General features: G+C 69.8%; 40 protein-coding genes. 21 read left to right on the top strand and 19 right to left on the bottom strand.

Annotation, left to right across the window (positions count from 1 at the left end):
• Positions 1-49: 49 nt before the first annotated feature.
• Complete coding sequence (locus tag VGB24_RS20300; RefSeq protein ID WP_331074771.1) at positions 50-316, bottom strand: hypothetical protein; 267 nt, start codon at positions 314-316, stop codon at positions 50-52.
• Positions 317-386: 70 nt separating this feature from the next.
• Between VGB24_RS20300 and VGB24_RS20295 the strand changes: the two genes are divergently transcribed.
• Positions 387-818, top strand: a complete 432-nt coding sequence (locus VGB24_RS20295; protein WP_331074770.1) for a GNAT family N-acetyltransferase — start codon at positions 387-389, stop codon at positions 816-818.
• Between the two features lie 6 nt (positions 819-824).
• Here VGB24_RS20295 and VGB24_RS20290 read toward each other — a convergent pair whose 3' ends face one another.
• Positions 825-1,010, bottom strand: a complete 186-nt coding sequence (locus VGB24_RS20290) for a hypothetical protein (protein WP_331074769.1) — start codon at positions 1,008-1,010, stop codon at positions 825-827.
• Between the two features lie 108 nt (positions 1,011-1,118).
• On the bottom strand, positions 1,119-1,523 hold the full coding sequence (locus VGB24_RS20285; protein WP_331074768.1) for an immunoglobulin-like domain-containing protein: 405 nt from the start codon (positions 1,521-1,523) through the stop codon (positions 1,119-1,121).
• A 228-nt stretch (positions 1,524-1,751) separates the two neighbouring features.
• Here VGB24_RS20285 and VGB24_RS20280 point away from each other — a divergent pair, with 228 nt between their 5' ends.
• From VGB24_RS20280 to VGB24_RS20270, 3 genes are all read left to right on the top strand, one after another.
• Complete coding sequence (locus VGB24_RS20280; RefSeq protein WP_331074767.1) at positions 1,752-4,460, top strand: M14 metallopeptidase family protein; 2,709 nt, start codon at positions 1,752-1,754, stop codon at positions 4,458-4,460.
• A gap of 235 nt (positions 4,461-4,695) precedes the next feature.
• Complete coding sequence (locus VGB24_RS20275; RefSeq protein ID WP_331074766.1) at positions 4,696-5,952, top strand: putative DNA modification/repair radical SAM protein; 1,257 nt, start codon at positions 4,696-4,698, stop codon at positions 5,950-5,952.
• 52 nt (positions 5,953-6,004) lie between these two features.
• Positions 6,005-6,832: a TIGR03915 family putative DNA repair protein gene (locus VGB24_RS20270; RefSeq protein WP_331074765.1), complete on the top strand. Its 828-nt coding sequence runs from the start codon at positions 6,005-6,007 to the stop codon at positions 6,830-6,832.
• On the opposite strand, the gene VGB24_RS20265 is transcribed toward VGB24_RS20270, so the two are convergent.
• Positions 6,798-7,280: a DUF7689 domain-containing protein gene (locus tag VGB24_RS20265; protein ID WP_331074764.1), complete on the bottom strand. Its 483-nt coding sequence runs from the start codon at positions 7,278-7,280 to the stop codon at positions 6,798-6,800. The two genes, VGB24_RS20270 and VGB24_RS20265, sit on opposite strands and share 35 nt — an antisense overlap.
• On the bottom strand, positions 7,273-7,686 hold the full coding sequence (locus VGB24_RS20260; RefSeq protein WP_331074763.1) for a hypothetical protein: 414 nt from the start codon (positions 7,684-7,686) through the stop codon (positions 7,273-7,275). The genes VGB24_RS20265 and VGB24_RS20260 overlap by 8 nt, the downstream gene beginning before the upstream one ends.
• 185 nt (positions 7,687-7,871) lie before the next feature.
• Between VGB24_RS20260 and VGB24_RS20255 the strand changes: the two genes are divergently transcribed.
• On the top strand, positions 7,872-8,888 hold the full coding sequence (locus VGB24_RS20255; protein ID WP_331074762.1) for an MBL fold metallo-hydrolase: 1,017 nt from the start codon (positions 7,872-7,874) through the stop codon (positions 8,886-8,888).
• 7 nt (positions 8,889-8,895) lie between these two features.
• Here VGB24_RS20255 and VGB24_RS20250 read toward each other — a convergent pair whose 3' ends face one another.
• The 3 genes from VGB24_RS20250 to VGB24_RS20240 form a co-directional block, all read right to left on the bottom strand.
• Entirely contained in the window at positions 8,896-9,213 is a 318-nt protein-coding gene (locus tag VGB24_RS20250) for a hypothetical protein (protein WP_331074761.1), read from the bottom strand.
• A 79-nt stretch (positions 9,214-9,292) separates the two neighbouring features.
• Positions 9,293-10,339 (bottom strand): arsenosugar biosynthesis radical SAM (seleno)protein ArsS, encoded by a 1,047-nt coding sequence (gene arsS / locus VGB24_RS20245; protein WP_331074760.1) that lies wholly within the window; start codon positions 10,337-10,339, stop codon positions 9,293-9,295.
• A 111-nt stretch (positions 10,340-10,450) separates the two neighbouring features.
• Positions 10,451-10,798, bottom strand: a complete 348-nt coding sequence (locus VGB24_RS20240) for an arsenosugar biosynthesis-associated peroxidase-like protein (RefSeq protein WP_331074759.1) — start codon at positions 10,796-10,798, stop codon at positions 10,451-10,453.
• A 494-nt stretch (positions 10,799-11,292) separates the two neighbouring features.
• Here VGB24_RS20240 and VGB24_RS20235 point away from each other — a divergent pair, with 494 nt between their 5' ends.
• From VGB24_RS20235 to VGB24_RS20220, 4 genes are all read left to right on the top strand, one after another.
• A complete protein-coding gene (locus VGB24_RS20235; RefSeq protein ID WP_331074758.1) occupies positions 11,293-12,528 on the top strand; it encodes an SDR family oxidoreductase in 1,236 nt (411 codons plus the stop codon).
• Positions 12,529-12,995: 467 nt separating this feature from the next.
• Positions 12,996-14,204, top strand: coding sequence for a glycosyltransferase (locus VGB24_RS20230; protein WP_331074757.1), 1,209 nt, complete (start codon positions 12,996-12,998; stop codon positions 14,202-14,204).
• A complete protein-coding gene (glf, locus tag VGB24_RS20225) occupies positions 14,204-15,340 on the top strand; it encodes a UDP-galactopyranose mutase (protein ID WP_331074756.1) in 1,137 nt (378 codons plus the stop codon). Before VGB24_RS20230 ends, glf begins: the two co-directional genes overlap by 1 nt.
• A 60-nt stretch (positions 15,341-15,400) precedes the next feature.
• Positions 15,401-16,315, top strand: a complete 915-nt coding sequence (locus VGB24_RS20220; protein WP_331074755.1) for an Ig-like domain-containing protein — start codon at positions 15,401-15,403, stop codon at positions 16,313-16,315.
• Positions 16,316-16,620: 305 nt separating this feature from the next.
• Here the strand turns inward: VGB24_RS20220 and VGB24_RS20215 are convergent, their stop codons facing one another.
• From VGB24_RS20215 to VGB24_RS20200, 4 genes are all read right to left on the bottom strand, one after another.
• Positions 16,621-19,728, bottom strand: a complete 3,108-nt coding sequence (locus VGB24_RS20215; protein ID WP_331074754.1) for an efflux RND transporter permease subunit — start codon at positions 19,726-19,728, stop codon at positions 16,621-16,623.
• Complete coding sequence (locus VGB24_RS20210; protein ID WP_331074753.1) at positions 19,725-20,777, bottom strand: efflux RND transporter periplasmic adaptor subunit; 1,053 nt, start codon at positions 20,775-20,777, stop codon at positions 19,725-19,727. Before VGB24_RS20210 ends, VGB24_RS20215 begins: the two co-directional genes overlap by 4 nt.
• Positions 20,778-20,802: 25 nt before the next feature.
• Positions 20,803-22,128, bottom strand: coding sequence for a TolC family protein (locus VGB24_RS20205; protein ID WP_331074752.1), 1,326 nt, complete (start codon positions 22,126-22,128; stop codon positions 20,803-20,805).
• Positions 22,129-22,254: 126 nt separating this feature from the next.
• Positions 22,255-22,875 carry a TetR/AcrR family transcriptional regulator gene (locus VGB24_RS20200; RefSeq protein ID WP_331074751.1) on the bottom strand — a complete coding sequence of 207 codons (621 nt, stop codon included), beginning with the start codon at positions 22,873-22,875 and terminating at the stop codon, positions 22,255-22,257.
• Positions 22,876-23,002: 127 nt separating this feature from the next.
• On the opposite strand from VGB24_RS20200, the gene zapE reads away from it, so the two are divergent.
• The 7 genes from zapE (at position 23,003) to VGB24_RS20165 (ending at position 33,450) form a co-directional block, all read left to right on the top strand.
• A complete protein-coding gene (gene zapE / locus VGB24_RS20195) occupies positions 23,003-24,055 on the top strand; it encodes a cell division protein ZapE (RefSeq protein ID WP_331074750.1) in 1,053 nt (350 codons plus the stop codon).
• Positions 24,052-24,738, top strand: coding sequence for an HAD-IB family phosphatase (locus VGB24_RS20190; protein ID WP_331074749.1), 687 nt, complete (start codon positions 24,052-24,054; stop codon positions 24,736-24,738). The genes zapE and VGB24_RS20190 overlap by 4 nt, the downstream gene beginning before the upstream one ends.
• A 912-nt stretch (positions 24,739-25,650) precedes the next feature.
• The gene (locus VGB24_RS20185; protein ID WP_331074748.1) at positions 25,651-26,766 is read left to right on the top strand and encodes an alanine--glyoxylate aminotransferase family protein; all 1,116 of its coding nucleotides are present in this window, start codon (positions 25,651-25,653) and stop codon (positions 26,764-26,766) included.
• The gene (gene serA, locus VGB24_RS20180; protein ID WP_331074747.1) at positions 26,763-28,367 is read left to right on the top strand and encodes a phosphoglycerate dehydrogenase; all 1,605 of its coding nucleotides are present in this window, start codon (positions 26,763-26,765) and stop codon (positions 28,365-28,367) included. Before VGB24_RS20185 ends, serA begins: the two co-directional genes overlap by 4 nt.
• Positions 28,368-28,440: 73 nt before the next feature.
• Entirely contained in the window at positions 28,441-28,944 is a 504-nt protein-coding gene (locus VGB24_RS20175) for a hypothetical protein (protein WP_331074746.1), read from the top strand.
• Between the two features lie 296 nt (positions 28,945-29,240).
• A complete protein-coding gene (locus VGB24_RS20170) occupies positions 29,241-32,063 on the top strand; it encodes a TonB-dependent receptor (RefSeq protein WP_331074745.1) in 2,823 nt (940 codons plus the stop codon).
• A 262-nt stretch (positions 32,064-32,325) separates the two neighbouring features.
• Positions 32,326-33,450 carry an ABC transporter substrate-binding protein gene (locus tag VGB24_RS20165; protein WP_331074744.1) on the top strand — a complete coding sequence of 375 codons (1,125 nt, stop codon included), beginning with the start codon at positions 32,326-32,328 and terminating at the stop codon, positions 33,448-33,450.
• Positions 33,451-34,469: 1,019 nt separating this feature from the next.
• Here the strand turns inward: VGB24_RS20165 and VGB24_RS20160 are convergent.
• Positions 34,470-34,937 carry a hypothetical protein gene (locus VGB24_RS20160; protein ID WP_331024555.1) on the bottom strand — a complete coding sequence of 156 codons (468 nt, stop codon included), beginning with the start codon at positions 34,935-34,937 and terminating at the stop codon, positions 34,470-34,472.
• A 280-nt stretch (positions 34,938-35,217) separates the two neighbouring features.
• Here VGB24_RS20160 and VGB24_RS20155 point away from each other — a divergent pair, with 280 nt between their 5' ends.
• The gene (locus VGB24_RS20155; protein ID WP_331074743.1) at positions 35,218-36,960 is read left to right on the top strand and encodes a lamin tail domain-containing protein; all 1,743 of its coding nucleotides are present in this window, start codon (positions 35,218-35,220) and stop codon (positions 36,958-36,960) included.
• Between the two features lie 257 nt (positions 36,961-37,217).
• Here VGB24_RS20155 and VGB24_RS20150 read toward each other — a convergent pair whose 3' ends face one another.
• From VGB24_RS20150 to VGB24_RS20125, 6 genes are all read right to left on the bottom strand, one after another.
• Positions 37,218-37,757, bottom strand: a complete 540-nt coding sequence (locus VGB24_RS20150) for a YfiT family bacillithiol transferase (protein WP_331074742.1) — start codon at positions 37,755-37,757, stop codon at positions 37,218-37,220.
• A gap of 188 nt (positions 37,758-37,945) precedes the next feature.
• A complete protein-coding gene (dacB, locus tag VGB24_RS20145; protein WP_331074741.1) occupies positions 37,946-39,382 on the bottom strand; it encodes a D-alanyl-D-alanine carboxypeptidase/D-alanyl-D-alanine endopeptidase in 1,437 nt (478 codons plus the stop codon).
• A gap of 14 nt (positions 39,383-39,396) precedes the next feature.
• The gene (locus tag VGB24_RS20140; protein WP_331074740.1) at positions 39,397-39,864 is read right to left on the bottom strand and encodes a hypothetical protein; all 468 of its coding nucleotides are present in this window, start codon (positions 39,862-39,864) and stop codon (positions 39,397-39,399) included.
• A 108-nt stretch (positions 39,865-39,972) separates the two neighbouring features.
• Positions 39,973-40,299, bottom strand: coding sequence for a hypothetical protein (locus VGB24_RS20135; protein WP_331074739.1), 327 nt, complete (start codon positions 40,297-40,299; stop codon positions 39,973-39,975).
• Between the two features lie 419 nt (positions 40,300-40,718).
• Positions 40,719-41,141 (bottom strand): RidA family protein, encoded by a 423-nt coding sequence (locus VGB24_RS20130; RefSeq protein WP_331074738.1) that lies wholly within the window; start codon positions 41,139-41,141, stop codon positions 40,719-40,721.
• Positions 41,138-41,932 (bottom strand): PhzF family phenazine biosynthesis protein, encoded by a 795-nt coding sequence (locus VGB24_RS20125; RefSeq protein WP_331074737.1) that lies wholly within the window; start codon positions 41,930-41,932, stop codon positions 41,138-41,140. Before VGB24_RS20125 ends, VGB24_RS20130 begins: the two co-directional genes overlap by 4 nt.
• A gap of 158 nt (positions 41,933-42,090) precedes the next feature.
• Between VGB24_RS20125 and VGB24_RS20120 the strand changes: the two genes are divergently transcribed.
• The 4 genes from VGB24_RS20120 to VGB24_RS20105 all read left to right on the top strand — a co-directional run bounded on the left by VGB24_RS20120 (position 42,091) and on the right by VGB24_RS20105 (position 46,890).
• Positions 42,091-44,415 carry a bifunctional salicylyl-CoA 5-hydroxylase/oxidoreductase gene (locus VGB24_RS20120; RefSeq protein WP_331074736.1) on the top strand — a complete coding sequence of 775 codons (2,325 nt, stop codon included), beginning with the start codon at positions 42,091-42,093 and terminating at the stop codon, positions 44,413-44,415.
• A gap of 3 nt (positions 44,416-44,418) precedes the next feature.
• Positions 44,419-45,201, top strand: coding sequence for an SDR family NAD(P)-dependent oxidoreductase (locus VGB24_RS20115; protein WP_331074735.1), 783 nt, complete (start codon positions 44,419-44,421; stop codon positions 45,199-45,201).
• 272 nt (positions 45,202-45,473) lie between these two features.
• Positions 45,474-45,845, top strand: a complete 372-nt coding sequence (locus VGB24_RS20110; protein WP_331074734.1) for an endonuclease domain-containing protein — start codon at positions 45,474-45,476, stop codon at positions 45,843-45,845.
• 211 nt (positions 45,846-46,056) lie between these two features.
• Positions 46,057-46,890, top strand: a complete 834-nt coding sequence (locus VGB24_RS20105) for an enoyl-CoA hydratase family protein (protein ID WP_331074733.1) — start codon at positions 46,057-46,059, stop codon at positions 46,888-46,890.
• Positions 46,891-47,399 lie beyond the last annotated feature (509 nt).

Genomic DNA, 47,399 nt, shown 5'->3' with positions numbered 1-47,399 from the left:
CGGGCCGGGAGCATCACGCTCCCGGCCCGGTTCGTCTTGCGCGCCGCGGTCAGAGGCGCGGATACTTCTCGTGGTCCACCGTGTGCGCGTCGCGGCTGCCGGGGCGCGCCTCGGGCGTCTCCTGCGAGAGGTCGTCCTGCTTGCCCTCGCGCTTCAGGTCGATGCGCTGCTGGTGCGACATGCCGTTCTGCGCCTCGTTGCGCTGGTGGCTGGCACCTGTGGTCGCCCCCACCTCGCTGGGCTTCTTGCCCTCTTCCCTGGCGTCGCGCGCCGCCTGCCGCTTCTGCTCCTCGTTGCCTTCCATCTGCTTGCCCATGGCGCTCCTCCTGATGGCGAAGTCGTTGTGAGGGGCGCACATCCGAGCAAACCGCGTACCGCCCGCCACCATGGACATCCGCATCCGCACCCCCACCGAAGCCGACCTCCCCGCCCTGGCCGCGCTGATGGCCGAGCTGGGCTATCCCGCGTCGGCCGAGCAGCTGCGCCGACGACTGGCGCGCATCGCTGGCAATCACGACTACGCCACCCTCGTCGCGGAGGTGGACGGCAAGGTGGTGGGGATGATCGGGTTGCAGCGGGGATGGGCGTACGAGCACGACCGGCCATTCGTGCGCATTCTGGCGCTGGTGGTCAGCGAGCGGATGCGCGGCCGGGGCGTGGGGGCGCGGCTGGTGGCGGATGCGGAGGCGTGGGCAGACGAGCGCGGCGCGTACGCCGTGCACCTGACGACGTCGCTGCACCGCGACGAGGCCCACCGGTTCTACGAGCGGGTGGGCTTCGAACGGACCGGGTGGCGCTACGTCAGGCGGATGGACTGACGGCGATCAGGGCTGCCAGGTGATCAGCGCCACGCCACCCGCCACGAACAGGATCAGCCCGAGCATGCGGACGCTGGTGGAGCCCGCCTCGGGCTCTTCGGCGCGGCGCCACACGGCGCGGCTGACGTGCTCGTCGGCGAGGATCAGGACGAGGCCCAGGAGAACGGACGCGATACCGAGGATGGCGGGCATGGACTGCTCCAGCGGGGGGACAAGAAGAGGGGAACTGCGTCCGCCGCCGGGAACAGACGGCGGACGCAGATCAATATGGCGACGCCGGAACGGGGCGCAAGTCCGGCGTCAGCGGACGGTGAAGGGCTGCGTCGACACCCGCTCGGAATCCCCGTCCGACGCCTCGATGTGCGTGCTGACCCGGTACCGCCCCGCGCGAAGGGCCTCCGGAAGCGGCAGCTGGTACGTGGCGCGTTCGCCGGACTCCAGCAGGAGCAGGATGGCCAGGCAGGCGGTTCCCGTACCTTCCGCCAGCGTCCACCCCGTGCTCGAAAAGCGCTCCAGCTGGCTGAAGCAGAGGTTGTATCCCACGCTGCCGTCGGAGGTGTTCGCCAGTTCCAGCGTCGCCGCCTCGCCCGCGTCGTACTCCGAGCGGTCGGTGCGCAGGGTGGCGTGCGCGTTCTCCGGCGACAGCAGTCCGTTGGCGCATCCGCCGCACACCACCAGGAGGAGCAGGGCCAGCATCTTTTTCATCGCAGCGTTCCTGCGAGGGGTTGGATCGGATCACCTCTCCTTCGAATCTGCCGAACAACGCACGCGGCCCGCCCGGTGTGACACCCGGCTTGACACCCCCCGGCGCGCGTTCGATTGTAGGAGTTCCCACACGTGTATACGGAATTCGCAACCGACGGACGGAGGCGCACCGCTTTGATTTCGTTCAGAACACGCCGCGCTGCCTGTGCGCTGGCGCTGGGTGCCGGAGTGCTGGCAGCGGCGCGCGCGGACGCGCAGCAGCGGCTGACCAGCCCCGAGCAGCAGTTCGGCCACGCCATCGGCGCCGACTACGTGCTCCCCAACTACCAGGCGCTGACGGCGTACTGGCGCAAGCTGGACGCCGAGAGCGACCGGATGACGATGGTGGACATCGGCCGCACGGCCGAGGGGCGCACGCAGCTGATGGCCATCGTCACCAGCCCCCAGAACCACCGCACCCTGGAGCGCTACCGCGAGATCAGCCGCACCCTGGCCATGGGACGGGCGGACAGCGCCACGGCCGCGCGGCTGGCGGCGGAGGGCAAGGCGGTGGTGTGGATCGACGGGGGGCTTCACGCCACCGAGGTGCTGGGCGCGCAGCAGCTGATGGAGACGCTGTGGCACTTCGTCAGCCGCGACGACGCCGAGACGCGGCGCATCCTGGACGACGTGATCATCCTGTTCGTGCACGCCAACCCCGACGGCATGGACCTGGTCAGCGACTGGTACATGCGCAATCCCACCCGCGAGGCGCGCTCCACGGGCAACATCCCGCGGCTGTACCAGAAGTACATCGGCCACGACAACAACCGGGACTTCTACGCCTCGACGCAGCCCGAGACGGAGAACATGAACCGGGTGATGTACCGCGAGTGGTTTCCGCAGATCGTCTACAACCACCACCAGACGGGCCCCACCGGCACGGTGATGTTCGCGCCGCCCTTCCGCGATCCGTTCAACTACGTGTACGACCCGCTGATCGCCACCGGCATCGACATGGTGGGCAGCGCCATGCACAACCGCTTCATCTCCGAGCGCAAGCCGGGGGTCACCACACGGCGCGGCGCCAACTACAGCACCTGGTGGAACGGCGGCCTGCGCACGACGACGTACTTTCACAACATGATCGGGCTGCTGACGGAAACCATCGGCAATCCCACGCCCATGGACATTCCGTTCGTGCCCAGCCGGCAGCTTCCCAGCACCGACCTGGTGTCGCCCATCGCGCCGCAGCGGTGGCACTTCCGCCAGTCCGTCGACTACTCGGTGACGGCCAACTACGCGGTGCTGGACTACGCCAGCCGCTACCGGCCCACGCTGCTGATGAACTTCTGGCGGATGGGCCGCAACTCCATCGAGCGCGGCAGCACCGACAGCTGGACCACGTATCCGCGCCGGGTGGACTCGGTACGCGCGGTGATCGCGTCGGAGCGGCAGGGGCAGCGAACCGACGGCACGGCGGTGATGTCGGGCGGAGGCATCTTCCAGGGCGCGCCCAACGCGCAGGAGTCCGCGCGCTACCTGGGGCTGCTGCGCCGCCCCGAGTGGCGCGATCCGCGGGCGTACGTGATCTCCGCCGACCAGGCGGACTTCCCCACGGCCACCAAGTTCGTCAACGCGCTGCTGGAGACGGGAGTGGAGGTGCACCGGGCCACGGCGCAGTTCTCGGCGGGCGGCAGGACGTATCCCGCGGGGTCGTACGTGGTGCAGGCCGCGCAGCCGTTCCGCCCGCACGTGCTGGACATGTTCGAGCCGCAGGACCACCCCAACGACTTCCTGTACGAGGGAGGCCCGCCCATTCCCCCGTACGACAACGCGGGATGGACGCTGGCGTACCAGATGGGGGTGGCGTTCGACCGCGTGCTGGAAACCGTGTCGGGCCCCTTCGAGCTGATCGATGCCTGGAACCTGCCCGCGCCGCGCGGGCACGTGGAGGCGCCGCGGGCGATGCCAGCCGCGTACGTGCTGTCGCCGACGCAGAACGACGCGTTCACCGCCGTCAACCGGCTGATGGGGGCGGGCATTCCCGTGCGTCGCACTTCCACCGGCAGCTTCTCGGTGCCCGCGCGCGAGTCGCACGCGCTGCTGGAGCGGCTGGCGGACTCGCTGGGGATCCGGGTGGATGCGTCGAGACGCGCGCCGGAGGGCACGCTGCTGAAGCCCGCGCGCATCGGCTTGGTGGACCGCTACGGCGGCGTGATGCCCAGCGGCTGGACGCGGTGGATCCTGGAGCAGTTCCAGTTCCCCCACCAGGTGGTGTTTCCGCCCGAGCTGGACGCGGGCAACCTGAACGCCAGGTACGACGTGCTGGTGTTCGTGGACGGGATCATCCCCGAGCGCGAGCCGCGCGGCGGGAGCATGGCCGGAATGCCCAGCCCCGACGCGGTGCCGGCGGAGCTCCGCGGGCAGCTGGGCGGCGCGACGATCGAGCGGACGGTGCCCCAGCTTCGTGCGTTCATGCAGAACGGGGGCACGGTGCTCACCATCGGAAGCTCCACGGTGCTGGCCCAGCACCTGGGGCTGCCCATCACCGACTACCTGACCGAGGCCGGCCCTGACGGGCAGCCGCGCCACCTGCCGCGCGAGAAGTACTACATCCCCGGCAGCATCCTGCGCGTGAAGGTGGACGCGAGCGCGCCGATCGCCGCGGGGATGCGCGAGGAGGCGGACGTGATGTTCGACGACTCGCCGGTGTTCCGCCTGGGACCCGGCGCCGAAGCCGCGGGCATCCGTCGCATCGCCTGGTTCGACACGGCCACGCCACTGCGCAGCGGATGGGCGTGGGGGCAGCAGCACCTGCAGGGCGGCGCGGCGATCGTTTCGGCGCCGGTGGGCCGGGGGATGCTGTACCTGTTCGGGCCGGAGATCGCGTTCCGCGCGCAGCCGCACGGCACGTTCCGGTTCCTGTTCAACGGCCTGATGGTGCCTGCGCAGTAAAAGAAGAGCATCACGCAGAGGACGCAGAGAAGACAGAGAGGACGCAGAGGGCATGCAAGCGCCTCTGCGTCCTCTCCGTTCCCTCTGCGTCCTCTGCGTGAAACTGCAGTTTCTACGCTTTGCGGCCGGCACGATCCCGCGGCAACGCTGTATAAACATTTGACACTAGCCGGCGCGCGGCGATACGTTCTTCGGTGTCTGTTCGGATCAGCAGAAACGCAGGGACGCAGGGTCGATGGAAGTCGCCGATAAGCTCGCCATTCTCGCGGACGCGGCAAAGTACGACGCGTCGTGCTCCAGCAGCGGCGCCAAGGGCCGGAAGGGCGGGCCGAAGGGGCTGGGCTCCACCGAGGGCACCGGCATCTGCCACAGCTACACGCCCGATGGCCGGTGCGTGTCGCTGCTGAAGATCCTGCTCACCAACGTCTGCATCTACGACTGCCAGTACTGCATCAACCGCAGCAGCAGCAGCGTCCGCCGCGCGCGTTTCACCGTGCAGGAGGTGGTCGACCTCACGCTGGATTTCTACCGCCGCAACTACATCGAGGGGCTGTTCCTGAGCTCCGGGATCATCCGCACCCCGGACTACACGATGGAGCAGCTGGTCCTCGTCGCGAAGACGCTGCGTACCGAGCACCGGTTCGCCGGCTACATCCACCTGAAGACCATCCCCGACGCCTCGCCCGAGCTGCTGGACGAGGCGGGCCGCTGGGCCGACCGCCTGAGCATCAACGTGGAGCTGCCCACCCAGGAGAACCTCGACCGGCTGGCTCCCGAAAAGAAGCTGGTGCAGATCACCGGGGCCATGACGCACCTGCGCGACCGCATCGACCAGGCGAAGGGCGACGCGGGGCCCCGGCGGTCGCTTCCCGTGTTCGCGCCCGCCGGCCAGAGCACGCAGATGATCGTGGGCGCGACGGACGCGACCGACGCCACCATCCTGTCCACCGCGTCGGCGCTGTACGAAGGGCCCAAGCTGCGGCGCGTGTACTACTCGGGGTTCTCGCCCATCCCCGACGCCGCGTCCGCGCTGCCCGTCGTACCCACGCCGCTCATTCGCGAGCACCGGCTGTACCAGGCCGACTGGCTGATGCGCTTCTACGGCTTCGGCGCCGACGAGCTGACCACGCGCGAGGCACCCAACCTGGACCTTTCGATGGATCCCAAGGTCTCGTGGGCGCTCCGCAATCGCGAGCGCTTTCCGGTGGACGTGAACCGCGCCCCGCGAGAAGACCTGCTGCGCATCCCCGGCCTTGGCGTCCGCAACGTCAAGCGCATCCTGGCCTCGCGCCGCTGGATGAGCATTCGCATCGACGACCTGCGCCGGTTGGGCATTCCGCTGCGCCGCTCGCTCCCTTTCATCATCACCGCCGACCATCGCCCGACGCTGCTCGGCCCGGACTCGCTGGATCTGCGCGACCGCATTGCTCCCAAGGCCGCGCAGGTGGACCTGTTCGAGTCGGCCGTGGCGGCGACGCACGGGGAGTTGTGAACGGCAGTGCGTTAGTGCGTGAGTGCGTGAGTGCGGAAGTGAAGACCGCGAGATGAGAACCGTCGTGTTCGCGCCGACGTTCGACGGGTGGCGGGTGGCGGCTCGCGCGCTGCTGGTGGAGGGCGTGGAGCCGCGTTCCGTCGTCTGGCAGGCGGGGGATGATCAGCAGCCGCTGCTCGGGTTGGCCGATGGCCAGTCGGCGGATGCGACGTCGCCTGCCACGCCGGACGTGATGCGGGTGCCGCGGCGATTCGTGGAGGCGGCGCAGTGGGCGGCGTGCCATCGCGACGCGGAGCGGTGGGGATTGCTGTACCGCGTGCTATGGCGGCTTACACACGGCGAGCGCGGGCTGATGGAGGTGGCGCCCGACCCCGACGTGCACCGGCTGCTGCGGATGGAAAAGGCGGTGCGCCGCGCGGAGCACAAGATGAAGGCGTTCGTCCGCTTCCGCTCGGTGGAGCACGAGGGCGAGACGCGCTACGTGGCGTGGTTCGAGCCCGAGCACGACGTCGTGGAGCACGCGGCGCCATTCTTCGCGGAGCGGTTCGCGTCGATGGCGTGGTCCATCCTTACGCCCGGCGTCTGCGCGCACTGGGACGGCGAGTCGCTGTCGTTCTCCCCGGGCGTCCCCCGCTCCGCCGCCCCCGGCGAGGACGAACTGGAGGCGCTCTGGAAGACGTACTACGCCAGCACCTTCAACCCCGGCCGCCTGCGCCCCGGCGCCATGCGCGCCGAAATGCCGCTGCGCTACTGGAAGAACCTCCCCGAAGCCCCGCTGATCGCGCCCCTCCTGCACGACGCCCCCGCCCGCGTCCGCCGCATGATCGAGCAGCGCTCCGAAGAACTCAAGCGCCCACCACGTCGTACGAGAGATACCTGAGCGGCGGAGGTGCGGACGGCGCGCTCGACCGCGGGCGGCTCATGATCACCGCAACGTCGCCGTACGGGCTTCCAGCCAATCCATCCAGTTCGTGCTCGATGTCGACGCCCTGCCCTAGTTTGCTGGTCCAGTAACCGGACTCCAGTTGCCGGGCGACATGGGTCCATTCGTCGTCCGCCGCAAAGATCGCCACCTTCTCCAAGCCTGGTACCAACCCCGGATCGGACGCGATGTCGTAGCCCATCAACTTGAAAACAGATTCGAGCGCTTTGACCGACCAGCCGACTTGGGCGGTCTCCGGCCACCATGAGAACTCAATCGGAGCCCACCAACGGCTATCCTGTCCCGCGGCCCAGGCAACGCAGTTGTATCTGGGTGACTCAGCGCTGGTGACCTGGAAGTGACCGTCGCCTAGTCGGGGATACTTCGCGCGAAAGCGGTCATCCATCGAGGTAACCTCGCTTACGGCCCCAGTTCAGCCAATGTTCTGTCACGCGCGGGATGTCGCCACGGTCTTCGTGCGGGACCGGGTTCTCATTGGTGATCGCATGCAGAGCCCAGAACCAGAACGAACCGGTCTCCTCCAGATCCTTGAACAACAGGGGCAATACGGCTGGTCCAAACCCGATTATCTCCTGATATGCCGGATGTTCGAAGAGGATCTTGGGTGACGAGTGGAACTGGGTGTGGTCCCGCCACTTCGCCGCGAGTTCGTCGAACCGCTGCGCGATGTCGTGGCTTGCGGGCCGGGCAGACGGCGCGCCAGCCACGCCGGGGGACCGCGTGCGTGCTGTTGAACCGGTGCTGGCGGCTGGCGCGGCGGCGTTCTGGTAGCTGCGATCGTAGTCAACCATGGGGCTCTGGATCGCTGGGGTGAAGCCGAGGCAACGGGAGACTCGTCGCACTCGATTTCGAAGCTAGACACAACTCTCACGGCCAACAAGCGGGGCGATCGCGCCACCGGTGGGATTTTTGCCAATCAACGGACTGGAATCCAGCGTGTCCGCTCCGTCCGCCGAGCGGCAAACGATCAGAATCGATGACCGAAATTTCTCGCGCGAGGCCGGCCCACCACGGGTCCGATGGGCGGTTCCGGATTCCCTGGCCGCTGGAGGTGGCCGACGAGCGGGCCGGCGGCGGCGTGCTGCGGTGGCAGTGGGAGCGGATGTGGTCCAAGCAGCCTCCGAATCCAAGTCCGTCGGACCTGCCGCGCGCCACAGCGGACGTCGGGCGGCCGCGGGCGGCTGCGGACGAGATCCGCATCACCTGGATTGGGCATGCCAGCTTTCTGCTGCAGATCGGCGGGCTGAACCTGCTGACCGATCCCCTTTTCAGCGAGCGGGCCTCGCCGGTTTCGTGGATGGGTCCCAAGCGGTTCACGCCACCGGGCCTCGCCCTCGGCGACCTTCCGCCCATCGACGCCGTCCTTCTCTCACACGACCATTACGATCACCTCGACGAGCCGACCGTGCGCGAGCTTCACGCGACGTTCGCCGACGGGCTGACGTGGATCGCGCCGCTGGGGCACGCGAAGTGGCTGGCCGCGTGCGGCATCACGCGGAACGTGCACGACGTGGACTGGTGGGATACGGTTGAATTGACCGGGGACGGTGGGCCGCTGGCCATCACCTGCGCGCCTGCGCAGCACTGGACGCGGCGCGGGCTGCGCGAGTTCAACGACCGGCTGTGGGGATCTTTCGCGCTGCGGACCGCGACGGGGCGCGGCGTCTACTTTGGCGGAGACAGCGGGTATTTTCGCGGATACGGGGAGATCGCCCGGCGGCTGGGCCCGTTCGATGCCGTGATCATGCCCATCGGCGCGTACGATCCGCGCTGGTTCATGGCGCCGGCGCACATGAACCCCGAAGAGGCGGTGCGCGCGTACGGGGACCTGGGCGGGCGGGGCGCGTTCGTCCCCATGCACTGGGGCACCTTCCGCCTGACGGACGAGGACCCGATGGAGCCGCCGGTCCGCCTGCGAGCCGCGTGGAAAGACGCGGGGCTGCCGCCGTGGGACCTGCACGTCCTGCCCCACGGCGGCACCCTCGTCCTTTGACCGGGGCTCAGGGCGTGCGGCCGGTGTCGCCCTGCGCCGGCACCGGCCCCGTGGCGCCGCTCTGCACCGGCTGGCCGACGGCATTGGGCACCTGCGTGGTGGAATCCGACGCCGTGGGCGACGTGCCGGGGCCCGAGGGCGCCGCGGGGTTCACGGTGCCCGCGGGCGGAAGGACGCCGGGGACGGCGGTGCCCGCGGCGGCCGAGTCGGCGGTGTTGGTGGTCTGGTCGGCCTCGTCGGGCGTGTTGTGCTCGCCCGCGCCGTCGCAGGCGGCCAGGGCTAGGGCGGTCAGCAGGCAGGCGGGCAGGTGGCGTAGCCTGGACATCGGCATCTCGGGATTGGGGTTGCGTGCTTCGGGTTGACGTTCCGCGCCGCCGTCTCGCATCCGCCGTACCACGCGCCGGTCAGGCCGTGGCGCCCCCGCAGCTGGAGCCCGCCCCCGCGGTGCATCCGAAGCAGTGCGGGCCCAGCACGATGTCGCGTCGGCTGAGCGCATCCAGGTCGAAGTCGAAGATGGTCCGCGGCCCGCGCGGGTCCACCGGCAGCCCCAGCATCTGGTTGAAGTCGCAGTCGTACAGCACGCCGTCCCATCCCACCGAAAGCGTGTTGCGGCACATGACCCCCGCGGCCGCGGCGGGGTTGAAAGCCGTCACCAGCCGCTCCATGTACTCGTTCAGCCTGCCGCTCTCCGCCAGGAACTCCAGGTAGCGGCTGATGGGCATGTTGGTGATGGTGTACAGCTGGTTGAATCGCACGCCGTACAGCCGCTCCATCTGCCGCTTCCAATCCGCCTCGAGCGCGCTCTGGTTGCCGGGAAGGAAGGTTCCCACGGGATTGGTGACCAGGTCCAGCACCAGCCCCGATCCCTCGCGGCCGTATCCCAGCTCGTTCAGCCGCCGCAGCGCCTGGATGGACTCCTCGAAGACGCCGTCGCCCCGCTGCGAGTCGGTGCCCTTGGGGCGGTAGTGCGGCAGTGAGGCGACCACGTGCACCCGGTGCCGGGCGAAGAACTCCGGCAGGTACGCGTAGTTGGGGAGCAGGGTGATGGTGAGGTTGCACCGGTCGATGACGTGCTTACCCGCCGCCGTCGCGCGCTCGACGATCTCCCGCCACCGCTTGTGCAGCTCCGGCGCGCCCCCGGTGATGTCGACGGTGGGGATGCCGGTGGATTCGATCACCTGGATGCAGCGGTCCACGACGTCATCGGGCATCATCTCGGTGCGGTCCGGACCGGCGTCCACGTGGCAGTGGCGGCAGGTCTGGTTGCACTTTCGCCCCACGTTGATCTGCAGGATGTCGATCGTCGTCGGCCGCAGGGGGAGCAGCCCGGCCCCGGCCAGCGCCGACTCGAAGCTCTGCGCCACGGGCACGGCGTGCAGCAGGGAGCGCTGCTCGCGCGTGGACGCCAGGCCGGAGCGGCGCTTCTGCAGGGTCGGGAGAACGCGGGACATAGGGCAGTGCGTTAGTGCGTTAGTGCGTTAGTGCGAAAGTACCAAGGTACAAGTGCCAAGTGCCTGGAAAACGATCTCGGCCCTTGGTACTTGGCACTTGGTACTTCCCCTCTACATCCCCAGTTCTTCGGCGCGGTTGCGCATCTGGATGCCGTGCACCAGCGACGCGCCGCCGCGGATGGCTGCCGCTACGTGGACGGCCTCGGTCATCTGCTCGGTGTCGGCGCCCTTCTGAAGGCAGTCCGACGAGTACGCGTCGATGCAGTACGGGCACTGCACCGCGTGCGCCACGGCCAGGGCGATGAGCGACTTTTCGCGCTCGCTGAGGGCTCCCTCGGCGAACACGGCGTTGTACCAGGCGAAGAACTTTTCGGCCAGGTGCGGCGCGTCCTTGCCCATCTCGCCGAAGCGGGGGAGGTCGTGCGCGTTGTAGTAGTGCGCGTGGGTTCCGGATTCCATCGGTGGGTCGGTTCGGGTGCCGTGGCGCCGTAGCTTGGGCGCACCTTGTACAGTAACGGCACGCCGCCATTTGGCGCCACCCGGGGGGGAAGGGAGCCAGCCCGGCGATCTACTCATGATGCGGTGCTCGGGCTGGTCGGTGGCGCGAGTTGGGTGCGCTTCGGCAGGTCCGGCGCATTCCCCGGCTGCCCTCTCCCCCGGCCCCTCTCCCGCAAGCGGGAGAGGGGAGAATTCGATCGCGCTTCAGCTGGCCTGGCGCACTCGGCTTCGCCAGCAGTCCGCGAAGGCGGACTTCGGGCCGTTGTTGCCGCGACTTCAGTCGCCCCAGCAGAGCCGAGGCCACTGGCGTTCCCTATGGACTGCACCCACCTGCGCACTCCCGCACTAACGCACTCCCGCACTAACGCACTCCCGCACTTCCCCTCCCCGGCCCGCCGCTTGCACCCGCACCCCGCCCGGGTGACGAACAAGCCAAGTGCATGGGAGAACGTGAGATGGAGATCAGGCTAAAGCCCGTTCGGGAGCAGGTGATCGTGATAACCGGCGCCTCCAGCGGCATCGGGCTGGCCACGGCCCGGCTCGCCGCGCGCCGCGGTGCGCGGGTGGTGCTGGCGGCGCGCGACGAAGACAACCTGCGCCGCATCGTGGCCGACATCCGCGGGGCGGGCGGCGACGCCGTGTACGCGGTGGCCGACACCAGCAGCCAGGAGCAGGTGCTGGGCATCGCCGAAACCGCGCTGCGCGAGTACGGCGGCTTCGACACCTGGATCAACAACGCGGCGGTTTCCATCTATGGCCGCCTCGACGAAACGCCGGTGGAGGACGCGCGCCGCCTGTTCGACGTGAACTACTGGGGAATGGTGCACGGCACCCTGGCCGCGCTGCCGCACCTGAAGCGCAGCGGCGGCGCGCTGATCAACGTCGCCAGCGTTGTGGCCGACCGCACGCTGCCGCTGCAGGGCCACTACGGCGCCAGCAAGCACGCGGTAAAGGCCTTCAGCGACGCCCTGCGGATGGAGCTGGAGCACGAGGGCGCGCCCGTGTCGGTGACCATCATCAAGCCCGGCTCCATCGACACGCCGTTTCCCCGGCACGCGCGCAACCTGATGGAATACGAGCCGACGCTGCCCGCGCCCGTCTACCGGCCGGAAACCGTCGCCGACGCCATCCTGTACTGCGCCGCGCACCGCCGGAAGTCGCTGACCGTCGGCGGTGGCGGGCGGATGATGGGGATGGCCGGGATGCTCGCGCCGCGCGCCACCGACCGCGGGTTCGAGGCGACCATGTGGTCGCAGCAGCAGAAGGACGAGCGCACGCGTCCCGGCCGCCGCGACGCGCTCTACCAGCCGCCGCTGGAAGAAGCCCACACGCGCGGCGACTACGAGGGCCGCGTGCGGCGGACCAGCGCGTACACCAAGGCGACGATGCGCCCCGGCGCCACGGCGCTGGCCGTGGGCCTGCTCGCCGGGCTGGGGCTGGCCCTGGCCGGCCGCGCGGGGCTGCTGGGCGCACCCGGCTGGCGGCGTGACGACGAGCTCTTCGATATCGAGGAAGAGGAATTCCGCACCGTAGAGGTGCAGCCCGGCGACGAGGTGGGCGCGCTCGCGGGCGACCTGGACGCGACCGCATCGGAACTGGAGATGCCGAGCGACGACTACGCCATGCGCGGCGTGGAAACGCTGCCGAGCGGCGACTACGGCTTTCGCGCCGGCGCCGACCAGGCGTACTGACGGGGTATCGGCGGCGAGACCCTTGGCCCTGCTGGGGCGACTGAAGTCGCGGCAACAACGGCCCAAAGTTCGCCTGCGCGGACTGCACGCGGAGTCGAGTGCGCCAGGCCAGCCGAAGCGCGATCGAATTCTCCCTTTCCCCCGCTTGCGGGGGAGAGGGCCGGGGAGAGAGGGCTGCCCGGGGCATGCGCCGGGCAGCCCGAAGCGCACTGTTGCTCGCCCGCGTTCCCCATCGAGTGCGCCGAGCCGACCGGAGGGGCCGGGGGAGGGGAACCCCGATTCCGTCCGCGCGCTGACGCCTTTGTGGCGCCGCAACCAACGCCTGTCTCAGCGTTTCCGGCCGGGCGCGAAAAAACACAAAGGGGCACGGCCCTTGCCCCGCACTCCCCTCCCAATCCCGGTTCCGGGCACCAGGCCGAGCTCCCCTCGCCGGCCTCGGCCCACCGTGCTCCCTTGCCCGTGAAGCCATGCATCACCAGCCCCACGCTGCCGCCGGACCGTACGTCAAGCCGGACCTTCTTTGTCTCTGCCACCTCAGCTGGGACTTCGTCTTTCAGCGGCCGCACCACCTGATGAGCCGCTTTGCCCGCGAACGGCGCGTGTTCTTCTGGCAGGCTCCCGTGTACGACGCGGCGGAAGCGTGGCTGGACGTCAGCACGCGCGACGACGGGCTGGTGGTGGCGGTGCCGCACCTGCCCTGGCACGGGTGGGACGCCAGCGACGTCATGCTGCGCGAGCTGCTGGACACGTTCATGGCGGAGCAGGGCATCGGCGAGCACGTGGCCTGGTACTACGATCCGCTCGCGATCGGCCACACCCGCCACCTGCAGCCGCTGGCTACCGTCTACGACGTGATGGACGAGCTGAAGTCGTTCAAGTGGGCGCCCGACCACCTGCCGGACCGCGAGCGCGAGCTGCTGGATCGCGCGGACCTGGTGTTCACCGGCGGGCGGAGCATCTACGAGGCGCGGGTAGGGCTCCATCCGTCCGTTCACCTGTTCCCCAGCAGCATCGACACGGCGCATTTCCACCGCGCGCGCGGCGGCGTGGCGGACCCGGCGGACCAGGCCGGCATCCCGCATCCCCGCATCGGCTACTGCGGCGTGCTCGACGAGCGGCTGGACCTGGAACTGGTTCGCGGCCTGGCGGCGGCGCGCCCCGACTGGCATCTCGTCTTCGTGGGCCCGGCGGCCAAGCTGGACGAGGACGAGCTGCCGCGCGCGGCCAACATCCACTACCTGGCGGGCAAGCCGTACGCGGAACTCCCCGACTACCTGGGCGGATGGGACGTGGCCGCGCTCTTCTTCGCGCGCAACGAGCACACGCGGTTCATCAGCCCCACCAAGACGCCCGAGTACCTCGCCGCCGGGCTGCCGACGGTGAGCTCGCCCATCGTGGACGTCGTCCGCGCGTGGGGAAGCACGGGGCTGGTGCACGTCGCCGAGACGGTGGACGGGTGGGTGCAGGCCATCGAATCCGCGCTGGCGGAAACGGATCGCCGGGGGTGGCTGGAGCGGGTGGACGAGGAGCTGGCCAAGACCTCGTGGGACCGCACCTGGCGGGAGATGAGTGAGATGATGGAAGAGGTGCTGGAGCGGCCGACGTTTGCCGCGGGCGACGAGTGGGATGCTCTGGAGAACGAAGTGCAGGGACTGATGGCTTCCGCGGGGGATTGATGTTCGACTACCTGATCGTCGGGGCGGGGTTCGCGGGGAGCGTACTGGCCGAGCGGCTGGCCGCGGGCGCGGGAAAGCGGGTGCTGGTGGTCGACAAGCGCAACCACGTCGGCGGCAACGCGTACGACCACTACGACGACGCGGGCATCCTCGTCCACCGCTACGGGCCGCACATCTTCCACACCAACTCGCGCGAGGTGTGGGACTACCTGGGCCGCTTCACCGAGTGGCGCCCGTACGAGCACCGCGTGCGCGCCAGCGTCGACGGCATGCTGGTGCCCATGCCCATCAACCTCGACACCATCAACTCGCTGTACGGGCTGTCGCTCACCGCCTTTCAGGTGGACGAGTTCTTCAAGTCCGTCGCGGAGCCGGTGGACGAGATCCGCACGTCCGAGGACGTGGTGGTCAGCAAGGTGGGGCGCGAGCTGTACGAAAAATTCTTTCGCAACTACACGCGCAAGCAGTGGGGGATGGACCCGTCGGAGCTGGACGCGCAGGTCACCGCGCGCGTCCCCACGCGCACCAGCCGCGACGACCGCTACTTTACGGACACCTACCAGGCCATGCCGCTGCACGGGTACACCCGCATGTTCGAGAACATGCTGGCGCACCCCAACATCAAGGTGATGCTGAACACGGACTTCCGTGAGGTAGAGGGGCAGATCCCGTACGGCGAGGTGATCTACACGGGTCCCATCGACGAGTACTTCGACTTCCGGTTCGGCAAGCTTCCGTACCGCTCGCTCACGTTCCGCCACCAGACGCTGAACCAGGAGCGGTACCAGCCGGCGGCGGTGGTGAACTATCCCAACGAGCACCCGTACACGCGGATCACGGAGTTCAAGTATCTCACCGGCCAGGAGCACCCCAAGACGAGCATCGTCTTCGAGTACCCCGGCGACGAGGGCGACCCGTACTATCCCGTGCCGCGGCCGGAGAACGCCGAGCTGTACCGCCGCTACCGCGAGCTGGCCGAGGAGACGCAGGGCGTGTGGTTCGTGGGACGCCTCGCCACGTACCGGTACTACAACATGGACCAGGTGGTGGCCCAGGCCCTGACGACGTACAAGAAGATCACGGGCACCAAGGCCGTGCGTCCGCCCACCCGGCAACCCGAACTCGCGGGTACCTGAGCATCATCCCCCCGCGGCGGACGACTCGGCGATTCCGATAACCGCTCGCCGCGGGCCAACTTGCGCAATCCGGAGGGTTTGGTTACGGTAGGTACGCGTCACCACCCCGCATCCCTCCTCCTCGATGTGTCCATGCCGACCCCTTTGAAACGTGCGCTCGCTCTCACCGCGCTGCTTGGCGCCGCCAGCGCCTGCGATTTGGGCACTGGGAGTGGCGAGCGGTTCACGGCGACGCTGCTGTCGTTCGATGGAGGGGGTGTGGCCGAGCCGTTTTCCCTCAACAACTCGAGCATTCTGCGGCCGCTCGTGCTTACGGGCGACACCGCGCGCTTCCGGCCGTACGCCGCGCGGTGCTCCGGGGTGCGGGTCGGCGGGCGAGTGGATGAAACCACGGTCGACTGTGAGATCATCCCGGCTCCATCCGTGATCCGCTGGTCGAGCAGCAACTCCGCGGTCGCTGAGGTGGATCCGTCGTCGGGGCTGATTCGCGCCACGGGGATCGGCACGGTGACCATTCGCGCGGATGCGGACGGGTACGTCACCGACCACGCCTCCATTGGATTCCAGTCGGAAGACCTCAGCGCCATCCGGACCATAGAGGTGCGGCAGGTGGCGCGCATCGTGATCGCCGCCGATTCCGCTTCGCGCGTCGGCTGCGGCGTGGGCCAGTGTCCGGTCCCCGTCGATGTGGCGCCGGGGTCCGGGCGCGTCCGAATGGCACCGGGAGACGTTCACTTCTACTCGGTCAAGCAGGTGATCGACACGAACGACAACGACATCCTCTCGAAGATCGACACCAGCAAGGGGCGTTTCGTGTGGGCCAGCTCCGGGCCCGGGCTGACGGTGATGGTCGCCGATGGGATCCTCAGCGTTCAGGGGCGTTCCGTCGCGATGGCGCGCGGCCTCTACGAGGTTTCGGTATTCGCCGGCGGGCGGCGCGGGGCGCTGGTCGCCGAAGTCGACGGGCCTCGGTGAGAGTCGTTCAACGCATCCCCGGCGTCGCCGCTCGCGATCGGCGGCTTCGTGGTCTCACCCGCCGCAGCTGACGACCAGGCATCCGGGAAGGCTGAGGACGAGCAGGAGCAGGGCGGCGCGGGCGATTTGACGCATCTCGTAGTCTCCAGTGCAGAGGTTCTGGCGCGCCACCGAGCAAGTTGCCCGCCACCTGGACAGCAGGTTTCACGCGGAGGCGCGGGGGAACGGAAGAGCCGCGGAGGAGCACCATGCCCCTCCGCGGCTCTCTTTTTCCTCATCGCCTCCGCGTGAAAACCATTCCGTCGTCAGACGCCCGCCAGCTCCGGCTCGCGCACCTGCTTCGGCGCGGTGGCCGTGACGGGCACGGTGCGCACCGCGATCTCCGGCGCGAGGAGCTTGTACATCACCGGCGTCACCAGACGCGCCAGGATCGTCGACGACACCAGGCCGCCGATGATCACCCAGGCCAGCGGCGAGTAGAGCGACGAGCCCTCCACCGCCAGCGGCAGCAGCCCGCCGATGGCCGTCAGCGTCGTCAGCACGATGGGAACGAAGCGCACCTCGCCCGCCTGCTGGATGGCGTCCACCAGCGGCACTCCCTCCTCGCGCAGCTGGTTGGTGAAATCCACCAGCAGAATGCTCGTCTTGATCTCGATGCCGATCAGCGCCACGAAGCCGATCACCGCCGTGAACGACAGGGTGTTTCCCGTCAGCCACAGCGCCGCGATGCCGCCCACGAAGCCCAGCGGAATCACCGACGCCACGATCAGTGTGCTGCGGAAGGTGCGGAACTCCAGCACCAGGATGGCCAGGATCATGAACACCGCCACGATCACCGCGCCCCCCACCCCGCCAAAGCTTTCTTCCCGGCTCTCGATCTCCCCCGCCGCCGTCCAGCGGTAGCCCTCCGGCAGCTTCATCCCCTCCAAATCCGCCAGCACCGAGCGCGTCACCCGGTCGGTGTTGAAGCCGCTGCGCACGAACGACGTCACCGTGACGCTGCGCTCCTGGTCGTGCCGCTGGATCAGCCCGGGCGACGACTCGAACTTCACGTCCGCCACCTGCCGCAGCGGAACGGCCGCGCCGGTCATCGACGACACGTACACGCGGTCCAGCGCCTCCACCGAGGGCGTGCCGGCGTGCGGCAGGGTCACGCGGATGGGATACTCGTCGCCCGCGCCGTCGCGGAAGGTGCCCGCGTTCAAGCCCGCCAGCCCCAGGCGGATGGTGCGGTCAACCTCCACCGCCGGGATGCCGAACAGCCCCGCCTTGTGCTCGTCCACGTCCACCCGCAGGTCCGTCCGCGCCAGGCGCACGGGGTTGTCGACGTACATCGTTCCCGGCGTGCGGCGGATCACCTGCTCCACCCGCGCCGCCAGCGTGCGCAGCGTGTCCAGGTCCGGCCCAGCCAGGCGGATGGCAACCGGCGCGTCTACGGGCGGCCCGTTCTCGAACTCCTTCACCTGGATGCGCGCATTCGGGTAGGCCGCCATGCGCGCGCGAAGCGAGTCGAGCATCGCCGGCGTGCGGCGCGCGTCGTACTCGTCCAGCGTCACGAAGATCTGCGCCACGCTCGGGTTCCGGTTACGCGGGACCACGTTGTAGTACACCTGCGGATTGCCGCGCCCCACGTTCGTCATCACCCCCTGCACGCCCGGCATCTGCGCGAGCGCACGCTCGGCGAAGCGCGCCGCCCGGTCCGTTTCGTCCAGGCTGCTGCCGTCGGGCGTGTCGATGTCCACCAGGAACTGCGGCGTTCCCGCCTTGGGAAAGAGCGAGAAACCCACCACCGGCACCAGGGCGAACGACGCCAGCAGCAGCACCCCCGCCGCGGCCAGCGTGCGCCCGGGCCGCGCCAGCGACGCGTGCAGCACCGGCGCGTACGTGCGCCCGATCCCGCCGTGCAGCGCCCGCATGAACACGTTCCCCTGCGGGTTGGAGTGGCGCGACAGCACGCGGCTGGCCAACCAGGGAACGATGGTGAGAGAGACGATCAGCGACGCCAGCACCGTGAAGATCACCGCCAGCGGCATCACGCGGATGAACTTGCCCGCGTTGCCGGGAAGGAAGATCAACGGAAGGAAGGCGAAGATCAGCGTGGCCGTGCAGCCCACCACGGCGATGGCGATCTGCCGCGTGGCCAGCAGCGCCGCCTCGCGCCGCGAATGCCCCTCGCGCAGGAAGCGCTCGATGTTCTCCACCACCACGATGCTGTCGTCCACCAGCAGCCCCAGCGCGATCACGAACCCCACGATCGAAAGCTGGTTGATGGTGAACCCCGTCAGGTTCAGCGCGGTGAGCCCCATGGCGATGGAAAGCGGGATCGACACCATCACGATCCCCGCCGCGCGTCCCCCCAGCGGCAGCAGCGTCAGCAGCACCAGGAGGATGGCGATGGCGAAGTCGCGCCCCAGGTGCGAAAGCCGCTCCTCGACGTTCCGCGACTGGTCGAAGCCACGCTCCAGCTTCACCCCCGCCGGGAGCGTCTTTTCGAACGCATCCAGCTCCGTCCAGATGCCGTCGCGCACGGCGGAGATGTTGGCCTCGGGCTGCTGGTTGGCGGTGACGAACACCGCGCGCCGGCCGTTGTAGCGGGCGATGTGCGTGGGGTCTGCGTAGCCCCAGCGCACGTCGGCCACGTCGCGCAGGTAGACGACGGACCCGCCCGCCGCGCGGATGACGGTGTTGCGGACTTCGTCGATGGACTGGAAGTCGCCGCTGGTCTTTACGCTGAACCGGCGGGTGCCCGCGTCCACCGATCCCCCCGGGATGCTCGTGTTCTCCCCGCCGATGGCCTGCAGCACCTGGCCGGGGGGAATGCGCAGCTCGGCCAGGCGGCCCAGGTTCAGCTGCACGCCCACCTCGCGCTGGGGGAACCCCCACGACTCGGCGCGGCGCACGCCGGGCACGGCCTGGATCCGCTCCTCCAGCCGCTCCGCGCGGCGCTGCAGCTCGTGGTACGGCACCGCCTCCGACACCAGCGCCACCTGCACGATGTTCACGTCGGCGGCGTTGATCTTGTCCACATCCAGCGAGTGCAGGTTGGCCGGCAGGGACGGACGCAGCGCGTTCACCTCGCGCAGCACCTCGTCGTACTTGTCGTCCGCGTCCGCGGCGGGGTCGAACTCGGCGATGAGCACCGCCAGCCCGTCCTCCACCCGCGCCTCCACCTTCTGCAGCCCCTCCAGCTCGCCCACCCGTTCCTCGATGGGCTCCACCACCAGCTGCTCGATCTCCGCCGCGCTGGCGCCGGGGTAGACGCCGACCACCAGGTAGGTGGGGATGGAAAGCAGCGGGTCCTCGGCCTTGGGGATGGCCTGCCACGAGGCGAAGCCCATGGCGGCCGTCATCAGGAACAGCACCACCGTCAGCTGGGGACGGTCGACGAAGAACTCCGTGATGCGGCTGATCATGGCACCACCTTCACGGCCGCGCCGTCGCTCAGGTACGCCGCGCCGTCCGTCACCACGCGGTCGATCCCCTCCAGCCCGCCCGTCACCGTCACCCGCTCGCCCTGGATGAAGCCAACGGTCACCGGCAGCCGCCGCGCGCGCCGGCCGTCCGCCGTCAGCGTGTAGAGCGTGGCCGATTCGTCGTCCGCCTCCAGGATGGCGCCGATGGGCACCACCGCCATCTGCGCCCCCGCCGCCGGGCGGATCTCCACGCGACCGACGAGGCCGGACGACAGCGCGCGCCCGCCGGGCTGCACGTTCACTTCCACGCGGTACGTCCCCGTCGCGGGGTCCGCCGCGGGCGCCACCTCGCGAACGGTCCCGGCGAACTCCTGCCCGGGATACGCGTCGAACCGCACCGTCGCCGCGTCGCCCGGCTTCAGCCGCACCGCATCTCGATCGGCCACGCCCACCTTCAGCACCTGCCCGCGCTCGCTGCTGCCGAGCACGAGGACGGGCATCCCGGCGCCCACGAGCTCGCCGTCGTTGGCCAGCTTCCGCAGCACCACGCCGTCCGCCGGCGCGACGATCGTCGCGTAGCGCCGGTTGAACGCCGCCGCCTGCATGTCGCTGCGGGCCACCTGCGCGCCCGTCCGCGCGTCCTGCAGCTGGGCGAGCGTGGCGACGCTGTCCGCGTACAGCCGCTCCGCGCGGGCCAGGTCGCGCTCCGCCTTTTCCACCCCGCTGCGGGCGCGCCCCACCGCCGCGTCGATCTCCCGCAGGTCCAGCGTGGCCATCGGCTGGCCGCGGCGCACCGCCTGCCCCTCGGCCACCAGGACGCGGGCGACTACGCCGGGCATCTTGAACGACAGGTCGATCTCGTCCTTGCTGGCCAGGGTGCCCGTGGCCGTCACGGGCTGCGTCACCCACTCGCGGGCCACCGGCGCAGTGCGGACCGCGACGGTGTTGTCCGCCGGCGGGATGGCGGCGCCCGCGTCCTTTCCGCACGCCGCAAGGAAAAGAAGTGCGAAAGTGCGGAAGTGCGGGAGTGCGAAAGTATGAACGTTCATCGGAGTTCTCCGGTGCGGGTGCAAGTCAGCGGGCGAGGTCGCGGAGCGCGGCGGAGCGCTCCAGCTCTACCCAGCGGGCGGCGTACTCGTATCGCGTAAGGATCAGGTTCAGCCCCGCCGCCGTGAACGACGTGCGGGCGTCCAGCAGCTCGATCTGCGCCGCGATCCCCTCCTGCCAGCGCCGGGCGACCAGCTGGTAGGTGCGCTCCGCCGCCGTCAGCCGCTCCTCGGCCGTGGCGATGGCGCCGCGGGCCACCTGCGCGCCGCGGTACGCCGTCCTCACCTGCAGCTCCACCTGCCGGCCGATCTCCTCGCGCCGAGACCGGGCGCGGTCCGCGTCCAGGCGGGCCTGCTCGCGGCGGGCGCCGTGCTGCCCGCCGTTCCACGCGTTCCACGACACCACAAGCGAGGCGATGGCGAAGTCGTGGTCCTTGCCGAAGCGGTAGGCGTTGCCCTGGATGCCGTAGTCCACGGCGAGCGCGACCGTCGGCAGCTGGCCGGCGCGGGCCAGGCGCACCTGCGACTCGGCCGCGCGCACCCCGGCGTCGCCCTGCGTCAATTCCTCGCGTCCGGCGAGGGCGGAGCGCACCACGTCTTCCTCGCTGACGGCCAGCGGATAGGCGAGCGCCGAGTCGGCGAGCACATCGACGGGAGTGTCCAACTCGCGGCCGAGGAGGAAGTTGAAGCGGCGCAGCGCGGCGGTGGATCGTCCCTCGGCCTCGGCAAGGGCCTGCTCCGTTTCGGCGCGCTCGGCGCGGGCGCGGAGGACGGCGTCGGGAGTGGCCGTCCCGTTCGCCACCCGACGCTCCGCCACGCGAAGGTTCTCCTGCAGCAGGGGGACAGTGTTCCGGTAGAGCTCGACGACGCGGGCGGAGCGGGCGTAGTCCAGGTAGGCCGTCTGCACGTCGGCGGCGAGCTGGCGCGTGGCGGTTCCCAGCGCGGCGCCATCCAGTTCCGCCAGCGTGCGCCGCAGCCGCTGGTTTTCCCACGCGGCGGGGGCCAGCAGCGGCTGCGCGATGCGGATCTTGGTCTCCTGCGCCATCGGCAGGCGGGCGTCGATGTTGGTGGGGAACTGCGTGGTGCCCGTCACCTGGTTGAGCGCCGCGTACGCCGGGTTCACCAGGTCGCCCAGGTTCATCCCCCCGCTGAGCTCGCTGTAGCGGGCGTCGAAGCTGACGGTGGGCCGCAGCAGCCCGCGCGCCTCGCGGACGGCGGCGCTGCTCCGCTCGGCCGAAAGGCGCTCCTGCCGCAGCGAGAGGTTGTTCTCCATCGCCTGGCGAACGTACCCGCCCAGCGGATCGCCCTGGGCGCGGACGGCGAGCGGGGCGGCGGCGAGCAGAAAAACGAGCATCGGCGCGAGCCGAGTGGGTGACAGCATGGGTACCAGCCTCCTTCCGGGGTGAACCTGCCGTTCGGACTACGGACGACCTACCGGGATACTACTTTCTAACAGTGTTAAGCGGATGGGTAAAATGAATCATTCCTCGCGAACGATTCCACGGATCATCGCGTCGATGCTCAGCACCGACGTTGCGCGCAGGTCCCGCCAGTGGATCCACGGGTCGTCGCACTTGGCGATCTGCAGCGACACCAGCCCGTGCACCGAGGCCCACATCATCTGCGCAAGCTGCTCCGCGTCGTTCAGCTCGGGGCGAAAGCGGCCCTGCCCGATACCTTCCGTCACCGTGTGCAGCAGCAGCGCGTAGGCGTCCTGCTCCGGGTTGCCGCGGTCGAAGTCCGGCTCGCAGTACGGCGTGCGCGTCATGAACATGACGGTGTAGTGGTGCGGCTTTTCGATGGCGAACTCCACGTACGCCAGCCCGATCAGCCGCAGGCGCTCCACCGGATCGGCGACCTGCGCAAAGCGGACGAACTGCTGCCCCAGCGCGCGGAAGTCGCTGTGCACCATCTCGATGATGAGCGCGTCCTTGTCCTTGAAGTGGTGGTAGATGGCAGCCGCGGTGTACTCCACGCGATCGGCGATGGCGCGCATGGTGGTCGCCTCGATGCCGTGCGTGGCGAACATCTCGCGCGCCGCGTCGAGAATCTTCTCGCGCGTCTCCTGCCGCTCCCGGTCCCGCCGTTCCTTCGTTCCCATAACCTCGTCCGGATACTTAACAGTGTTAGGTGAGATGATAAGAGGTCGCTGCGGGCGCGTCAAGGATGTTGGCCCCGGCCCCGCGAGGCGATAGGTTACCGGCCGTTGAACCGGCCGACCAATCCAGGTGCGCGTGCTTCGTCTTTCCACCCTGCTGGACCAGATTCCGGCCCGCCCGAGTGCGGCCGAGCTGCTGGCGGCCTTCGTTCCGCCGCGGCGGTTTTCGGAGAAGCGGTTCGAGGACTACCGCCCCGATGCGCGGCACCCGTCGCAGGCCGCCGCCGTGGCGCGCCTGCGCGAGGTCGCCAACGAGATGCATGCCTCCACGGGCGGCTGGTCGCGGCTGCGGAGCGCGCTCGGCGGCCGGCAGCGGGGCGCAGGCGTGTACCTGGACGGCGGCTTCGGCGTGGGCAAGACGCACCTGCTGGCGTCGCTGTGGAATGCGGCGCCCAAGCCCAGCGCCTACCTGAGCTTCGACGAGCTGGTCTATGCCATCGGCCTGCTGGGGGTGGAGCCGGCGCGCGAGGCGTTCCGGGGGCAGCGGCTGGTGGCGGTGGACGAATGGGAGCTGGACGATCCCGGCAACCTGAAGCTGGCCATCGCGTTCCTGCGCGGCGCCTTGGCCGACGGCATCCGCGTGGCGACGACGTCCAACACCATCCCCGACGAGCTGGGACGGGGCCGCTTCGACCAGAAGAGCTTCACCGCCGAGATCGAGGAGCTGTCGTCCGCGTTCGAGGTGCTGCGCGTGGAGGGCGAGGACTACCGCCACCGCCGCTTCGAGGCCGATCCCGGACGAGCCGCCTTCCTGGACGACGCGTCGATGGAGCGCGCGCGGAGCCGGGCGGGCGAGCGCGCCCTGGCGGCGGGATTCCAGGAGCTGCTGGACGGCTTGGGCACCGTGCACCCCATCCGCTACTACGCGGTGGTCGAGGCCGTGGACGAGCTGCTGATCGAGGGGGTGCAGCCCATGACTGACCTGTACGACGGGCTGCGCTGGGTGCACTTCGTCGACAAGGTGTACGACGGCGCCGTTCCGTTCTCCGCCACAGCGGATGCCGGCCTGGACGAGCTGTTTCCCCGCGCCTGGCTGACGGGGGCGTTCGGCAAGAAGTTCTCGCGTTGCCTGTCGCGGATGGAAGAGATGCTGGGGGAGCGGCGGATGGAGCTGGCGGAGTGAGCGGATTCGCCTCGGTGGTGTTCGACTGCGACTCTACCCTCGTGCGCATCGAGGGCATCGACGAGCTCGCGGGCGACGCGGCGGACGAGATCCGCGCCCTGACCGATGCCGCCATGCGCGGCGAGGTGCCGCTGGAAGACGTCTACGGACGGCGCCTGGAGCTGATCCGCCCCACGCGCGCCCGGGTGGACGAGGTCGGGCGGATGTACGTCGACACGCTGGTGCCGCACGCCCGCGAGGTGGTGGCGGCGCTGCGCTGGCTGGGAAAGACGGTGCGGATTCTCTCCGGCGGCCTCGCGCCACCGATCCAGGCGGTCGCGGCGGAGCTGGGGCTCGCGTCAGCAGATGTCGCGGCCGTCGGAATCACGTTCGGTGAAGACGGCACGTACGCGGGATTCGACCGCGAGTCACCGCTGGCGCGCAGCGGAGGCAAGGCGCGGGTGCTGACGACATGGGAGCTTCCCCGCCCCGTGCTGCTGGTGGGTGATGGAGCCACGGACCTGGAGGCGCGGCCCGCCGTGGACGGGTTCGCGGCGTACATGGGAGTCGCGTACCGTCCCGCGGTGGCTGCGGGCGCCGACTTCGTGCTGCGCGACGAGAGCCTGGCCCCGGTGCTGGCGCTGGCCTGCAGCGACGAGGACCGCGAGCGGCTGCGGGACAGCCCGTGGGCGGGGTTGGTGTAGGGCACGACCTCGGCTGCCGTGGGGCCCTCACCCGGCCGCGCTGACACGCGTGCCACCCTCTCCCACAAACAGCGTGGGCGAGGGGGTACACCCCAGACTTGGGTGCGGTGCATCGGGTTCCAGAGTGGCGACCGGGCTTGTCATCCAGAGGTGCGAGCGCACCGCACTGGCCCGTACGCCACACCGCGCGCGCCGAAGGATCCAGGCGCGGCCGGCACGATGCCACGGCGCGGCAGCGGTCACCAGTGCAGAGGCCTCGGCCCTGCTGGGGCGACTGAAGTCGCGGCAACAAGGGCCCAAAGTCCGCCTTCGCGGACTGCACGCATAGTCGAGTGCGCCCGGGCGTCCGAAGCGAGATCGAATTCTCCCTTTCTCCCGCTTGCGGGAGAGAGGGCCGGGGAGAGAGGGCGGCCAGGGGACTGCGCCGGGGCAACCGAAGCGCACGGACCGATGTTCTCCCCTCTCCCGGCGCAGTTTGCCGGGGGAGGAGCCACCCCCGGCGGGCGCTTCTCAAGCATGGGTGCTCGCTGCCGCGCCCAGGCTGAGAAGTGGCGCCGGGCTAGATCCTTCGGCCCGCGAAGGGTGTACTGCGGGCGAGTGCGGTGCGCCTGGGCCTCAGGATGACAAGCCGTGGTGGCTCAGGCGTAGTGAGTGTAGCGCTCCTTGATAACGCCACCGCCCACCCGGAGCGCACGGCACTGGCTCCCGTCCCCCGCGCAGTTTGCGGGGGAAGGGCTGGGGATGGGGGGGCCGGGACATGCGCCAAACCTAGCCGCACCCGGCATGAAGTTCTCCCCCTCTCCCGCTTGCGGGAGAGGGGGCCGGGGGGAGAGGGCAGCCGGGGACCGCACGGCCCTCCTCGAAACACCCCCAATCCCGCAGTCTCGATCCTTGTCTACAGAACGCATTGAAGTGACCGATCCATCGCAGTCCCCCGCCCACAGCGGGTTCGGCCGGTTCTTTCTCCCCGGTCCCACCGAGGTGCACCCCGACGTGCTCGCGGCCATGACGCGGCCGCTGATCGGCCATCGCGGCGCCGAGATGTCGTCGCTGCTGGAGGCGTGCGACCCCGTCCTGCGCTCCCTCTTCCGCACGCGGCGCCCCGTGTACGTCGCCAGCTCGTCCGCCACGGGGCTGATGGAGGGCGCCGTGCGGAACGGCGTGCGCCGGCGCGCCCTGTCGCTGGTCAACGGCGCGTTCAGCGAGCGTTTCGCCGCGCTGGTGACGGACTGCGGGCGCGAGGGTGAGCGGTACGAGGTGCCGATGGGCGAGGCGAACCAGCCGGACGAGGTCTACCGGCGCCTGCGCGCGGGCGGCTTCGACGCGGTCACCGTCGTCCACTCGGAAACGTCCACGGGCGTCCTGAACCCGCTGACCGAGATCGCCGAGGCCGTGCGCCGGGCGGAGGGCGAAACCGGCGATGAGATCCTGCTGCTCGTCGACGGCGTCACCACCGTGGGCGGAATGCTGGTGGAGGCCGAGGCGTGGGGGCTGGACTTCCTGCTGACGGGCTCACAGAAGGCGATGGCCCTGCCGCCCGGGCTGGCGTTCGGCACGGCGTCGGAGCGGATGATGGCGCGGGCGGCGACGATCCCCGGCCGCGGCCAGTACTTCGACCTGCTGGAGTACGATGCCTACTGGCGCAAGCACCAGACGCCCAACACGCCGGCCGTCTCGCTGATGTACGCGCTCGCCGAGCAGTGCCGCCGCATCGGCGCCGAGGGCGTGGAGGCGCGCGCGGGGCGGCACTGGCGGATGGCCGAGCGCACGTGGGAGTGGGCGCAAAGCCGGCCCGGCCTAGCGCTCTACGCCGCCGAGGGGCAGCGCTCCCCCACCGTCACCACCATCCGCGTGGATGAAGGAATGCCCGCCTCGCGCATCTGCTCGGAGATGACGGCGCGCGGATGGACGCTGGGCACGGGCTACGGCAAGCTGAAGGACCTGACGTTCCGGATCGGCCACATGGGGGACCACACGATGGACGAGCTCGACGCGCTGCTGGCGGCGCTGGAAGAGGTGCTGGGATGACGGAACGGCGTTTTCGCGTCCTGGTGACGGACGAGATCGATCCCGAGGGCGTCGCCCTCCTGCGCGCGCATCCGGACATCGAGGTGGTGGAAAAGCCCACCCGCCCCGCCGCCGAGGTGCTGGCGGAGATCGGCGAGTACGACGCGTTCGTGGGCCGCAGCGCCACCCGCGTCACCCGCGAGCTGCTGCAGGCCGGCGACCGCCTGCGGGTGATCGGGCGCGCCGGCGTCGGGGTGGACAACGTGGACCTGCGCACGGCCACGGAGCTGGGCGTGGCCGTCATCAACGCGCCGGGCGGCAACACCGTTTCCGTGGCCGAGCTGGCGTTCGGCGTGCTGATCGGGCTCGCGCGCAACATCCCGCAGGCGGCGGAATCCATGCGCCAGGGCCGCTGGGACCGGTCGAAGCTGGGCGGGGTGGAGCTGCGCGGAAAGACGATGGCCATCGTGGGGCTGGGGCGCATCGGAAGCGAGATGTCGCGCCGCGCGCGGGCGTTCGGCATGACGGTGATCGGCTACGACCCGTACGTGGGCCAGAGCCGCTTCGAGGAACTGGACGTGGAGCGGGTGGAGCGGCTGAACGAGGCGCTGGAGCGGGCCGACGTGGTGACGCTGCACGTGCCGCTGACCGGTGAAACGACGGGGATGATCGGCGCGCCGGAGCTGGCCCGGCTGGGGCGCGACGCCTACGTGCTGAACCTGGCGCGCGGCGGCATCGTCGCGGAGGACGCCCTGGCCGAGGCGCTGCACGCGGGTCGGCTGGCCGGGGCGGCGGTGGATGCCTTCGACGTGGAGCCGCTCCCCGCGGATCATCCCCTGCGCGGCGCCCCCAACCTTCTGCTGACGCCGCACCTGGGCGCATCCACGCGCGACGCGCAGCGCAACGTGGCCGTGGAAGCGTGCGAGGCCGTGCGCGACGCCCTGGTGACGGGCGACCTGAGCGCCGCGATGAACGCCTCGGGGGTGGGCGGCGCCGCCACCCGCGAGCTGCGCCCCCTGCTGGCGCTGGCAGACCGGCTGGGGCGGCTGGGCCGGGCGCTGGTGCCGGGCGCGCTGAACTCGCTGGAGGTGCGGTACACCGGCCCGCGCGAGCACGCGCCGCGTCCGCTCCTCCTCTCCGCGCTGCAGGGCGCGCTGCGCGACGTGGTGGAGCACCGGGCCATCAACTTGGTGAACGCGCAGCACGTGGCCGCCGAGCGGGGGATTGAGACGGCCACGACGATGGTCGGCGGACGCGGCGAGCTGGGCGAAGAGATCGAGCTGCGGCTGGAGGGCGGCGAGCGCAGCATCCGCGTGGGCGGCGCGCTGCTGGGAGAGACGCACGGGCGCATCGTGCGCATCGGCGCGTTTCGCGTGGACGTGGCTCCGCGCGGCGTGATGATGGTCATCCGCAACCGCGACGTTCCCGGCGTGATCGGGCGGGTGGGGACGCTGCTGGGCGAGGCGGGCGTGAACATCGCCGAGTACCACCAGGCGCGCCTTTCCGTGGGCGGCGAGGCGCTGGCCGCGGTGTCGGTGGACAGCCGCATCCCCGGCGATGTGGTGGACCGGCTGACGGCCCTTCCGGAGATCCTGGACGTGCGCCAGGTGGAGATGGAGTGACCCGGCGCATCTCTTGCCTGAGTGCGCCTGACTGCACGCCGTCCAAACCAACGCTCGCCCACGAAGCACGCCCATGGGTATCCGGTACTGGCTGAAGAAGCGCATGTCGGAGGCCGTCAACGAAAACGGCGACCTTCCGCTGCACGTGTCCATCCTCCACACCATCTTCGGCGGAGACGAGCCCACGCCCCGCGCGCTGGGCGAGCACGACCAGAAGACGTATCCGCGCGAGCTGCAGGAGCTTCTGCGCCGGCGGGACGACGTGGCGCAGGAGGTGATGGACATGGACCTCACCAACCGCGCCGCCCGCGTCGCCGCCATCCCGCGGCTTCGCGAGCTGCTGCGCACGTACCCGCACCCGCTGCTGTACGAGGCGCTGATCAACGCCTACGTCGACGAGGGGCGGTGGGACGAGGCCCGGGGCGCCGCCTTTGCCGCGCGCGAGCGCCGCGTGGAGGTATCGCGCTCTCCCTACTCGGAGATCCGCGGCGAGACCGACCGTCTGAACGAGTGGACGCCGGAAGAGGTGGACGCACTTCGCCAGGAGCGCGAGGCCCGCGCCGCACCGCCGGCCTGACCCCACGACCACACGGCTGGACCGACCCCGAGCCCCGCCCCACGGCGGGGCTCGGCTTTTTCCGCCGCTACCGTAGGGACCCTGATTGCCGTGGTGGCCATCGTTCCCAGAGCGACGGCCGTTCGCGAAACCCTTGCTCGATGGACGGTGGACGGCGTATCGTGAACACGTCCCGTCCCCATCGCCCCGGCACGCGCCGTCCGTTTCCATCGCCCCGCGCCCGCGGGGATGCACGCACGGCGAAAAGCACCGCCGGCCCCGCGCCGGCACAATCCACCCTGCTCCGTGAGGAACGCATGCGGCTTACCGCCGGACGTACCCTGCTGTTTCTGGTCGCCCTGCTGTTTTCGTCCGCCCTTCCCGCGTATGCGCAGAACGGCAGCGTAAGCGGCACCGTGCGCGACGTGGCCACCTCCACGCCACTTCGCGGCATTCGCGTAGAAGCCGTCTCCGCCAGCGGGCGCGTGGCCGCGAGCGCCGTCACGGCGGAGAACGGCACCTACACGCTTCGCGACCTGGCCCCCGGCAACTACGCGCTGGTCATTTCCGGCACCGACGTTCCCGTCCGCCGCCTGGACGTGGAGGTGACGGCGGGGCGGACGTCGCGCGTGGACGCGCAGCTCGCGTTCGGCAACGTGCGGCTGGACCCGGTGGTGGTCTCGGCTTCCAAGCGGCCCGAAAAGGCCGTGGAGGCGCCGTCGCGCGTAGAGGTGGTGACGGCGCAGGAGATCGAGGACCGGCCGGCGATCACGCTGATCGACCACCTGCGCGACGTGCCCGGCGTGGACGTGGCGCAGACGGGGCTGCAGTCCACCAACGTGGTCGCGCGCGGCTTCAACAACATCTTCAGCGGCTCGCTGCACGCGCTGACCGACAACCGCATCGCGGGCGTGCCCAGCCTGCGGGTGAACTACCTGCACTTCATCCCCAGCACCAACGAGGACGTGGCGCGGATGGAAGTGGTGCTGGGGCCGGGCGCGGCGCTGTACGGGCCCAACACGGCCAACGGCATCCTGCACATCATCACCAAGAGCCCGCTGGACGAGCAGGGAACCACGGTCGCCTTCAGCGGCGGCAGCCAGGACCTGCGGCAGGGCGAGTTCCGCACGGCGCACCTGCTGACCGACGACATCGGCTTCAAGGTCAGCGGCCAGTACCTGCAGGCCGAGGAGTGGCGGTTCATCGACCCCGCCGAAACCGCCGAGCAGCAGAAGTTCGCCAGCAACCTGCCCTTCTACCGCAGCGACCTGATGCGGGCGTCGGGCATCTCCCAGGCCGAGGCGGACCAGCGCATCGGCCGCATCGGCTCGCGCGACTTCGGCATCGAGCGCTGGGGCGGCGAGGCGCGGCTGGACTGGCGGGTGACGCCCACCATGACCGCCGTGTTCTCCGGCGGGCTGACCGACGCCGCCAACGGCATCGAGCTCACCGGGCTGGGCGCCGCCCAGGTAGAGGGCTGGCGCAGCAGCTACTACCAGGCGCGCACCACCTGGAACCGGCTGTTCGCGCAGGTCTACCTGAACCAGAGCAACGCCGGCGACACGTACCTGCTTCGCAACGGCGCGCCCATCTCCGACCAGTCGCGCCTGCTGGTGGGGCAGCTGCAGCACGGCTTCAGCATGGGGAACGGACGCCAGAACTTCACCTACGGCGCCGACTACCTGCACACCAACCCGGTGACGGACAGCACCATCAACGGGTGGTACGAAGAGGACGACCAGACCACCGAGCTGGGCGCCTACCTGCAGTCGGAGACGGAGCTGACTCCGCGGCTGGACCTGGTACTGGCGGGCCGCGTCGACACGCACTCGGCCCTCCCCGACGCGGTGTTCTCGCCCCGCGCCGCGCTGGTGTTCAAGCCGCGTGACGGGCAGGCGCTGCGGGTGAGCTACAACCGCGCCTTCAGCACCCCCAGCTCGCTGAACCAGTTCCTGGACCTGGGCTCGGCGCTTCCCGGCGTGGACACGCGCACCACGGCGCTGCGCCAGCTGGGCTACAGCCTGCGCATCCAGGGCACCGGCGCCGAAGGCTTCAGCTTCCGCGACGCCGCGGGCAACTACCAGGTGCGCTCGCCCTTTACCCCCGCGGCCCTGGGCGGGCCCGGCACGCTGCTGCCGGCCAGCACGTCTGCGCTTTATCCGTTCGCGGTGGGCGTGGTGGCGGCCCAGCGCGCCGCCGCCGGCGCGCCCCTGCCGTCCAGCCTGGTGCAGTTCCTGATGTCGCAGCAGCCCGGCACTGCGGGCGTGGGCCTGAACTACCTGGACGTGGCCTCCGGCACCAGTGGCGCGCTCTCGGCCCTGGCGCTGGACGACATCGAGCCCATCCGCGAGTCGCCCAGCACCACGCTGGAAGCGGGCTACACGGGGCTGCTGGGTGACAAGCTGCTGGTGGCGGCCGACGTGTGGTGGTCGCGCAAGGAAGACCTGGTGACGCCGCTCACCATCCAGACCCCGCTGCTGCTGCTGAACGGCCCGCAACTGGGGGCCTACCTGGTGCCCCGGCTGATGGCCGCCGGGCTTTCGCAGGCCGACGCCGCGGCCCTTGTCACCGGCTTGGCCAGCGTGCCGCTGGGCACCATCTCGTCGCCCGACGTGGACGCACGCAGCGCGCAGCTGCTGGTGACCTACGTGAACGTGGACGAAACCATCGACCTGTGGGGCACCGACGTCTCGGCCACGGCGCTGCTGGGCAACGAGTTCGAGCTCACGGGCTCGGTTTCGTGGGTGAACGAGAACGTGTGGCGCACGACCAACGCCGGCCTGGTGACGCTCAACGCCCCGCGCTTCAAGGGCGGGCTGGCGCTGGACTACGACAACGACGACACCGGCCTGTTCGGCGAGATCCGCATGCGCTACAACGACGAGTTCCCGGTGAACTCGGGCGTGTACGTGGGCACCGAGTGCCTGAACCGGCCGGGCGATACGCCTCCGGCGCTGCAGGAGAGCTGCGTGGACGCGTACACGCTGTTCGACCTGAACCTGGGATACCGGCTGCCCATGGTGCAGGGAGCCACGGTGAACCTGCTGGTGAACAACCTGCTCGACGAGGGATACCGGCCGTTCCCCGGCTCGCCCTCGCTGGGCCGCATGCTGATCGCCCGCGTCAAGTACGAGTTCTGATCCGCTCCTGATCGAGGGAAAGGAGGGGGAGCCCGGGTTCCGGGCTCCCCCTCCGCGTTTCCCGCATCATCGGCGGAATCCGTGCGATGGCGTATTCCGCGCTTTTCATCCTCGCTCCATCACACTCCCCACGTTGCGCCAACGCATTGCCGCACACGGCTGTTGGCGGGAACAGAATCCCGCTTGACACCGGCTGAATATACGGAATCTTTGTACGATCGAAGTCTCCGTTCGTCTCTCCTGCGCACCCGTTCTTCATTCCATGCGATCACATCGTTTTGTGCTGGCGCCCCTTGCGGCGGCCGTGCTGGCCGGCTGCTCGGGCCCCGGCGGCGGCGACAAGTACGTGCTGGGCCTGGCGGCGCCGCTGGAGCGGTCGTTCGGGCAGAACTCGAAGATGGGCGCGCAGCTGGCCGTGGACGAGATCAACAAGGCGGGCGGCATCGACGGCCATCGCCTGGAACTGCTGCCCCGGGATGACAAGGGCGAGGGCGAGGCGGCGCTCGTGGTGGCCGAGGAGTTCTACGACAACCCCGCGGTGCTCGCCGTAGTCGGGCACGCCAACTCCGACCCGCTGATGGATGCCGCGTCCGTCTACCAGCGCGGGCTGGCGGCCGTCGGCACCAGCGCCACCAGCACCGAGATCGCGGGGCTGGGCGAGTGGATCTTCCGCGTGGCGTCGAGCGATTCGGCCAACGCGGCGGAGCTGGCGCGGTCGGCGGCGGGCGCGGGCAGGCGCGTGGCCATCCTGTACGCCAACGACGACTACGGGCAGAGCCTGGCGGAGGTGTTCGGGCAGGCGCTGGAGAACACGGGGGTAACGCTGGTGGGCCGCTATCCCTACATGGAAGACATGAAGGACTTCACCCCGTACATCCGCGCGCTCAAGGCACGGGGTGCCGAGGTGGTGCTGGTGGCTGGGCTCGAAACGGGCGCGGCCACCCTCATCCAGCAGGCGCACCAGCTGGAGTGGATGCCGCGATTCATCGGCGGGGACGGGCTTGAGCCCCTGGCGGAGATGGGCGCGCGGTACAACGGCACGCTCGTGGGCGTGCTGTACCACCCGGAGATGTCGCCGCGGGCGCGGACCTTCGCCGAGGCGTTCCGGGCCGCGTACAAGCGCGAGCCCGATTCGTCGGCCGCCACCTCGTACGATGCGGTGCAGCTGATTGCGCGGGCGCTGCGCGAGGGCCGCGCCAGCCGCGAGGGCATCCGCGACTACCTGGCGGGCGTGGGGCGCGAGGGCGGCTCGGCGCGCTACGACGGAGTGGCCGGGCCTGTGTCTTTCGATGCCAACGGCGATCCGGTGGGCAAGCCGGTGGCGCTGGTGCGTATCGAGAACGGCCGCTTCCGCCTTCAGCAAGCCGCGCAGGTCGCCGCGCGGTGAGCAGCACCGCACACGCGGAGTCGGGAGTGGGTGAACCCGAGCCCGAACCGCCGGAATCCAGGGGCGGGTGAACCCGCGGCAACAATGCAGAAAGCCTCCAAACCGCCGGGAGCCAGGGGCGGGTGAACCCGCGGCTGGAACAGCGGAAAGCCCCGACACGGACCGCTGGCGCGTCCCGTTCAGGGCTTCACCTGCACGCACGCCACCCCTGCCGAAGCGCGCGCTGTCATCCCGATGGAGCGACCCCGGGCAACCCTGCCGCCACACCGTACTCCGCAGCGACTGAGGGATCCGCCACACACTCCGGGCGCGCCACACGGTTCTTCCCCCGCGAGAACCAGCCGGTCCGCGAAGGCGGACTTCGTGTGGTTGTTGCAGCGAATTCATTCGCCCGACAGAGCCGAGGCCTCGGTGATGATGGCGGTCACGGGCCGGCCGAGGCCTCCGCGATCGTGACCGCTGCCGGAACCCAGGGGCGGGTGAACCCGCGGCTGGAACAGCGGAAAGCCCCGACACGGACCGCTGGCGCGTCCCGTTCAGGGCTTCACCTGCACGCACGCCACACCTGCCGAAGCGCGCGCTGTCATCCCGATGGAGCGACCCCGGGCGGCCTGCCGCCACACCGTACTCCGCAGCGACTGAGGGATCCGCCACACACTCCGGGCGCGCCACACGGTCCTCCTTCACACAAGAACAAGCCAGTCCGCGAAGGCGGACTTCGTGTTGTTGTTGCAGCGAATTCATTCGCCCGTGCACGCTGGGGCTTGGGCGATGACAGCGGTCCCGGCCAGCCGAGGCGTCGGGGATCGTGACCGCTGCCGCGCCCGACCTTCAAGGCGTCCGCAGCTAGATCCTTCGCCCCGCGAGGATCGGCTTGCGGGCCGGTTCGGTGCGCCTGGGGCTCAGGATGACACCGTGCGAGGGCTTTGCGACGGTGCGGTGGTGCGGGTAGCGGTGCGGCGGCGGTACGGGCGGCATTCCGTGGACGTCCTCGTGGACGGCATTGCCGCCCAAGCCTGTTACCGATCCCCGTCCCCCCGCCGGTCGGCGATGGCCTCGATGCGGGAGACCACCGTTTCGCGGTGGTCGGGGCTGCGCAGCACGATCAGGATCGTGTCGTCGCCGCCGATGGTGCCCACGATCTCCGGCCACCCCGCACTGTCGATCGCCACCGCGATGGGCTGCGCGCCCCCCACCAGCGTCTTCAGCACCAGCAGGTTTCCGACACCGTCCGCACCCACGTACAGCGCCGGCAGCAGGCGGCTGAGCGTGGGCGTGACGTCTGCGCCCCCCACGGGCACCACGTAGGCGCTGCCGCCCTGGTCGTCGGGCGCCTTGATCAGGCCCAGGTGGCGGATGTCGCGCGACAGCGTGGCCTGCGCCACCTCGATGCCGCGCGCGGCCAGCAGCTCGCGAAGCGCCTCGTGCGAGGGAACGCGGTGCGTGCGTACGAGTTCCAGGATGGCGGCGTGGCGGGAAAGCTTCAAGGCACACTTCCAATCGTTCGGGCGAGTCGATCAACGGCCGGAATATAGCGCGGCGCGGACGCGGCTTGCCACACGGTGCCGCGCGGATGTCACCTGTCTTGCGTTTCTTCGCAAGCACGGAACCGTGACCGGATGCGGACACGTGGCACTTCCCGTAGCGGCCACTTTGTCGTACCTTATCCGCCATATCGGAATCGTTCAGTTGGCCCACTGCCGCGCCGTTCAGGCTACGGCAGCCACGGCCATTTGCGCTCACTCCCGCCGCGTACGAGAGGTGTTCATGGCCCATATCCGATCGTTCCGCGCCGTCCTGCTGGGCGGCCTGTTCTCCCTTGGCCTGGGCGCATGCGACACGCCGATGGCTACCGGCCGCATCGCTCCGGAGGGCGGCCCGCTGCTGGCCACGGTGCCGGCGAAGGGCACCGCCCTTACGCTGGACGTCGCCAGCTGGAACATCGAGTGGTTCGGCAGCACCACCAACGGGCCCGCGAACGAGACGCTGCAGGCCAGCAACTCGCGCGACATCATCGGCGGCACCGACGCCGACATCTGGGGCGTGGCCGAGATCGTGGACCAGGCCGCGTGGAACAGCCTGGAGTCGCAGCTGACCGGGTACACGGGCTTCCTGGCCAGCGAGTCGCACGTGACCAGCGGGTCCACCTACTACGGTTCGACCGAGCAAAAGGTCGGCATCCTGTACAAGAGCAGCATCGCGACGCTGCTGGGCGCAAAGATCATCCTCACCGCGTACGACGCCGACTTCGCGGGCCGGCCGCCGCTGGAGGTGAAGCTGCGCGTAACGCTGAACGGCGTCACCGAAGACATCGTGGTCATCGTCCTGCACGCCAAGGCCTTCAACGACGACGCCAGCTGGCAGAAGCGCCTGAACGCCGGCAACGCGCTGAAGTCGTACCTCGACACCACGTATCCCACGCAGAAGGTGATCGTGGTGGGCGACTGGAACGACGACGTCGACACCTCCATCACCGCGGGCAAGCCGTCGCCCTACCAGAACTTCGTGGACGACGCGGCGGATTACGCTTTTCCTACGCGGGCGCTTTCGCTGGCGGGTAGCTCGTCGACGGTCAGCTACAGCGACATGATCGACCACCACCTGAACACCAACGAGTTCACGGCGGCGTACGTGTCCAGCTCGGCGGAGGTGTACCGCGTCGATACGTACGTGGCGGATTATGCGAACACCACCAGCGACCACTATCCCGTGCTCAGCCGCTACACCATGGGCGGCGGCGGCGGCACCACGCCCTCGGTGACGGTGACGGCGCCCAACGGCGGCGAGTCGTACGCGGGCGGCAGCAGCCAGAACATCACCTGGACGGCGGCCAACGTTTCGAACGTAAAGCTGGAGTACACGCTGAACGGCAGCGCGTGGACGACCATCACCTCCAGCACCGCCGCGTCGCCCGGCAGCTACACGTGGACGGTGCCCAACACCGCGACGACCGCCGCCAAGGTGCGAGTGACCGATGCCTCGTCGGCCACGGTGACGGACGCGAGCAACGCGGCGTTCACCATCACCGTTCCGACGACGCCGGCGCAGGTGATCCTGAACGAGATCCTGGCGAACGAGTCCGGGAGCAACGTGGCGGGCGAGTTCGTGGAGCTGGTGAACGTGGGCGGCACGTCCATCAGCATCGCGGGATGGACGATCTCGGATGCGGGGGGTTTGCGCCACACGTTCGCGGCCGGCACCACGCTGGCGGCGGGGAAGGCCATCGTGGTCTACGGCGCCTCGTCCGGAATTCCGGCCGGGTCGACGAACGCCGTGGGCGCGTCGACGGCGCAGCTCAACCTGGCGAACGGGGGTGACTCCGTGATCTTGAAGGACGGGTCGGGGGTGACGAAGGCGAGCTACACGTATCACTCGTCGCTGTCGGGAACGGACGGCGTGTCGATGAACCGGAACCCCGACACGAGCGCCACGGGCAGCTGGGTGCTGCACACCAGCATCAGCACGCTGCAGTCGTCCGGCGGCAAGCGCGCCAACGGCACGGCGTTCTGAGGAGCGGCAACCTCGGCCCGCCCCCCTGGGGCGACTAAAGTCGCGGCAAGAAAGGCCCAAAGTCCGCCTTCGCGGACTGCACGGGCGAGCCGAGCGCGCCAAGCCGGCCGAAGCGCGATGACATCGCGCGGTTCGGCAGGTGTGGTGAACGTGCAGGTGAAGCCCCGAACGGGACGCGCCAGCGGCCCGTGTCGGGGCTTTCCGCTGTTCCAGCCGCGGGTTCCACCCGCCCTTGGCCGGGGTCATGCCTCCTGCTTTTACCAGCCGTTCCGCTCGCGAAGCCGGGTGACGTGCGCCACGTGATGCCGCCCATGCCAGGCGTACAGCCCCAGCAGCTGGTCCAGCCGCATGGCGCCCCACTCCGGGTGCTGGATCGTACGAGCCCAATCGCCCTCGCCCATCGTGCGCAGGGTGTTCACCCAGCGGACGTGAACCGCATCCAGCAGCGCCAGCGACACCTCCGGCGGGGTGATCCCCGGCTCGGGCAGCGCCGCCCAGGCCGCCTCGTCGTACGTCTTGATGGACGGGCTCTCTTCCGTCAGCCCCAGCTTCACGCGGATGTACGCGTTCATGTGGCTGTCGGGCAGGTGATGGACAAGGTCCCGCACCGTCCAGCCGCCGTCGCGGTACGGCGTATCCAGTTGGTCGTCCGAAAGCCCTTGCACCGCCTGGCGAAAGCGCGCCGGCGTGTCGGCGATCTGCTGGATCCACTCCGCCCGCTGGTCTGCGGCGATCTCCCGCTCCGGGCGATACCGGCCGACCGGGTACCGTGGATCCGCCGTTTCCGAAGTCGTCATCTTCCCCTCCCCGTGGCACATGGAACTGCACGATCTGCATCGCTCCGCATTCTATTCCGCTGATCCGTACCGGGGAAGAGGGTTGATGCAGAACATCGTTCAGCGACGATCACCGTGCGGAGAACTAAAGGAATGCAAAAAGGCCGGCGCGCGGCGCCGGCCCTTCATCATCCATCAGACGCGCGGACCTATCGGCGATACCCCGCCAGCAGGTCGCCCAGCTGCAGCTGCACGCCCCGCGCGCCGGAGGTGTTGCGGCCGTTGTAGATGAACGAGAACACCACCGTTTCGCCCCCCGCCGTCGTCACGTAGCCCGACAGCGAGCGCACGGCGCGGATGTAGCCCGTCTTGGCGTGAAGGTTTCCCTTCGCCGGACCGCTGTTGAACATCCGCTCCAGGGTGCCGCTGCGGTCACCGGCAATGGCCAGCGACTCGTGGAACTGCCGCGACCAGGGCTGCTTGTGGGCAAAGATCAGCGAGCGCACCATTGCCGAGGCGCTGGTGCGGTTCTCGGCCGAAAGGCCGGAGCCGTCCGCCTGCCACAGGTGTCCCCAGGGAACCCCCGCCTTGTCGTGAAAGAAGACGGCCGACGCGGCGCCGCCGCCCGTGAAGGTGCCCTGCCCCGTCGCCTTGGCCACGGCCGCCTTCCACACGTGCTCGGCGAAGAAGTTGTCGGACTTGCGGCCCAGCTGGTTGACCATTTCGATGAGCGGAATGCTCATGTGGCGGTGCACCAGCGCGGCGCCGCTGGGCGTCGGGGCGATGCGCAGGCCGCCGCGCACCTGGATCCCCTGCTCGCGCAGTGCCTGGCGGATGGCGCCCGCGGCCAGGTACGCCGGCTCGTACGCGCCCACGCCGAAGCGGTGAGGCCCGCGCCCGCCCACCGCGCCGCGGATGCGCACCGTGTCTTCGTCGGGCTTGCGCACCGCGTACGCCCGTCCGCCGCCCATCCGCGCCGTGTTGATCACCGGGATCTCGGGGACCTCGGGAATGCGCGCGAAGCCCAGCCCGCCGGGCCCCGGACGCATCTCGATCCACAGCATGTTGCGGTTGAACGGCAGCCCGCTGACCGTGGGGGCGTAGCGCGAGGCGCCGTTGCCCGTGTCCAGCGGCCACGCCGGCCCGAAGTTCTGACGGTCATGGATGTACGGGTCGGCGATCACGCCGCCCTCCACCACGGTGACGCCCTGCCGCTTGAGCGACTCGGCCATCTTGCGCGGGCTGGCCATCACGTCGCGGTCGTACGACGGATAGCCGAACGCCGGGTCGCCCGAGCCCTTGAGCACCACGTCGCCGCGCAGCACCCCGTTCTGGATGGGCCCGGTGATCAGCAGGTCGGTGGGAAAGCGGTAGTCCGGCCCCAGCAGCGCCAGCGCCCAGATGGCGCTGAACACCTTGTTGTTGGAGGCCGGGATCTTGGCTTCGTCGGCGTTGACGGCGAAGATCGGCTGGTTGCGGTCGATGGACCAGGCCAGGATGGTCCACTCGCTCTTGTTGGGCACGATGGCGTCGGCCTGGGCCTGCAGGGGCCCGGCGGGGGACTGCGTGACGGCCCCACCCGCCATGGACGCGGCCGCCGCGCCCAGCCCAAGGGCCAGCGCGGCGGCGGTACGCGACAGCTTCATGGACCGCTTCACCGTCAAGCGGCCCCCGCCGGCGGCGGAACCACGTCCGCCTCGTCCGGCGTCACCCCGCGGGCCGCCTCGAGCTCCTCCAGGATCAACTGCTGAAGGCGGAACGACGAGCGGGTGTTTTCTTCCATGTCCATCATCAGCACGAAGATGCCGGCCAGGGCCAGCATGGCGACGGCCACCACGATGGCGCCCACCAGCACCAGCCCCGTTTCCACCGGGCTCTGGCCGTCGTCGCCCAGCGTGGCGAAGAACACCAGCCCGCCCAGCAGCAGCACCAGCACGGCGATGAAGCGGATGGCGTTCAGCAGCACGCGAAGGCTGCCGTAGCGGGCCTCGACGCCGGCCAGGCGGCGGGGCGTGCGGCGCTCCTTGAGCAGGTTTCCGCAGTTGGTGCAGCGGTCGGCCGTGGGGTCGTCCATCACGGTGCCGCACCGGGTGCACTGGACCGGTGTGCTGAACAGGTGCAGGGACATCTCTGAGTTCCCGGGATTCCCGCCGCGGTGAAGCGGCGGGGAAGCGGTTGGCGTGCGTTGCTCCGAACCCCCGGACGGGAGCAACGCCCGTGCCACCCCCGGCGGCGCTCAGGCCAGCGCGGTCCGCGGCGCGCCGGCGGCCTGCACCGCGGCCACCAGCCGGCGCATGCGCACGAAGCGCAGGGAGCGGGCGGTGTGGCGGACGATGGAGCGGAATCGGTGGCAGCCCTGGCATTCCAGGTCGTACCCCGTGGCGTCGAGCACCAGGTAGCGGGCGACGCGGGCGGTGGGGCGTGCTTCCAGGAGCGTCTGGCAGTGGGGACAGCAGGGCCGCTCGCCGGCCCGGATCTGCGCGTCGACCTTGCGGCGCGCGCGGGTGTCGAAGCTGCGCCACGAGTCTGCGTGGCGCGCGGACGAGCGGGGTTCCCGTCTCATTCGCAGGATCGTTGTGGGGTGATGGGTCGTGCGCCAGCCACGGGGAAAGGGCCGGTAGGGACGGAACATCTGTCTGGGCAGGAACGATGCCAGGGTGAATGCACGAAGTGCCCCCCTCCCCTGGCCCCTCCCCCGCAAACGGCGCGGGAGAGGGGAGGACCTCGATCGGGGGTCGACTGGGCGCCGGTGCACTCGGCGGAAAACGTGGGCGAGGAACGGTGCACTTCGGGAAACTCGGCGCATGCCCCCGGCAGCCCCCTCCCCCCGGCCCCCGTCCCCCGCTGCGCAGGGGAGGGGGAGACCTGAATCGCGCCCCGGCTGGCTTGGCGAGTTCGACTACGCGTGCAGTCCGCGAAGGCGGACTTTGGGCCCTCGTTGCCGCGACTTCAGTCGCCCCAGCCGCGCGCGGGCTTGGTGCGTCAGCGATCCGCGACGTAGGCTTCGGCCTCGATCTCCACCAGCATGCCGGGGTCGATCAGCGCCTTTACCTCCACCATCGTGGCGGCGGGGCGCACGTCGGCGAAGAACTCGCCGTGCGCGCGCCCAACCTCCTCCCACCGCGCGATGTCGGTGACGTACATCCGGGTGCGCACCACGTCCTCCATCCGCGCGCCCGCCGCCTTGAGGGCAGCGGCGATCTTTTCCAGCGTGTAGCGCGTCTGCTCGTACGCGTCGCCAGCGCCGACGATCGCGCCGTCCGCACCCGTCGCCGTCGTGCCGGACACGTGCACCCACGGCCCGACACGAACCGCACGCGAATAGCCGACGCGTGCCTCCCAGGGTCCGCCGCTGGACACGAGCGTTTTTCCGCCCACCTGCTCGGTCGTGATCCCCTCGCTCATTCCACCTCCAGAGTGCCCCGCAGGGTGGTGACCGCCTGCCCGCCCAGAACGACCCGATCTCCATCCACCCGCACACGCACGGTGCCGCCGCGGGCGGAGGCCTGGTATCCGACGAGTTGGTCCCGCGCCAGCTTGTGCGCCCAGTACGGCGCGAGGACGCAGTGTGCCGAGCCGGTCACGGGGTCTTCCGGCACGCCCACGCGCGGGCCGAAGAAGCGCGACACGAAATCGTAGCCGCCACCGTCCGCACGCGCCGTGACGATGATGCCGCGCGCCTCCACCTGCTTCAGCAGCGACTGGTCGGGATCGAGCGCGCGCACCGCGGCCTCGGATTCAAGCTCCACCAGCAGGTCGAACTGGCTGCGGCCTACGTACACCGGCTCCACGCCGAGCGCGCGGGCGAGATGCTCGGGCGCATCGGCAGCCTGTTCCGGCTTGGCGGGAAAGTCCATCGAAATCCACTCGCCGTCCTTTCGCGCCGTCAGCAGCCCGCTGCGGGTGTGGAAGCGCGCTGGATCGTCCTCCGCCATTTTGCCGTCCTGCCACAGGACGTGCGCGCTGGCCAGCGTCGCGTGTCCGCAAAGATCCACTTCGACGGCGGGGGTGAACCAGCGCAGGTCCCATCCATCGTCCCGCCTCTTCAGGAACGCCGTTTCCGACAGGTTCATCTCCATCGCGACGGCCTGCATCCATCGCTCGTCCCGCGGCCGCTCCAGGACGCAGACGGCGGCGGGATTGCCGGTGAACGGGCGGTCGGCGAAGGCGTCTACCTGGACGATGGATTGCGGCATCTGCGACTCGCGGTGAAGGGTGGACGGGCGCGCCAATGTACCCGTCCCCCGCTCGGCCGGCAAAGCGCCCGCGCCCTTCCCACGGTCCGCCGCGCGACGTAGACTGGGCAGTCACTCCAGTGACTTCCACCCGACACATCCTGCACGGGAGACAGCCGGTGAAGGTGGCGGTGATCGGCGGCGGGCCCGCCGGACTGTACTTCGCGCTGTTGATGAAAAAGGCCGATCCGCGGCACGAAATCACCGTGCTGGAGCGGAACGCGACCGATGACACGTTCGGCTGGGGCGTGGTGTTCAGCGACCAGACGCTGGGCTACCTGGCCGAAGCCGACGCGCCCACCCACGCGCGGATCGCCGACGAGTTCGCCCACTGGGACGACATCGACATCCACGTCCGCGGCACCACCATCACCTCCGGGGGCCACGGCTTCAGCGGCATCGCCCGCAAGACGCTCCTGCGCATTCTCCGAGACCGCGCCGCCGAGCTGGGCGTGGACCTGCGCTTCGGCAGCGACGTGGCGGACGACGCGAGGCTGCGGGGCCTGGACCTCGGAGACGTGGACCTCGTCGTCGCGGCCGATGGCGTGAACAGTCGCATCCGCGCCAGGTACGCGGATCACTTCGTCCCCGATCTGGACGTGCGGAAGGCCCCGTTCTGCTGGCTGGGAACCACGAAGCTCTTCGACGCGTTCACCTTCGCCTTCGTCGAGAACGAGCACGGCGTCTTCCAGGCCCACGCCTACCGCTACTCGAGCGAGCAGTCTGCGTTCATCGTGGAGTGCGACGACCGCTCGTGGGCCGGCGCGGGCTTCGACAAAATGGGTGAGGCGGAGACGGTGGCTGCGTGCGAGCGGATGTTCGCGCCGTGGCTGGACGGGCATTCGCTGATGAGCAACGCCCCGCACCTGCGCTCGCCGTGGATCCGCTTCACGCGGGTATCCAACGAGCGATGGTTCGCCATGGACGGCGAGGTGGCGCCCGTGGTGATGATCGGCGACGCGGCGCACACGGCGCACTTCAGCATCGGCAGCGGGACCAAGCTGGCGATGGAAGACGCCATCGCGCTCGCCCGCCTGCTGAACGAGGGCGCCCGTCCGCTGGCGGAGGTACTGCAGGCATACCACGACGAGCGGCGGACGGAGGCGCTGCGGCTGCAGAACGCGGCGCGCAACTCCATGGAGTGGTTCGAGAACGTCCGCCGCTACATCCACCTCGACCCGCCACAGTTCGCATACTCGCTGCTCACGCGCAGCCAGCGGGTGAGCCACGAGAACCTGCGCCTGCGCGACAGCGTCTACCTGTCCGGCGTGGAGCGCTGGTTCGCCTCGCGCGCGGAGGCTGGGCGCGAGCCGGAAAGCTGTCCGCCGCCGATGTTCACGCCCTTCCGCCTGCGCGGAATGCGGCTGGAGAACCGCGTGGTCGTTTCGCCGATGGACATGTATTCCGCCGCGGACGGCGTGCCCAACGACTTTCACCTGGTCCACCTGGGCAGCCGCGCGCTGGGCGGGGCCGGGCTGGTGTTCACCGAGATGACGTGCGTGTCGCCCGAGGCGCGCATCACGGTGGGCTGCACGGGGATGTACGAGCCGGAGCACGTGGACGCGTGGCGGCGGATCGTCCGCTTCGTCCACGAGAGCAGCCGCGCCCGGATCTGCCTGCAGCTGGGCCATTCCGGGCGGAAGGGCGCCACGCGGCTGATGTGGGAGGGGATGGACGAGCCGCTGGAGGAGGGCGGCTGGGAGGTGATGGGCCCCTCGTCCCTGCCCTACGGCCCGCGCAACCAGGTGCCGCGCGAGATGGTGCGCGCCGACATGGACGCGGTGATCGAGCAGTTCGTCCGCGCGACACGGATGGCGGAAGAGGCGGGCTTCGACATGGTGGAGCTGCACTGCGCGCACGGTTACCTGCTATCCAGCTTTCTGACGCCCGTCAGCAACCGCCGGACGGACGAGTACGGCGGCTCGCTGGAGAACCGGCTGCGCTTTCCGCTGGAGGTGTTCCGGGCGATGCGGAACGTGTGGCCGGAAGACCGCCCGATGTCGGTTCGCGTATCGGCCACGGACTGGGTGGACGACGGCGTGACACCCGACGATGCGGTGGCGATGGCGGCGGCCTTCGGCGCGGCGGGGGCAGACATCATCCACGTTTCCACGGGGCAGACCACGCCGCTGGGCAAGCCGGTGTACGGGCGGATGTTCCAGACGCCGTACAGCGACCGCATCCGCAACGAGGCCGGCGTGCCCACGATCGCGGTCGGCAACGTGACCGAGCCGGACCAGGTGAACGGCATCGTGGCGGCGGGGCGCGCGGACCTGGTGGCACTCGGCCGGCCGCACCTGGCGGACCCGCACTGGACGCTTCACGCCGCCGCGCAGCTGGGATGGCAGGACCAGCCGTGGCCGGTTCAGTACGTCACGGGGAAGAAGCAGCTGGAGCGCACCCTTCAGCGCCAGCAGGAGATGCTGGGCACCAGCACCATCTGAGCGATGAACGGACGATACCTGGAAGGAAAGCTGGCCGTGGTCACCGGCGGCGGCCGCGGCATCGGCGCGGCCATCGCGGACGAGCTGGCGCGGCTGGGCGCGAGCGTGGCGCTGCTGGGGCGCAGCCTGGAAGAGCTGGAGGCGAAGGCACGGCAGATCCAGGACGCTAACGCGGTGGGCGCCATCGCCTTCCGCTGCGACGTGGCCGACGAGGCGTCGGTCGGCGAGGCGTTCGCCGCCGTCCGCGCGCAGATGGGCGATCCGGCGGTGCTGGTGAACAACGCGGGGCAGTCCGCGGGGATCGCCTTCGCCCAGACCACGCGCGAGGTGTGGGACCGGATGCTGGCCGTGAACCTGACGGGCACCTTCCTGTGCACGCGCGAGGTGGTTCCGGCCATGGTGGAGGCGCGCTCGGGGCGGATCATCAACGTGGCGTCCACCGCTGGCCTGAAAGGATACAGCCACACGGCGGCGTACTGCGCCGCCAAGCACGGGGTCGTCGGCCTGACGCGCGCCCTGGCGATGGAGACGGCGAAGCAGGGGATCACGGTGAACGCCGTGTGCCCGGGCTACACCGACACGGACATGGCGCGCTCGGCAATCGACAACCTGGTGCGCGCGGGGCGGTCGGAGGAGGACGCGATGAAGGCCATCACCCGCGTGATGCCCATCGGGCGGCTGATCCGGCCGGAGGAGGTGGCGAGCGCGGTGGGGTGGTTGTGCGCGCCCGAGGCCGCGGCGGTTACCGGGCAGTGCATTGGCGTGGCGGGTGGGGAGGTGATGTAGGGGCGGACGTGGTTCGCCTCATGGCGGGTGGAGATGTGACGTGCGGCTGGGTGGAACGCGGTTCGGTCGGTGGCGGGTGGAGGGCCCTTGCGGGGTGTGGGGAGGGGCGAGAACTGTGGTGCAGCTTGGGCAGGGGTGGAGCGTTTCGGCCAGGCCGGCGCACTCCCCGGCTGCCCTCTCCCCCCGGCCCCCTCTCCCGCAAGCGGGAGAGGGGGAGCACTGCAACGGCAGATTGGAGGCGTCTCGTGTTCGAGCCTATACCACGATCCCGCATGCGCGATCTTTCGCCGCAGATGCTACAGGCCTCGCGTAGGCTTCGCACCGACGCAACACGTGCAGAGGAGATGCTGTGGCAGGCGTTGCGTGGCGACCGGCTCGACGGCTTTCGTTTTCGGCGGCAGCATGCGATCGGGCGGTTCGTTCTCGATTTCTACTGCGCGGCTCGGAGGATCGCGATCGAGGTCGACGGCGGCGTGCACGACGACCCGGATCAAGCCGCACGCGACGAGGCGCGGACACAAGCGCTGGAAACGCAGGGCATCGCAGTGTTCCGCCTGCGGAACGAGCAGATCCTCAGCGACTTGCCCGGCGCCGTCGAGCAGATCCGCAACGCCGTATCCGGGCGGCCGGCGCGCTTCAAGTAGACTCGTCGAGTACCCGCGGAAGCGCAGTCGAATTCTCCCCTCTCCCGCTTGCGGGAGAGGGGTCGGGGGAGAGGGCAGCCGGGGACTGCACGGCCGTCCTCCAAACGCCCCCGAGTCCGCCATGGCTCGCGCACCAGTCTCTCTGAAGCGCAACCGACTCCGTTTGCACTAACGCACTAACGCACTAACGCACTAACGCACTCCCCTGTCGATGAACACCAAACTGCTCGCCGCCGACTTTCGCCCCACCAGCTTCCAGTGGCAGGTGGACGGGCCCGTGGCCACCGTCACCATCAACCGTCCGGAACGCAAGAACCCGCTGACGTTCGAAAGCTACGCGGAAATGCGCGACACCTTCCGCGCGCTCAGCTTCGCCACCGACGTCAAGGTGGTGATCCTCACCGGGGCGGGCGAAAACTTCTGCTCCGGCGGCGACGTGCACGAGATCATCGGGCCGCTGGTGCGCATGAAGGAGCAGGGGCAGATGGACGAGCTGCTCGCCTTCACCCGCATGACGGGCGACCTGGTGAAGGCCATCCGCGGCTGCCCGCAGCCCATCATCGCCGCCATCGACGGCGCCTGCGTGGGCGCGGGCGCCATCCTGGCGATGGCCAGCGACCTTCGCATCGGCACGGCGCGCAGCAAGGTGGCGTTCCTGTTCACCCGCGTGGGCCTCAGCGGAGCCGACATGGGCGCGTGCGCCATGCTGCCGCGCATCATCGGGCAGGGGCGTGCGAGCGAGCTGCTGTACACGGGCCGCTCCATGGGCGGCGACGAGGCGGAGCGCTGGGGCTTCTACAACCGCATCGTCATGCCCGACGACCTGATGGACGAGGCGCGCGCGCTGGCCCAGTCGCTGGCCGCGGGACCCACCTTCTCGCACGGGATGACGAAACGCTGCCTGCACCAGGAGTGGTCGATGGGCGTGGATGAGGCCATCGAGGCCGAGGCGCAGGCGCAGGCCATCTGCATGCAGACGGAAGATTTCGCCCGCGCCTTCCGGGCGTTCGCCGCCAAGGAGCGGCCGGTGTTCCAGGGGAACTAGGGACAGTGCGTTAGTGCGTGAGTGCGTTAGTGCGGAACTACACCGGATGGGGCTGGCTGTCGTGCATGCCTTGGGAGCCCCCTCCCCCCGGCCCCCATCCCCGCTGCGCAGGAGAGGGGGAGAATTCGATGGCACAACGGACTGCCCTCGCGCACCCCAACTCTGGTGTGTACCCCCTCTCCCACGCGGTTTGTGGGAGAGGGTGGCGAGCCTTAGCGAGCCGGGTGAGGGCCCCCGCGGAGCCGAGGCCTCTGCACTGGTGACCTCTGCCGCGCCCGGGCTGGTACGTGTCCGCGGTTAGATCCTTCGGCCCGCAAAGCGCGGCATACGGGTAGGTTACGGCGCGCCTGGGCCTCAGGATGACAGAGTGCCCGCGCCGCCACTTTCGCACTTTCGCACTTTCGCACTTTCGCACTTTCGCACTTTCGCACTTTCGCACTTTCGCACTTTCGCACTTTCGCACTTTCGCACTTTCGCACTTTCGCACTTTCGCACTTTCGCACTCACGC

It is taken from the genome of Longimicrobium sp., assembly GCF_036399935.1.
Lineage (GTDB): Bacteria > Gemmatimonadota > Gemmatimonadetes > Longimicrobiales > Longimicrobiaceae > Longimicrobium.
Note: the sequence above shows the minus strand (reverse complement) of the source record. Positions and strands in the feature narration are given on the sequence as shown.

Coding starts and splice junctions, on each gene's coding strand:
- VGB24_RS20290 (WP_331074769.1), bottom strand. CDS start 1,010: ATGCCCGCCATCCTCGGTATCGCGTCCGTTCTCCTGGGCCTCGTCCTG.
- VGB24_RS20150 (WP_331074742.1), bottom strand. CDS start 37,757: ATGACGACTTCGGAAACGGCGGATCCACGGTACCCGGTCGGCCGGTAT.
- VGB24_RS20285 (WP_331074768.1), bottom strand. CDS start 1,523: ATGAAAAAGATGCTGGCCCTGCTCCTCCTGGTGGTGTGCGGCGGATGC.
- VGB24_RS20110 (WP_331074734.1), top strand. CDS start 45,474: ATGCGCGATCTTTCGCCGCAGATGCTACAGGCCTCGCGTAGGCTTCGC.
- glf (WP_331074756.1), top strand. CDS start 14,204: ATGTTCGACTACCTGATCGTCGGGGCGGGGTTCGCGGGGAGCGTACTG.
- dacB (WP_331074741.1), bottom strand. CDS start 39,382: ATGAAGCTGTCGCGTACCGCCGCCGCGCTGGCCCTTGGGCTGGGCGCG.
- VGB24_RS20165 (WP_331074744.1), top strand. CDS start 32,326: ATGCGATCACATCGTTTTGTGCTGGCGCCCCTTGCGGCGGCCGTGCTG.
- VGB24_RS20105 (WP_331074733.1), top strand. CDS start 46,057: ATGAACACCAAACTGCTCGCCGCCGACTTTCGCCCCACCAGCTTCCAG.
- VGB24_RS20240 (WP_331074759.1), bottom strand. CDS start 10,798: ATGGAATCCGGAACCCACGCGCACTACTACAACGCGCACGACCTCCCC.
- VGB24_RS20175 (WP_331074746.1), top strand. CDS start 28,441: ATGGGTATCCGGTACTGGCTGAAGAAGCGCATGTCGGAGGCCGTCAAC.
- VGB24_RS20275 (WP_331074766.1), top strand. CDS start 4,696: ATGGAAGTCGCCGATAAGCTCGCCATTCTCGCGGACGCGGCAAAGTAC.
- VGB24_RS20215 (WP_331074754.1), bottom strand. CDS start 19,728: ATGATCAGCCGCATCACGGAGTTCTTCGTCGACCGTCCCCAGCTGACG.
- VGB24_RS20140 (WP_331074740.1), bottom strand. CDS start 39,864: ATGTCCCTGCACCTGTTCAGCACACCGGTCCAGTGCACCCGGTGCGGC.
- VGB24_RS20260 (WP_331074763.1), bottom strand. CDS start 7,686: ATGGTTGACTACGATCGCAGCTACCAGAACGCCGCCGCGCCAGCCGCC.
- VGB24_RS20200 (WP_331074751.1), bottom strand. CDS start 22,875: ATGGGAACGAAGGAACGGCGGGACCGGGAGCGGCAGGAGACGCGCGAG.
- VGB24_RS20295 (WP_331074770.1), top strand. CDS start 387: ATGGACATCCGCATCCGCACCCCCACCGAAGCCGACCTCCCCGCCCTG.
- VGB24_RS20205 (WP_331074752.1), bottom strand. CDS start 22,128: ATGCTCGTTTTTCTGCTCGCCGCCGCCCCGCTCGCCGTCCGCGCCCAG.
- VGB24_RS20250 (WP_331074761.1), bottom strand. CDS start 9,213: ATGTCCAGGCTACGCCACCTGCCCGCCTGCCTGCTGACCGCCCTAGCC.
- arsS (WP_331074760.1), bottom strand. CDS start 10,339: ATGTCCCGCGTTCTCCCGACCCTGCAGAAGCGCCGCTCCGGCCTGGCG.
- VGB24_RS20300 (WP_331074771.1), bottom strand. CDS start 316: ATGGGCAAGCAGATGGAAGGCAACGAGGAGCAGAAGCGGCAGGCGGCG.
- VGB24_RS20270 (WP_331074765.1), top strand. CDS start 6,005: ATGAGAACCGTCGTGTTCGCGCCGACGTTCGACGGGTGGCGGGTGGCG.
- serA (WP_331074747.1), top strand. CDS start 26,763: ATGACGGAACGGCGTTTTCGCGTCCTGGTGACGGACGAGATCGATCCC.
- VGB24_RS20125 (WP_331074737.1), bottom strand. CDS start 41,932: ATGCCGCAATCCATCGTCCAGGTAGACGCCTTCGCCGACCGCCCGTTC.
- VGB24_RS20115 (WP_331074735.1), top strand. CDS start 44,419: ATGAACGGACGATACCTGGAAGGAAAGCTGGCCGTGGTCACCGGCGGC.
- VGB24_RS20170 (WP_331074745.1), top strand. CDS start 29,241: ATGCGGCTTACCGCCGGACGTACCCTGCTGTTTCTGGTCGCCCTGCTG.
- VGB24_RS20235 (WP_331074758.1), top strand. CDS start 11,293: ATGGAGATCAGGCTAAAGCCCGTTCGGGAGCAGGTGATCGTGATAACC.
- VGB24_RS20130 (WP_331074738.1), bottom strand. CDS start 41,141: ATGAGCGAGGGGATCACGACCGAGCAGGTGGGCGGAAAAACGCTCGTG.
- VGB24_RS20135 (WP_331074739.1), bottom strand. CDS start 40,299: ATGAGACGGGAACCCCGCTCGTCCGCGCGCCACGCAGACTCGTGGCGC.
- VGB24_RS20155 (WP_331074743.1), top strand. CDS start 35,218: ATGGCCCATATCCGATCGTTCCGCGCCGTCCTGCTGGGCGGCCTGTTC.
- VGB24_RS20230 (WP_331074757.1), top strand. CDS start 12,996: ATGCATCACCAGCCCCACGCTGCCGCCGGACCGTACGTCAAGCCGGAC.
- VGB24_RS20255 (WP_331074762.1), top strand. CDS start 7,872: ATGACCGAAATTTCTCGCGCGAGGCCGGCCCACCACGGGTCCGATGGG.
- VGB24_RS20265 (WP_331074764.1), bottom strand. CDS start 7,280: ATGGATGACCGCTTTCGCGCGAAGTATCCCCGACTAGGCGACGGTCAC.
- VGB24_RS20210 (WP_331074753.1), bottom strand. CDS start 20,777: ATGAACGTTCATACTTTCGCACTCCCGCACTTCCGCACTTTCGCACTT.